Annotated in this window: 58 protein-coding genes, 1 rRNA gene and 1 riboswitch (1 of these 60 only partly in view); of the genes, 38 read left to right on the forward strand and 21 right to left on the reverse strand. The window is 71.8% G+C overall.

Annotation, left to right across the window (positions count from 1 at the left end; genetic code table 11):
- From rrf to ACFYOB_RS07040, 11 genes are all read left to right on the forward strand, one after another.
- Positions 1 to 93: ribosomal RNA gene (gene rrf / locus ACFYOB_RS06990) — 5S ribosomal RNA — on the forward strand; the annotation flags it as partial.
- 135 nt (positions 94 to 228) lie between these two features.
- A complete protein-coding gene (locus ACFYOB_RS06995; RefSeq protein ID WP_388555644.1) occupies positions 229 to 819 on the forward strand; it encodes a CDP-alcohol phosphatidyltransferase family protein in 591 nt (196 codons plus the stop codon).
- A 98-nt stretch (positions 820 to 917) separates the two neighbouring features.
- A complete protein-coding gene (locus tag ACFYOB_RS07000; protein WP_388555647.1) occupies positions 918 to 3413 on the forward strand; it encodes a sugar phosphate nucleotidyltransferase in 2496 nt (831 codons plus the stop codon).
- Between the two features lie 110 nt (positions 3414 to 3523).
- Positions 3524 to 4432: a DUF881 domain-containing protein gene (locus ACFYOB_RS07005; RefSeq protein WP_388555651.1), complete on the forward strand. Its 909-nt coding sequence runs from the start codon at positions 3524 to 3526 to the stop codon at positions 4430 to 4432.
- Positions 4429 to 4761 carry a small basic family protein gene (locus ACFYOB_RS07010; protein WP_007262894.1) on the forward strand — a complete coding sequence of 111 codons (333 nt, stop codon included), beginning with the start codon at positions 4429 to 4431 and terminating at the stop codon, positions 4759 to 4761. Before ACFYOB_RS07005 ends, ACFYOB_RS07010 begins: the two co-directional genes overlap by 4 nt.
- Before the next feature lie 5 nt (positions 4762 to 4766).
- Entirely contained in the window at positions 4767 to 5657 is an 891-nt protein-coding gene (locus ACFYOB_RS07015; protein WP_388555654.1) for a DUF881 domain-containing protein, read from the forward strand.
- Positions 5658 to 5867: 210 nt separating this feature from the next.
- Positions 5868 to 6686 carry an FHA domain-containing protein gene (locus ACFYOB_RS07020; RefSeq protein WP_388555657.1) on the forward strand — a complete coding sequence of 273 codons (819 nt, stop codon included), beginning with the start codon at positions 5868 to 5870 and terminating at the stop codon, positions 6684 to 6686.
- A gap of 66 nt (positions 6687 to 6752) precedes the next feature.
- The gene (locus ACFYOB_RS07025; protein ID WP_388555660.1) at positions 6753 to 7529 is read left to right on the forward strand and encodes a MerR family transcriptional regulator; all 777 of its coding nucleotides are present in this window, start codon (positions 6753 to 6755) and stop codon (positions 7527 to 7529) included.
- A 52-nt stretch (positions 7530 to 7581) separates the two neighbouring features.
- Positions 7582 to 8055, forward strand: coding sequence for a bifunctional nuclease family protein (locus ACFYOB_RS07030; RefSeq protein ID WP_030009777.1), 474 nt, complete (start codon positions 7582 to 7584; stop codon positions 8053 to 8055).
- A gap of 181 nt (positions 8056 to 8236) precedes the next feature.
- Complete coding sequence (locus ACFYOB_RS07035; protein ID WP_388555662.1) at positions 8237 to 8875, forward strand: MerR family transcriptional regulator; 639 nt, start codon at positions 8237 to 8239, stop codon at positions 8873 to 8875.
- A gap of 50 nt (positions 8876 to 8925) precedes the next feature.
- Entirely contained in the window at positions 8926 to 10323 is a 1398-nt protein-coding gene (locus ACFYOB_RS07040) for a DNA polymerase IV (RefSeq protein ID WP_388555665.1), read from the forward strand.
- 64 nt (positions 10324 to 10387) lie between these two features.
- Here ACFYOB_RS07040 and ACFYOB_RS07045 read toward each other — a convergent pair whose 3' ends face one another.
- Positions 10388 to 10753 carry a PRC-barrel domain-containing protein gene (locus tag ACFYOB_RS07045; RefSeq protein ID WP_388555668.1) on the reverse strand — a complete coding sequence of 122 codons (366 nt, stop codon included), beginning with the start codon at positions 10751 to 10753 and terminating at the stop codon, positions 10388 to 10390.
- Positions 10754 to 10865: 112 nt separating this feature from the next.
- A riboswitch (glycine riboswitch) is annotated at positions 10866 to 10964 on the forward strand.
- A 196-nt stretch (positions 10965 to 11160) separates the two neighbouring features.
- On the opposite strand from ACFYOB_RS07045, the gene gcvP reads away from it, so the two are divergent.
- Complete coding sequence (gcvP, locus tag ACFYOB_RS07050; protein WP_388555671.1) at positions 11161 to 14046, forward strand: aminomethyl-transferring glycine dehydrogenase; 2886 nt, start codon at positions 11161 to 11163, stop codon at positions 14044 to 14046.
- An 86-nt stretch (positions 14047 to 14132) separates the two neighbouring features.
- On the opposite strand, the gene ACFYOB_RS07055 is transcribed toward gcvP, so the two are convergent.
- Both ACFYOB_RS07055 and ACFYOB_RS07060 read right to left on the reverse strand, forming a co-directional pair.
- Positions 14133 to 14330, reverse strand: coding sequence for a DUF5999 family protein (locus tag ACFYOB_RS07055; protein WP_328924569.1), 198 nt, complete (start codon positions 14328 to 14330; stop codon positions 14133 to 14135).
- 261 nt (positions 14331 to 14591) lie between these two features.
- Positions 14592 to 15212, reverse strand: coding sequence for a hypothetical protein (locus tag ACFYOB_RS07060; protein ID WP_388555674.1), 621 nt, complete (start codon positions 15210 to 15212; stop codon positions 14592 to 14594).
- Positions 15213 to 15705: 493 nt separating this feature from the next.
- On the opposite strand from ACFYOB_RS07060, the gene ACFYOB_RS07065 reads away from it, so the two are divergent.
- Complete coding sequence (locus ACFYOB_RS07065; RefSeq protein WP_388555677.1) at positions 15706 to 17241, forward strand: glutamate-cysteine ligase family protein; 1536 nt, start codon at positions 15706 to 15708, stop codon at positions 17239 to 17241.
- A gap of 76 nt (positions 17242 to 17317) precedes the next feature.
- Complete coding sequence (locus ACFYOB_RS07070) at positions 17318 to 18115, forward strand: CPBP family intramembrane glutamic endopeptidase (RefSeq protein ID WP_388555680.1); 798 nt, start codon at positions 17318 to 17320, stop codon at positions 18113 to 18115.
- A gap of 51 nt (positions 18116 to 18166) precedes the next feature.
- Here ACFYOB_RS07070 and ACFYOB_RS07075 read toward each other — a convergent pair whose 3' ends face one another.
- Positions 18167 to 18988, reverse strand: coding sequence for a PhzF family phenazine biosynthesis protein (locus ACFYOB_RS07075; RefSeq protein WP_388555683.1), 822 nt, complete (start codon positions 18986 to 18988; stop codon positions 18167 to 18169).
- 179 nt (positions 18989 to 19167) lie between these two features.
- On the opposite strand from ACFYOB_RS07075, the gene ACFYOB_RS07080 reads away from it, so the two are divergent.
- On the forward strand, positions 19168 to 19788 hold the full coding sequence (locus ACFYOB_RS07080) for a PadR family transcriptional regulator (RefSeq protein WP_388555685.1): 621 nt from the start codon (positions 19168 to 19170) through the stop codon (positions 19786 to 19788).
- A gap of 116 nt (positions 19789 to 19904) precedes the next feature.
- Here the strand turns inward: ACFYOB_RS07080 and ACFYOB_RS07085 are convergent, their stop codons facing one another.
- Positions 19905 to 20333: an SRPBCC family protein gene (locus ACFYOB_RS07085; protein WP_388555688.1), complete on the reverse strand. Its 429-nt coding sequence runs from the start codon at positions 20331 to 20333 to the stop codon at positions 19905 to 19907.
- Positions 20334 to 20505: 172 nt separating this feature from the next.
- Between ACFYOB_RS07085 and ACFYOB_RS07090 the strand changes: the two genes are divergently transcribed.
- Together ACFYOB_RS07090 and ACFYOB_RS07095 are read left to right on the forward strand one after the other, a co-directional pair.
- The gene (locus ACFYOB_RS07090; protein ID WP_388555690.1) at positions 20506 to 21471 is read left to right on the forward strand and encodes a DMT family transporter; all 966 of its coding nucleotides are present in this window, start codon (positions 20506 to 20508) and stop codon (positions 21469 to 21471) included.
- Between the two features lie 162 nt (positions 21472 to 21633).
- On the forward strand, positions 21634 to 22656 hold the full coding sequence (locus tag ACFYOB_RS07095) for a DMT family transporter (protein WP_388555692.1): 1023 nt from the start codon (positions 21634 to 21636) through the stop codon (positions 22654 to 22656).
- Here the strand turns inward: ACFYOB_RS07095 and ACFYOB_RS07100 are convergent.
- A complete protein-coding gene (locus tag ACFYOB_RS07100) occupies positions 22638 to 23327 on the reverse strand; it encodes a pyridoxamine 5'-phosphate oxidase family protein (protein ID WP_388555694.1) in 690 nt (229 codons plus the stop codon). The two genes, ACFYOB_RS07095 and ACFYOB_RS07100, sit on opposite strands and share 19 nt — an antisense overlap.
- Before the next feature lie 37 nt (positions 23328 to 23364).
- On the opposite strand from ACFYOB_RS07100, the gene ACFYOB_RS07105 reads away from it, so the two are divergent.
- The gene (locus ACFYOB_RS07105) at positions 23365 to 24699 is read left to right on the forward strand and encodes an aminotransferase class I/II-fold pyridoxal phosphate-dependent enzyme (RefSeq protein ID WP_388555696.1); all 1335 of its coding nucleotides are present in this window, start codon (positions 23365 to 23367) and stop codon (positions 24697 to 24699) included.
- 255 nt (positions 24700 to 24954) lie between these two features.
- Here ACFYOB_RS07105 and ACFYOB_RS07110 read toward each other — a convergent pair whose 3' ends face one another.
- On the reverse strand, positions 24955 to 25953 hold the full coding sequence (locus ACFYOB_RS07110) for a DMT family transporter (RefSeq protein ID WP_388555698.1): 999 nt from the start codon (positions 25951 to 25953) through the stop codon (positions 24955 to 24957).
- 38 nt (positions 25954 to 25991) lie between these two features.
- On the opposite strand from ACFYOB_RS07110, the gene ACFYOB_RS07115 reads away from it, so the two are divergent.
- Positions 25992 to 26891, forward strand: a complete 900-nt coding sequence (locus tag ACFYOB_RS07115) for a LysR substrate-binding domain-containing protein (RefSeq protein WP_388555700.1) — start codon at positions 25992 to 25994, stop codon at positions 26889 to 26891.
- 7 nt (positions 26892 to 26898) lie between these two features.
- Here ACFYOB_RS07115 and ACFYOB_RS07120 read toward each other — a convergent pair whose 3' ends face one another.
- The gene (locus tag ACFYOB_RS07120; protein ID WP_328930194.1) at positions 26899 to 27357 is read right to left on the reverse strand and encodes a pyridoxamine 5'-phosphate oxidase family protein; all 459 of its coding nucleotides are present in this window, start codon (positions 27355 to 27357) and stop codon (positions 26899 to 26901) included.
- A 91-nt stretch (positions 27358 to 27448) separates the two neighbouring features.
- Between ACFYOB_RS07120 and ACFYOB_RS07125 the strand changes: the two genes are divergently transcribed.
- The 8 genes from ACFYOB_RS07125 to ACFYOB_RS07160 all read left to right on the forward strand — a co-directional run bounded on the left by ACFYOB_RS07125 (position 27449) and on the right by ACFYOB_RS07160 (position 34136).
- Positions 27449 to 28063, forward strand: a complete 615-nt coding sequence (locus ACFYOB_RS07125) for a cysteine hydrolase (RefSeq protein WP_388555702.1) — start codon at positions 27449 to 27451, stop codon at positions 28061 to 28063.
- 18 nt (positions 28064 to 28081) lie between these two features.
- Positions 28082 to 28927, forward strand: a complete 846-nt coding sequence (locus ACFYOB_RS07130) for a HipA family kinase (protein WP_388555704.1) — start codon at positions 28082 to 28084, stop codon at positions 28925 to 28927.
- Positions 28924 to 29307, forward strand: a complete 384-nt coding sequence (locus ACFYOB_RS07135) for a DUF3037 domain-containing protein (protein ID WP_388555707.1) — start codon at positions 28924 to 28926, stop codon at positions 29305 to 29307. Before ACFYOB_RS07130 ends, ACFYOB_RS07135 begins: the two co-directional genes overlap by 4 nt.
- 149 nt (positions 29308 to 29456) lie before the next feature.
- Entirely contained in the window at positions 29457 to 30218 is a 762-nt protein-coding gene (fabG, locus tag ACFYOB_RS07140) for a 3-oxoacyl-ACP reductase FabG (RefSeq protein ID WP_383574069.1), read from the forward strand.
- A 29-nt stretch (positions 30219 to 30247) separates the two neighbouring features.
- Entirely contained in the window at positions 30248 to 31018 is a 771-nt protein-coding gene (locus tag ACFYOB_RS07145) for an SDR family oxidoreductase (protein WP_388555710.1), read from the forward strand.
- Between the two features lie 152 nt (positions 31019 to 31170).
- Complete coding sequence (locus ACFYOB_RS07150) at positions 31171 to 32754, forward strand: ABC transporter substrate-binding protein (RefSeq protein WP_388555713.1); 1584 nt, start codon at positions 31171 to 31173, stop codon at positions 32752 to 32754.
- Between the two features lie 100 nt (positions 32755 to 32854).
- Positions 32855 to 33523 carry a uracil-DNA glycosylase gene (locus ACFYOB_RS07155; RefSeq protein WP_388556743.1) on the forward strand — a complete coding sequence of 223 codons (669 nt, stop codon included), beginning with the start codon at positions 32855 to 32857 and terminating at the stop codon, positions 33521 to 33523.
- Positions 33524 to 33659: 136 nt separating this feature from the next.
- The gene (locus ACFYOB_RS07160; protein ID WP_388556746.1) at positions 33660 to 34136 is read left to right on the forward strand and encodes a hypothetical protein; all 477 of its coding nucleotides are present in this window, start codon (positions 33660 to 33662) and stop codon (positions 34134 to 34136) included.
- A gap of 21 nt (positions 34137 to 34157) precedes the next feature.
- Here ACFYOB_RS07160 and ACFYOB_RS07165 read toward each other — a convergent pair whose 3' ends face one another.
- Both ACFYOB_RS07165 and ACFYOB_RS07170 read right to left on the reverse strand, forming a co-directional pair.
- Entirely contained in the window at positions 34158 to 34712 is a 555-nt protein-coding gene (locus ACFYOB_RS07165; RefSeq protein WP_388555716.1) for a hypothetical protein, read from the reverse strand.
- Between the two features lie 80 nt (positions 34713 to 34792).
- Positions 34793 to 35317 (reverse strand): DinB family protein, encoded by a 525-nt coding sequence (locus tag ACFYOB_RS07170; protein ID WP_388555719.1) that lies wholly within the window; start codon positions 35315 to 35317, stop codon positions 34793 to 34795.
- Between the two features lie 105 nt (positions 35318 to 35422).
- On the opposite strand from ACFYOB_RS07170, the gene ACFYOB_RS07175 reads away from it, so the two are divergent.
- Entirely contained in the window at positions 35423 to 36328 is a 906-nt protein-coding gene (locus ACFYOB_RS07175; RefSeq protein ID WP_388555722.1) for a Gfo/Idh/MocA family protein, read from the forward strand.
- Here the strand turns inward: ACFYOB_RS07175 and lnt are convergent.
- The 5 genes from lnt to ACFYOB_RS07200 all read right to left on the reverse strand — a co-directional run bounded on the left by lnt (position 36273) and on the right by ACFYOB_RS07200 (position 40390).
- A complete protein-coding gene (gene lnt, locus ACFYOB_RS07180; protein WP_388555725.1) occupies positions 36273 to 37838 on the reverse strand; it encodes an apolipoprotein N-acyltransferase in 1566 nt (521 codons plus the stop codon). The genes ACFYOB_RS07175 and lnt overlap by 56 nt on opposite strands.
- Positions 37839 to 37865: 27 nt before the next feature.
- Positions 37866 to 38372, reverse strand: coding sequence for a nuclear transport factor 2 family protein (locus ACFYOB_RS07185; protein WP_388555728.1), 507 nt, complete (start codon positions 38370 to 38372; stop codon positions 37866 to 37868).
- Positions 38373 to 38443: 71 nt separating this feature from the next.
- Entirely contained in the window at positions 38444 to 38620 is a 177-nt protein-coding gene (locus ACFYOB_RS07190) for a hypothetical protein (RefSeq protein ID WP_388555731.1), read from the reverse strand.
- Between the two features lie 114 nt (positions 38621 to 38734).
- A complete protein-coding gene (locus tag ACFYOB_RS07195) occupies positions 38735 to 39613 on the reverse strand; it encodes an undecaprenyl-diphosphate phosphatase (protein ID WP_388555734.1) in 879 nt (292 codons plus the stop codon).
- A 48-nt stretch (positions 39614 to 39661) separates the two neighbouring features.
- Positions 39662 to 40390, reverse strand: coding sequence for a TVP38/TMEM64 family protein (locus tag ACFYOB_RS07200; RefSeq protein WP_388555737.1), 729 nt, complete (start codon positions 40388 to 40390; stop codon positions 39662 to 39664).
- A gap of 49 nt (positions 40391 to 40439) precedes the next feature.
- Between ACFYOB_RS07200 and ACFYOB_RS07205 the strand changes: the two genes are divergently transcribed.
- From ACFYOB_RS07205 to ACFYOB_RS07220, 4 genes are all read left to right on the forward strand, one after another.
- Complete coding sequence (locus ACFYOB_RS07205) at positions 40440 to 41156, forward strand: DNA alkylation repair protein (protein ID WP_388555740.1); 717 nt, start codon at positions 40440 to 40442, stop codon at positions 41154 to 41156.
- Positions 41157 to 41422: 266 nt separating this feature from the next.
- Positions 41423 to 42604: an elongation factor Tu gene (gene tuf / locus ACFYOB_RS07210; protein WP_388555743.1), complete on the forward strand. Its 1182-nt coding sequence runs from the start codon at positions 41423 to 41425 to the stop codon at positions 42602 to 42604.
- Positions 42605 to 42699: 95 nt separating this feature from the next.
- The gene (locus ACFYOB_RS07215) at positions 42700 to 43551 is read left to right on the forward strand and encodes a patatin-like phospholipase family protein (protein WP_388555746.1); all 852 of its coding nucleotides are present in this window, start codon (positions 42700 to 42702) and stop codon (positions 43549 to 43551) included.
- A gap of 83 nt (positions 43552 to 43634) precedes the next feature.
- The gene (locus ACFYOB_RS07220; protein ID WP_388556749.1) at positions 43635 to 44426 is read left to right on the forward strand and encodes a spermidine synthase; all 792 of its coding nucleotides are present in this window, start codon (positions 43635 to 43637) and stop codon (positions 44424 to 44426) included.
- Here the strand turns inward: ACFYOB_RS07220 and ACFYOB_RS07225 are convergent.
- Together ACFYOB_RS07225 and ACFYOB_RS07230 are read right to left on the reverse strand one after the other, a co-directional pair.
- Positions 44413 to 45738, reverse strand: coding sequence for an MFS transporter (locus ACFYOB_RS07225; RefSeq protein WP_388555749.1), 1326 nt, complete (start codon positions 45736 to 45738; stop codon positions 44413 to 44415). The genes ACFYOB_RS07220 and ACFYOB_RS07225 overlap by 14 nt on opposite strands.
- 70 nt (positions 45739 to 45808) lie before the next feature.
- The gene (locus tag ACFYOB_RS07230) at positions 45809 to 46822 is read right to left on the reverse strand and encodes a hypothetical protein (protein WP_388555752.1); all 1014 of its coding nucleotides are present in this window, start codon (positions 46820 to 46822) and stop codon (positions 45809 to 45811) included.
- A gap of 96 nt (positions 46823 to 46918) precedes the next feature.
- Between ACFYOB_RS07230 and ACFYOB_RS07235 the strand changes: the two genes are divergently transcribed.
- The 4 genes from ACFYOB_RS07235 (at position 46919) to ACFYOB_RS07250 (ending at position 51095) form a co-directional block, all read left to right on the forward strand.
- A complete protein-coding gene (locus ACFYOB_RS07235) occupies positions 46919 to 47371 on the forward strand; it encodes a DUF4442 domain-containing protein (RefSeq protein WP_388555755.1) in 453 nt (150 codons plus the stop codon).
- 192 nt (positions 47372 to 47563) lie between these two features.
- The gene (locus ACFYOB_RS07240) at positions 47564 to 47764 is read left to right on the forward strand and encodes a type II toxin-antitoxin system VapB family antitoxin (RefSeq protein WP_388555758.1); all 201 of its coding nucleotides are present in this window, start codon (positions 47564 to 47566) and stop codon (positions 47762 to 47764) included.
- A 114-nt stretch (positions 47765 to 47878) separates the two neighbouring features.
- Complete coding sequence (locus ACFYOB_RS07245; protein ID WP_388555760.1) at positions 47879 to 50383, forward strand: beta-glucosidase; 2505 nt, start codon at positions 47879 to 47881, stop codon at positions 50381 to 50383.
- Between the two features lie 58 nt (positions 50384 to 50441).
- Positions 50442 to 51095, forward strand: a complete 654-nt coding sequence (locus tag ACFYOB_RS07250; RefSeq protein ID WP_388555763.1) for a DedA family protein — start codon at positions 50442 to 50444, stop codon at positions 51093 to 51095.
- Positions 51096 to 51111: 16 nt separating this feature from the next.
- Here ACFYOB_RS07250 and ACFYOB_RS07255 read toward each other — a convergent pair whose 3' ends face one another.
- A complete protein-coding gene (locus ACFYOB_RS07255) occupies positions 51112 to 51663 on the reverse strand; it encodes a gamma carbonic anhydrase family protein (protein WP_388555766.1) in 552 nt (183 codons plus the stop codon).
- Between the two features lie 132 nt (positions 51664 to 51795).
- Between ACFYOB_RS07255 and ACFYOB_RS07260 the strand changes: the two genes are divergently transcribed.
- On the forward strand, positions 51796 to 52542 hold the full coding sequence (locus ACFYOB_RS07260) for an acyltransferase (protein ID WP_388555769.1): 747 nt from the start codon (positions 51796 to 51798) through the stop codon (positions 52540 to 52542).
- A 12-nt stretch (positions 52543 to 52554) separates the two neighbouring features.
- Here the strand turns inward: ACFYOB_RS07260 and ACFYOB_RS07265 are convergent, their stop codons facing one another.
- Together ACFYOB_RS07265 and ACFYOB_RS07270 are read right to left on the reverse strand one after the other, a co-directional pair.
- Positions 52555 to 53421, reverse strand: a complete 867-nt coding sequence (locus ACFYOB_RS07265) for an EamA family transporter (protein WP_388555771.1) — start codon at positions 53419 to 53421, stop codon at positions 52555 to 52557.
- A 101-nt stretch (positions 53422 to 53522) separates the two neighbouring features.
- Entirely contained in the window at positions 53523 to 53945 is a 423-nt protein-coding gene (locus ACFYOB_RS07270; protein WP_388555774.1) for a CoA-binding protein, read from the reverse strand.
- A 97-nt stretch (positions 53946 to 54042) separates the two neighbouring features.
- On the opposite strand from ACFYOB_RS07270, the gene ACFYOB_RS07275 reads away from it, so the two are divergent.
- On the forward strand, positions 54043 to 54672 hold the full coding sequence (locus tag ACFYOB_RS07275) for a YigZ family protein (RefSeq protein ID WP_388555776.1): 630 nt from the start codon (positions 54043 to 54045) through the stop codon (positions 54670 to 54672).
- 9 nt (positions 54673 to 54681) lie between these two features.
- On the opposite strand, the gene ACFYOB_RS07280 is transcribed toward ACFYOB_RS07275, so the two are convergent.
- On the reverse strand, positions 54682 to 55203 hold the 3' end of the coding sequence (locus tag ACFYOB_RS07280) for a vanadium-dependent haloperoxidase (protein ID WP_388555778.1). The gene runs 741 nt beyond the window's last position; 522 of the gene's 1263 nt are visible here — the last part of the coding sequence; its start codon lies off the right edge, out of view; its stop codon occupies positions 54682 to 54684.

Genomic DNA, 55203 nt, shown 5'->3' on the forward strand with positions numbered 1-55203 from the left:
ACGCCCGGTTACATTCCGAACCCGGAAGCTAAGCCTTTCAGCGCCGATGGTACTGCAGGGGGGACCCTGTGGGAGAGTAGGACGCCGCCGAACAATCATTGCGGAAGCCCCGCACCAGACCTTTAGGGTCCGGTGCGGGGCTTTTCTGCGTTCAGGACACCTGTGCGGACTCCTGTAGGGTCAAGGGGCATCGTTCGACATTTCTACAGTCACAGTGGAGGCCCCCGGGTGGAGGTCCAGGAGACTCGGGTTCAGACTGACCGAATTTTCACCATTCCGAACATCCTGAGCATGGCTCGCCTGGCCGGCGTGCCCCTGTTCCTGTGGCTGATCCTGGCGGAGCACGACGGGTGGGCCCTGGCCGTCCTCATGCTCAGTGGGGTCAGCGACTACCTCGACGGGAAGCTCGCCCGGCGCTGGAATCAGATCAGCAACCTCGGCCGACTGCTGGATCCGGCCGCGGACCGGCTGTACATCCTGTCGACGCTGTTCGGTCTGACGTATCGCGAGATTCTGCCTCTATGGCTCACCGGCGCCCTGATCGCGCGCGAGCTGATGCTGCTGGTCATGGTGTGGATCCTGCGACGCCACGGCTATCCCCCGCCGCAGGTGAACTTCCTCGGGAAGGCCGCCACGTTCAACCTGATGTACGCGTTCCCGTTGCTTCTCCTCAGTGATGGCACGGGCTGGTTGGCCTGGATGGGGTCAGTTTTCGGATGGGCGTTCGCGGGTTGGGGTACAACTCTGTATTGGTGGGCAGGAGTGCTGTACGTGGTGCAGGTCCGTCGTCTGGTGAAGGCGGACGCCACGGCCGATTGAGCTCGCTCGGCGCCTGATGACGCGGAGGAGTAGCGGAGTCATCGTCCGGGCCGGGTAGGTCGGCGAGAACGTCGTCTCTCAAGGAGGACTCTTCCGACATGAAGGCCGTCGTGATGGCCGGTGGTGAAGGCACCCGCCTTCGCCCCATGACCTCGAGCATGCCCAAGCCGCTCCTGCCGGTTGCCAACCGGCCGATCATGGAGCATGTGCTCAGGCTGCTCAAGCGGCATGGGCTCAGCGAGACCGTGGTCACCGTGCAGTTCCTGGCGTCGCTCGTCAAGAACTACTTCGGTGACGGCGAGGAGCTCGGAATGGAGCTCACCTATGCCAACGAGGAGAAGCCACTCGGGACCGCCGGCAGCGTGAAGAATGCCGAGGAGGCCTTGAAGGACGACACGTTCCTCGTGATCTCCGGCGATGCGCTCACCGACTTCGACCTCACCGATCTCATCCGGTTCCATAAGGAAAAGGGCGGACTCGTCACGGTCTGCCTGACCCGGGTGCCCAACCCGCTGGAATTCGGCATCACCATCGTGGACGAGGAAGGCAAGGTCGAGCGCTTCCTCGAGAAGCCGACCTGGGGCCAGGTGTTCTCGGACACCATCAACACCGGCATCTACGTGATGGAGCCGGAAATCTTCGACTACGTGGACGCCGACGTCTCGGTGGACTGGTCCGGCGACGTCTTCCCGCAGCTGATGAAGGAAGGTCGGCCGATCTACGGCTACGTGGCCGAGGGCTACTGGGAGGACGTCGGCACCCACGAGAGCTACGTCAAGGCCCAGGCCGACGTGCTCGAAGGCAAGGTCCAGATCGACATGGACGGCTTCGAGATCTCGCCGGGGGTGTGGATCGCCGAAGGGGCCGAGGTGAGCCCGGACGCCGTGCTGCGCGGGCCGCTGTACGTCGGGGACTACGCCAAGGTCGAGGCGGGCGTCGAGATCCGCGAGCACACGGTCATCGGATCGAACGTCGTCGTCAAGAGCGGCGCCTTCCTGCACAGGGCCGTCGTCCACGACAACGTGTACATCGGACCCCACAGCAATCTCCGCGGCTGTGTCATCGGCAAGAACACCGACATCATGCGGTCCGCCAGGATCGAGGACGGTGCGGTCATCGGCGACGAGTGCCTCGTCGGTGAGGAATCGATCGTCCAGGGCAATGTGCGGGTCTACCCGTTCAAGACGATCGAGGCCGGCGCGTTCGTCAACACGTCGGTGATCTGGGAGTCCCGCGGACAGGCACATCTGTTCGGCACGCGCGGTGTCTCCGGGATCCTGAACGTGGAGATCACCCCCGAGCTGGTCGTCCGGCTCGCGGGTGCCTATGCGACGACCCTGAAGAAGGGTGCGACGGTCACCACCGCCCGTGACCACTCCCGAGGCGCCAGAGCGCTCAAGCGTGCCGTGATCTCGGCGCTCCAGGCGAGCGCCATCAACGTGCGCGACCTGGAGAACGTACCGCTGCCCGTCGCGCGGCAGCAGACCGCACGCGGCAGCGCGGGCGGGATCGTGCTGCGGACCTCGCCGGGAGTACCGGACTCCGTGGACATCATGTTCCTCGACGAGCGGGGGGCGGACCTCTCGCTCCAGGGACAGCGCAAGCTCGACCGGGTGTACGCGCGCCAGGAGTACCGGCGGGCGTTCCCCGGAGAGATCGGTGACCTGCAGTTCCCGGGCAGCGTCTTCGACGCCTACACCGGTTCGCTGCTGCGGCGGGTCGACACCACCGGGATCGGCGACGCCGGGCTCAAGGTCGTCGTGGACGCCTCCAACGGCAGCGCCGGACTCGTACTGCCCAGCCTGCTCGGCCGGCTCGGAGTGGACGCGCTGACGATCAATCCCGGGCTCGACGAGTCCAGGCCGACGGAAACCAGCGAGTCCCGGCGGGCCGGCCTGGTACGGCTCGGAGAGATCGTGGCCTCGGCGCGGGCCGCCTTCGGCGTGCGCTTCGACCCGGTCGGCGAGCGGATCTCCCTCGTGGACGAGCGCGGGCGGATCATCGAGGACGACCGGGCGCTGCTGGTGATGCTCGACCTGGTGGCCGCGGAGAAGCGCAGCGGCAAGGTCGCGCTGCCTGTGACCACGACGCGTGTCGCCGAGCAGGTGGCTGCCTATCACGGCACGCAGGTGGAGTGGACGACGACCTCGCCCGACGACCTGACCCGGGTGGGCCGGGCGGAGAACACCATCTTCGGCGGTGACGGGCGTGGCGGGTTCATCGTTCCCGAGTTCAGCAGCGTCTTCGACGGGTCGGCGGCCTTCGTGCAGCTGCTCGGGCTGGTGGCGCGGACCCAGCTCACCCTGAGCCAGATCGACGCGCGCATTCCGCGGGCCCACGTGCTCAAGCGGGACGTGCCGACGCCGTGGGCGGTCAAGGGGCTCGTGATGCGCAGGGTCGTGGAAGCCGCGGGCGAGCGGCAGGTGGACACCACCGACGGGGTGCGGGTCGTCGAGGCCGACGGACGGTGGGCGCTCGTCCTGCCGGACCCGGCCGAGGCCGTCACCCATCTGTGGGCCGAAGGCCCCGACGACGCCACGGCGCAGGCCCTGCTCGACGAGTGGGCGGGCGTCGTGGACAGCGCAGGGCACTGAGTGCCGGCGGTGATCCGCACATGACCGGAGTCCCGCGGGCCGGTGGGGAGAGCTCCCCACCCGGTCCGCGGGACGGACGCATTGGGTGTGTGCGGCGCCGACATGCGACGATGTGCGGCATGTCGCAGCCGCCCCTCAACCGGAGTTCGGCCTCTCCTGCGCCCGGGCGCCCGGACGCCTCCATGTCGCTGCTGACGCACGTGATGGACCACAGCCTCGACGAGGGCTATGCGGAGGCATCGGCCCGGCGTGAGGCGGACGGTACTGCGGGACTCCCGCGCACCCTCAAGGCCAAGCTGGCGCTCGCCGCCGGGCTCGTGCTGGCCGCCGGGGTCGTCACGCTAGGTGCCGCCGAGGCGCGGATATCCGCGCCGGTGCTGGCCAAGGAGCGTCAGGAACTGATCGACCGCGTGGAGCGGGCCGATGATCGCGCGAACGGCCTGGAGCGGGACATCGACCGTCTGCGGACCGATGTCGCCGACCGCCAGCGTGCCGCGCTCAAACAGCCCGGCGGGGGCCAGGGCATGCTCGTCGCGCTGCTGTCCGGTGCCACGGAGGTGCGCGGTCCGGGGATCAAGCTGGTCGTGGACGACGCGAAGGGCGCCTCCTCGGGCGACGGCGGGGGACCGCGCGAGAGCGCCGGCTTCTCGGACACCGGCCGGGTCCGCGACCGCGACCTGCAGAAGATCGTCAACGGGCTGTGGCAGTCCGGGGCGGAGGCGATCTCCATCAACGGGCAGCGGCTGACCGCGCTGTCGGCGATCAGGGCCGCGGGTGACGCGATACTGGTCGACAACAGGCCGCTCGTGCCGCCGTACGAGGTGCTGGCGGTGGGGGACAAGAAGCGGCTCGGCACCGCGTTCCAGGACTCGGCGGACGGCCAGTACCTGCACGTGCTGCAGGAGAGCTACGGGATCCGCTACACGCTGTCCGCCGCGGACGAGGTGCGGCTGCCGGCCGCGTCGAGCCTGACCGTACGTACAGCTACAGCAGCAGAGCAGCAGAAGGGTGCATCGTGATCGCGGTACTGGGCCTCTTGGCCGGAGTGGTGGTCGGACTTCTGGTCCGCCCCGAAGTGCCGGCCGTGGTGGAGCCTTATCTGCCGATCGCCGTGGTGGCGGCGCTGGACGCGGTGTTCGGGGGCTTGCGCGCGATGCTGGACGGCATCTTCGTGGACAAGGTCTTCGTGGTGTCGTTCCTGTCGAACGTGGTCGTGGCCGCGCTGATCGTCTTCCTCGGAGACAAGCTGGGTGTCGGCTCGCAGCTGTCCACGGGCGTGGTCGTGGTCCTCGGCATCCGCATCTTCTCCAACGCCGCGGCCATCCGCCGGCACGTGTTCCGGGCGTGAGGCCGATGAGTACGAACGACACTCCGCCGGAGCGCTCCGAGGGGTCCGAAGGGGCGGAGGGGCCCGACGAGGCCAAGGGTTCAAACGGTGCCAAGGGGTCCGAGAGGCCCGAAGGCCCCGAGGCTCCCACGCCCCCGGTCGCGGTCCCGCTCGCGCCGACCGAGCCGCAGGCGTCCCAGGAGACGGGCCGGCAGCGTCTCGCGGCCGGGCTGTGGCCGCCGCGGGTGAGCAGGGCGCAACTGATCGTCGCGCTGCTGCTGTTCGTCCTGGGTCTGGGGCTGGCCATCCAGGTGCGGTCGAACAGCGACTCCAGCGCGCTGCGCGGGGCCCGCCAGGAGGACCTCGTACGGATCCTCGACGAGCTCGACGGGCGGACCAAGCGCCTGGAGGACGAGAAGCAGCGGCTGGAGGATCAGCGCAAGGAACTGGAGAGCAGTTCCAACCAGGCCGAGGAGGCCCGGAAGCAGACGGTGGAGAAGGAGCGCCAACTCGGCATCCTGGCCGGTACGGTGGCAGCTCAGGGGCCGGGTATCACGCTGAAGATCTCCGATCCCAAGGGTCAGGTGCGGTCCGACCAGTTGCTGGACACGCTTCAGGAACTGCGGGCGGCCGGCGCCGAGGCGATCCAGATCAACGGCGTGCGCGTGGTGGCGGGCTCGTACTTCTCGGACGAGAACGGTGGGGTCGGGATCGACGGTAAGAAGATCACACAGCCCTACGAGTTCAGGGTGATCGGCAAGCCGCAGGATCTGGAGCCCGCGCTCAACATCCCCGGCGGTGTCGTCCAGACGCTGGAGAAGGAGCAGGCGACCGTTGCCGTCACACGGTCGGCGAAGATCGTTGTGGATGCCTTGCGGGCTGCGAAGCAGCCTGACTACGCTCGGTCGTCATCGTGATGATGCGGAGCGGAGAGTGGACCGGCTCACGCGGGCGGAGGCCTGCGGGGGGTCGGCGCACAGAAGTCGCAGTGTGTGGTGGAAACTGTCTGGTGGTTACGGACGTTGTGAGTATGTCCGGGTCGGCAGGTGTTGCATTCGGAGTTCGTCCTGCCCCACGGGCGGGTCTGTTTCGGTCAAGGGGAATCGCCCGTGAAGTTGTTTGAGAAGTTGTTCGGCAAGAAGAACCGTGAGGAAAGCGGTGCGGCACGTCACCGCGCCGGCCACGGTGAGGCGGAAGGGCAGGGCGACCGGCCGCTCTTCCGCGACGAGGTCGCGGGCGCGGGTGACATTTCGGGCGCCCACGGCGCGTCGGCTGTTGACCCTGCTGGTACCGGACGCATAGGTTTCGGTGATCCGTCAACCTCAAGTGCGGGTGGAGGGTTTGCCCCCGACCCGTATGCCACCAATGCCTCCGCGGGGCAGCCGCGGCGCGAGGAGCCGTCCATGTCGGCCGAGCAGGTTTGCAGCAGGTGCGGACACCGCAGCGATGCGGCCAGCCGGTTCTGCTCCAACTGCGGCGCGCCGCTGCGGGCGGGTCTGACGCCGGAGCGTGCCTCGGAGACCACGTCCACCATCTCGATCTCGGGCCTCGAGGCCTACGAGGCCGAGGTGTCGGGACAACAGCACGTGTCGTCCTCGCTGTCCCCCGAGGCCCAGGCCGCGGTGGAAGCGCTGCCCCCCGGTTCTGCCCTGCTCATCGTGCGGCGCGGTCCCAACTCCGGTAGCCGCTTCTTGCTGGACGGTGAGCTGACCACGGCCGGCCGGCACCCGCAGAGCGACATCTTCCTGGACGACGTCACCGTCTCCCGGCGCCATGTCGAATTCCGCCGGAGCCAGGACGGCGGCTTCACCGTCGCCGACGTGGGCAGCCTCAACGGCACGTACGTGAACCGTGAGCCGATCGACTCCGTCGCGCTGCACAACGGCGACGAGGTGCAGATCGGCAAGTACCGGCTGGTCTTCTACGCGAGCCTGCGAGGCATCTGACCCGCCCCGGACTCCTCCCTCCCGCTACTGGCGGGAGGCGTCCAGGGGGCCCAAAGGGAAGGTTCCATGCTGCGTACCCCGACCGGCGGTGCCGCGAAGAACGGCACCGCCGGCACCTCCGGACCGGCCGGGCGGCTGATGAGCATCGGCACGGTGCTCACCACGCTGCGTGACGAGTTCCCCGAAGTCACGATCTCGAAGATCCGCTTCCTGGAGGCGGAGGGGCTCGTCGAGCCCCGGCGCACGCCTTCCGGATATCGCAAGTTCAGCACCGAGGACGTGGAGCGGCTGGCCCGCATCCTGCGGCTCCAGCGCGATCACTACCTGCCGCTGAAGGTCATCCGGGAGCAGCTCGACGCGCTCGCGCGCGGTGAGCAGATCCGCATCCCGGCGCCCACGCCGCCGCACGGAGAATCCGTGGATCCCGCCAGCCCTGCGGCCGTGTACGGCGAGGTGGGCCAGGAGCGGCCCACCGTGGCCCGGGTGGGCCGGGCCGAGCTGATCGCGGCCGCCGAGGTGGACGAGGTCCAGCTGGTCGAATGGGAGTCGTACGGGCTGATCGCCGAGGTACCCGGCGGCGGGTTCGACGCCGAGGCGGTCACCGTGGCCCGGCTGGTGGCCGATCTGGGGCGGTTCGGGCTGGAGCCGCGGCACCTGCGCGCGATGAAGGCCGCCGCGGACCGGGAGGCGGGCCTGATCGAGCAGATCGTGGCGCCGCTGCGACGGCACCGCAATCCCCAGACCAGGGCGCATGCGGAAGCCACGACGAGGGAGCTCGCGGGGCTCTCCGTCAGGCTGCACGAAGCCCTCGTACAGACCGCCCTCGGGGTCCGGCTCCCGTGACCCAGAGGCCCCCGACTACCCAAACCGGCCGAGCAGGTCCTAGGGTTGCTGTGTGAACGAGCTCGACGTTGTGGGTGTCCGGGTGGAAATGCCCTCCAACCAACCGATCGTGCTCCTGCGTGAAGTGGGAGGCGACCGGTACCTCCCCATCTGGATCGGTCCTGGGGAGGCGACCGCCATTGCCTTCGCGCAGCAGGGAATGGCCCCTGCCCGACCGCTGACGCACGACCTGTTCAAGGACGTGCTGGAGGCGATCGGCGAGGAGCTCACCGAGGTCCGGATCACGGATCTGCGGGAGGGCGTCTTCTACGCGGAGCTTGTCTTCGCCAGCGGGGTCGAGGTGAGCGCGCGGCCTTCCGACGCCATAGCGCTGGCCCTGCGGACGGGGACGCCGATCTACGGCAGTGACGGTGTCCTCGACGACGCCGGGATCGCGATCCCGGACGAGCAGGAGGACGAGGTGGAGAAGTTCCGCGAGTTCCTCGACCAGATCTCGCCCGAGGACTTCGGCACCGGCCCGCAGTGACGCGTCGGCCGCGTCGTCCACGGGGAAGTACCAGCCCATTCGAGTAGCCTTTCCCCGCAATCGGATACGGGAAACCACTCTCAGGGTGATTATCACTCGGCGTGCCGAGTGTGGCGATCGTTGACGCACCCCTGGTGACTGCCTACCTTCAAGGTGGGCAGGTCAAGGACGGAGGGTCGGCGTGAGGATCACGGGCGACGGTACGACCGGGGGCACCCCCGCACGGAGTGACGGTGGCTCGTACCCGCTGCACGGTAGTGCGGCCGGTGCCGCGCGCCGTCAGCCGGAGTCGACGCCGGTCGGACCGGTGGGCGGCGACCCGGCGCCCGAGCAGATCGGATACCGCGGGCCGACGGCGTGTGCCGCGGCCGGCATCACCTACCGGCAGCTCGACTACTGGGCGCGGACCGGGCTGGTGGAGCCGAGCGTGCGAGCCGCGTACGGGTCGGGCACGCAGCGCCTGTACAGCTTCCGGGACGTGGTCGTCCTCAAGATCGTCAAGCGTTTCCTGGACACCGGGGTGGGGCTGCAGAACATCCGTGCGGCCGTGCAGCACCTGCGCGACCGCGGGTTCTCGGACCTGGAGCGGATGACGCTGATGAGCGACGGCGCCACCGTGTACGAGTGCACCTCGCCGGACCAGGTCGTGAGCCTGCTCCAGGGCGGGCAGGGCGTTTTCGGGATCGCCGTGGGCGTGGTGTGGCGCGACGTGGAGAACGCGCTGTCGCAGCTGCACGGGGAGCGGGTGGACACCGGCGAGACCCTGGTCGGGCACAATCCGGCGGACGAACTGGCCGCCCGCCGCAACCGGGCCGTCTGAACCAGGCCGGACAGGGCCCGTTGTCAGAGGTGTAGGGCAGCATCGGTGCTGTGAGAGCCGCGCCGACCATTCTGCATCTGGACATGGATGCCTTCTACGCCTCCGTCGAGCAGGCGTCGAAGCCGAGCCTGCGGGGCAAGGCCGTCATCGTGGGCGGGCTGGGGCCGCGCGGGGTCGTCGCCACCGCCTCGTACGAGGCCAGGCGGTTCGGGGTGCACTCGGCGATGCCGATGGCGCAGGCGCGGCGGCTCTGTCCGAACGGCGCCTGCCTGATCCCGCGCTTCAGCCTCTACCGCGAGGTCAGCGACGTGGTGATGGCTCTGCTGCGGGAGCTGTCGCCGCTCGTGGAGCCGCTCAGCCTGGACGAGGCCTTCGTGGACCTGGAGGCGGGCGGGGTCGCCTTCGACGGGCCGAGCGCACGGGCCGCGGGGGAGCGGCTGCGGGCGGACATCCGGGCGGCCACGGGGCTCAGCGGGTCGGTGGGGCTGGCCGGGTCGAAGATGCTGGCCAAGGTGGCTTCCGAGGAGGCCAAGCCGGCGGGTCTGCTGCTGATCGAGCCGGGGACGGAGCGGGAGCTCCTCGCGCCGATGTCGGTACGGACGCTGCCCGGCGTGGGCCCGGCCACCGGCGAGCACCTGCGCCGCGCCGGGATCACCACGGTGGGGGACCTGGTGGAGGCCGGGGAGGACGAGCTGGTCCGGATCGTCGGGCGCGCGCACGGGGCGGGCCTGTACCGGATGGCGCTGGGGCTGGACGACCGGCCGGTGGTCGCGGAGCGGGACGCGAAATCGGTGTCGGTGGAGGACACCTTCGACGTGGACCTGCACGACCGGGTCCGGATCCGGACCGAGGTGCAGCGGCTCGCCGACCGGTGCGTGCAGCGGTTGCGCGCGTCCGGGCACTCGGGGCGCACGATCGTGCTGAAGGTCCGCCGGTACGACTTCTCGACGCTGACGCGGTCCGAGACGCTGCGGGGGCCCACGGACGACCCGGCAGTGGTGCGCGAGGCGGCCGCGCGGCTGCTGGAGGGCGTGGACACCACGGGCGGGGTGCGGCTGCTGGGGGTCGGCGTGACCGGGCTGGCGGACTACACGCAGGAGGATCTGTTCGCCCAGTCGCTGGGCGCCGAGTCCCAGGACGAGGCCGCTGAGCCTGACGTGGCTGCTGAGCCGGGTGTGGCGGCCTCCACGGCCATGGAGCACGTGGAGCCGTCCGGGGAGCCGGAGCCCGCCCCTGAGCGGCGCTGGGCGGCCGGGAGCGACGTACTGCACGCGGTGTACGGGCCCGGGTGGGTGCAGGGCAGCGGGGTCGGGCGGGTGACCGTACGGTTCGAGCGGCCGGGATCGCAGCCCGGCCGGGTGCGGACCTTCCGGGTGGACGACCCCGAGCTGGAGCCGTCCGATCCGCTGCCGCTGGTGGGGGAGGGGCCGGCGGACGAGGACGTCTAGGCCCCGTCCGGGGCCAGGGACGATGTGGCGGGGCCGGGCGGGGCCGGGCGGAGCCGGGCGGGGACTAGCCTTCGTCGCCCGCCAGGCGGCCGAAGTCGCGCTGGAAGTCCGTGGGCAGGGTCACGTCCAGGCCGTAGTGGTGGTAGAGCTGGAGCTCCTGCTCCGGGGAGAGGTGGCGGCCGACACCGAAATCGGGGGCGTCCTTGATCAGGGAGCGGTCGAAAGGCACCCGCAGGGCGTCGCCCACCAGCTCGCTGGGCTCCAGCGGGACGAAGGCGTCCCGACTGAACAGACCCGTCCGTACGGCGGCCCATTCCGGGACGCCCGTGGCATCGTCGAGGTAGACCTCGTCAATGGTGCCGATCTTGGTGCCGTTGCGGTCGAACGCCTTGCGGCCGATCAGGCTGCGCGGATCGATGTCGGTCTGCACGGTCCCTCCAAATGGTCGCAACTCCTCCGTAATGACTACAGAAGTGCATTTCGGGAGCTGAGGCCACTCGGGGAGTGTCCGGATCCTCGCTGGTAGGCTGGGTGATGGCTGTCGACCCTGTGCGGGAGAGTCCTCCGAGTGATCTTGACGGAGGCGCCGAAGGAGCAAATCCTCCCCGGAATCTCTCAGGCATACGTACCGCACGGACGAGGCCACTCTGGAAAGCAGGGGCAGGTACCGGGCGTGCAGTGCCGGTTCCGTTCCTCACCGACGGTGAAAGCCGGTTCTATCGAGCGACCCTCGAGCGGCCGGTGAAACTCTCAGGTTGAGATGACAGAGGGGGAGGCCGTCCGGGTGCCCGCGCCGTGGTGCCCCTCGCAGGTCATACGACCAGGAGGCCTCCGTACATGACCGCCAACCGCATTCCGCTCTCCCAGCTGGAGCGAGGCATCCCCTTCGAGCAGCGCCACATCGGCCCGGATGCCGAGGCGCAGGCGAAGATGCTCGCCCAGGTGGGCTACGGCTCCCTGGACGAACTGACCGCCGCCGCGGTGCCGGATGTCATCAAGACCGCCGAAGCGCTGAACCTTCCCGAGGCGCGGACCGAGGCCGAGGTGCTGGCCGAGCTGCGCTCGCTCGCCGACCGCAACCAGGTCCTCTCCTCGATGATCGGTCTCGGCTACTACGGGACCTTCACGCCGCCGGTGATCCTGCGCAACGTCATGGAGAACCCGGCCTGGTACACGGCGTACACGCCGTACCAGCCCGAGATCTCGCAGGGCCGCCTCGAAGCGCTGCTGAACTTCCAGACCGTGGTCGCCGACCTCACCGGGCTGCCGACCTCGGGTGCCTCGCTGCTCGACGAGGGCACCGCGGCCGCCGAGGCCATGTCCCTCGCGCGCCGGGTGGGCAAGGTCAAGAACGGCGTCTTCCTGATCGACGCCGACGCGCTGCCGCAGACCATCGCCGTGATCGAGACCCGCGCCGAGCCCACGGGCGTCGAGGTCGTCGTCGCCGACCTGTCGGACGGCATCCCGGCCGAGATCGCCGAGCGCGGCGTCTTCGGCGTGCTCCTCCAGTACCCGGGCGCCTCCGGTGCCGTACGGGACATCAAGCCGCTCATCGACCAGGCGCACGAGCTCGGTGCCATCGTCACCGTCTCGGCCGACCTGCTCGCCCTGACCCTGCTGACCTCGCCGGGCGAGCTCGGCGCGGACATCGCCGTCGGCACCACGCAGCGCTTCGGTGTCCCGATGGGCTTCGGCGGACCGCACGCCGGTTACATGGCCGTCCAGGCCAAGCACGCCCGCTCGCTGCCCGGCCGCCTCGTCGGCGTCTCCGTGGACGCGGACGGCAACAAGGCGTACCGGCTGGCCCTGCAGACCCGCGAGCAGCACATCCGCCGCGAGAAGGCCACCAGCAACATCTGCACCGCGCAGGTGCTGCTCGCCGTCATGGCCGCCATGTACGCCGTCTACCACGGCCCGGACGGCCTGCGGACGATCGCCCGCCGGACCCACCGCTACGCGGCGCTGCTCGCCGCAGGTCTGCAGGCCGGTGGCGTCGAGATCGTGCACGGCGCCTACTTCGACACCATCACGGCCCGTGTCCCGGGCCGCGCGGCCGAGGTCGTCGCCGCGGCCCGCCAGGGGGGCGTCAACCTCTACCAGGCCGACGCCGACCACGTCTCCGTCTCCTGCGACGAGACCACCCTGCGCGCCGACATCGACGCAGTCTGGGCGGCCTTCGGTGTCAGCGCGGACATCGAGGTGCTGGACGAGAACACGGCGGACACCCTGCCCGAGGGCCTGCTGCGCTCGGACGAGTACCTGACGCACCCGGTCTTCCACCAGCACCGCTCCGAGACCGCGATGCTGCGCTACCTGCGCAAGCTCTCGGACAAGGACTACGCGCTGGACCGCGGCATGATCCCGCTGGGCTCCTGCACCATGAAGCTCAACGCGACCACCGAGATGGAGCCGGTCACCTGGCCCGAGTTCGGGCAGCTGCACCCGTTCGCCCCGGTGGAGCAGGCGGAGGGGTACCTCACGCTCATCACCGAGCTGGAGGAACGTCTCTCCGAGGTCACCGGCTACGACAAGGTCTCCATCCAGCCGAACGCCGGCTCCCAGGGTGAGCTCGCCGGCCTGCTGGCCGTCCGCGCCTACCACCGCGCCAACGGCGACGAGCAGCGCACCGTCTGCCTCATCCCGTCCTCCGCGCACGGCACCAACGCGGCCAGCGCCGTGATGGCCGGCATGAAGGTCGTCGTCGTCAAGACCGCCGACGACGGCGAGGTGGACACGGCCGACCTGCGCGCCAAGATCGAGCAGTACCGTGACGAGCTCTCCGTGCTGATGATCACGTACCCCTCCACGCACGGTGTGTTCGAGGAGCACGTCGCCGACATCTGCGCCCAGGTGCACGACGCCGGCGGCCAGGTCTACGTGGACGGCGCCAACCTCAACGCCCTGGTGGGCCTGGCCAAGCCGGGTCACTTCGGCGGCGACGTCTCGCACCTCAACCTGCACAAGACCTTCTGCATCCCGCACGGCGGCGGCGGCCCGGGCGTCGGCCCGGTCGGTGTCCGGTCCCACCTGGCCCCGTACCTGCCGAACCACCCGCTGCAGCCGTCGGCCGGCCCCGAGACGGGCGTCGGCCCGATCTCGGCCGCCCCGTGGGGCTCGGCGGGCATCCTGCCGATCTCCTGGTCGTACGTGCGCCTCATGGGCGGCGAGGGCCTCAAGCGCGCCACCCAGGTGGCGGTGCTCGGCGCGAACTACATCGCCAAGCGCCTGGAGCCGCACTACCCGGTGCTCTACACCGGCCCGGGCAACCTGGTCGCGCACGAGTGCATCATTGATCTGCGTCCGCTGTCGAAGGCGACGGGCGTGAGCGTGGACGACATCGCCAAGCGTCTGATCGACTACGGCTTCCACGCGCCGACGATGTCCTTCCCGGTCGCCGGCACGCTGATGATCGAGCCGACGGAGTCCGAGGACCTCGCCGAGATCGACCGCTTCTGTGACGCGATGATCGCCATCCGCGGCGAGATCGAGCGGGTCTCGGCCGGCGAGTGGCCGGTGGACGACAACCCGCTGGCCAACTCCCCGCACACCGCGGCGGCGCTGGGCGGCGAGTGGAACCACCCGTACACCCGCGACGAGGCCGTCTTCCCGGGTGGCGTCACGGCCGCCGAGAAGTACTGGCCGCCGGTGCGCCGGATCGACGGCGCCTTCGGCGACCGGAACCTGGTCTGCTCCTGCCCGCCGCTGGACGAGTACGACAACTGAGCATGAGCAAGGGGCCGGTCCGGGAGGTTTCTCCCGGGCCGGCCCCTTCGTCGTGCCTCGGTTGCTCTTGGCCGTCGCTGCGCCGACTAGGCCGCCTGCGCCCCGGCGAGCGGGCGGTGCGGGGCGATGATCTGGCCGTCCGGCAGCAGCTCGCCGGTGTCCTCGAAGAGCAGGACGCCATTGCACAGCAGGCTCCAGCCTTGCTCCGGGTGGTTGGCCACCGGAAGCGCGGCCTCCCGGTCGGCGGATTCGGCTGACGGGCAGGCTGGCTGGTGCTGGCACATGGATGCGTTCTTTCGCTGCGGTGTGGTCTGCGTGCTACGGCTCGATGCGTGGTTCATGGCCGTCCCCCTGGGTCATCCCCGCACCCGCGGGGAGCTTGTCATCAGTCTTCCCCCACGACAGCTGCTTCGCAGGCATTTCCCGCCAGCTGTCCTCATAGATTGATGACGCATCACTCGTGCGGGCGGTTCAGGCCAACTCCCCTGTCATTTCGGATGGTTCACAAGTGACCCGAGAGGACTAGGCCGAATGGGTCACTCGGGTCAGGCGGCGGGCGCGGCCAGCGACGGCGGGACCGGCGCCGTCGCGGGGGTCAGCCGGTGGGTCAGCACGGGCAGCAGCTCCGAGACCGGATGCGGCCGGTACGGGGCGATGCCGGGTGGCGCCGGGGCCAGCGGCACCAGCAGGTCCTCGCCGGCGAGCAGGCCGGCCGACGCGTCGGCGCCCACGGCTCCGTGTAGCCACAGGGTCAGCATGTACAGCTCCGGTACGGACAGCAACCGGGGCTGGTACGCCTTGCCGAGCGACTCGGCCTGGCGCAGCGCGCGTTCGGTGGCGGCCACGTAGGGGCCCTCGAAGAAGTGGGAGAAGGTCCAGCCGTCCGGTGTCAGCCGGGTGTCGGCCGCCGCGACGTACCGGTCCCCGCTGCGGATGAGGAACCGCCAGCCGGTCAGGCGCGTACGGGGCGGCCTGCCGCCGGCCGCCAGGTTCGAGACGTCCAGCCGGTCGAGTACGTGGACCGGGAGGGGGAGTTCGGCGGTCATCGGCCCCTGGATCGCGCGCAGGGCCGGGGTGTGCGCCTCATGGACGGCGGTGGGGGAGCCGAGGGCCGCGAGGACGCAGCGCAGAGCGGGCGCGGGAGCCGTGGGGACATGCAGCGGCATGGTGGGTCGCCTCTCACTTGGGAGACCTGTGGAAGGGGGCTGGTGCGGGCGGCGCTGTCGCATTCTGGGGCCAGAGGGGGGCTGAGGGGCAATGGCCGCGCGCCAACTCTCTGCCTCGTTTGCGGAGTTTATACGACATGTGTTCACGCAGTGTTTCGGCTAGCTGTCCCGTCTATTGCCGACAAGACGCTTACCGGCCCCGCTGGCGTGGCATTCATGGCGGATGCACGCGGACATGCCGCGCTGACCTCGGAGGTTACCGGAAGGGGGCTCGGCTGGAAAGCTTCGGTTTTCCGGAACAGGCAAAGTCGATGCGGAATTTGCGCAAAGTGACTTGCCAGGTGAATGTGCCGGAGTGCCCGTCGGCCAAACCGGCGCGCGCTCCCCGCCACGCACGCCCCCTTCGCGTTATGGATCACTCTGCCGGGGCATCATCGACCGTAACGCGGGCCTGGGTGCACTGGGCCAGGCACACTCGAGGAGGGACACTTCGATGGGGGAGAAGGTCGTGGCAGGCGGATTCGACCTGTCCGATCGGCAGCGGTATCGAAGGAAGCTTCATGAGTGCCTGGAGGGGCTGGAGCGGCTTCTGGCGGAGAAGAGGTTCGATCGCCCGAAGAACATGATGGGGCTGGAGATCGAGTTGAATCTCGCGGGTGCCGACGGCATGCCGAGAATGGTGAATGCACAGGTGCTGGAGCGGATTGCGAGCCCTGATTTCCAAACCGAACTCGGAATGTTCAACCTGGAGGTGAACGTCCTGCCCCACCGGCTCGGCGGCAGGGTTTTCGACCAGCTCGCCGAGGAACTCAGCGCGGGTCTCGGATATGCCCACCGGCAGGCCGCGGAGATCGACGCAGGTGTCGTGATGATCGGTATTCTGCCGACGATCTCCCGCGAGGACCTGGTCACAGCCAACCTCTCGGCGGTCGACCGGTACTCGCTGCTCAACGAGCAGATCCTGATGATGCGGGGCGAGGACTTCACGCTCGACATCGACGGCGTCGAGAGGCTGACCTGGCACTCCGGGTCGATCGTGCCGGAGGCCGCCTGCACCTCCGTACAACTGCACCTCCAGGTGACCCCGGCGCGGTTCTCGGACGTGTGGAACGCGGCGCAGGCGGTGACGGCCGCGCAGATAGCCGTCGGCGCCAACTCGCCGTTCCTGTTCGGGCGTGAACTGTGGCGGGAATCCCGGCCGCCGCTGTTCACGCAGGCCACCGACACGCGGCCGCCCGAGCTCCAGGCGCAGGGGGTGCGCCCGCGCACCTGGTTCGGGGAGCGCTGGGTGGACTCGGCGTACGAGCTCTTCGCGGAGAACGTCCGCTACTTCCCCGCGCTGCTGCCGATCTGTGACGAGGAGGAGCCCCTGCGCGTGCTCGGCGAGGGTGGCGTACCGCGGCTGCAGGAGCTGGTCCTGCACAACGGCACCGTCTACCGCTGGAACCGGCCCGTGTACGGGGTCGCCGACGGGGCGCCGCACCTGCGGGTGGAGAACCGGGTGCTGCCGGCCGGGCCCACGGTCGCCGACGTCGTCGCCAACGCCGCCTTCTACTACGGGCTCGTACGCACGCTCGCCGACGAGCCGCGCCCGGTGTGGACCCGGCTGCCCTTCGCCGAGGCGGAGGCCAACTTCGACGCGGCCTGCCGGTACGGGATCGACGCGCGGCTGCGCTGGCCGCGCCGGGGCCGGGCCGGGGGGCTGGCGAGCGTGCCCGCCGTCCGGCTGGTCCTGGACGAGCTGCTGCCGATGGCGGCGGCCGGACTGGACGCCTGGGGCATCGAGCCCGCGGACCGGGACCGCTACCTCGGCATCATCGAGGAGCGCTGCCGGCGGCGGGTGAACGGGGCGACCTGGCAGGTGGACACCTACCACCGGGCGCTCGCTTCCGGGCTGGCGCGGGACGAGGCGCTGGCCGCGACCACCCGGCGCTACAGCGAGCTGATGCACAAGGGCGACCCCGTCCACACCTGGCCCGCAGGGCTGGGGGATGCGGAGGTGAGCGCCGCGGTGCCGGTCGTGCGCTGAGGTCCGGTGATCCCGTTCCACCGCCGAAGGGGCAGTATGGGGTGGTCGGAACGGGATCGCGGGACGGGAGTCGGGCGTGCGGGTGGAGCCGGAGCCGGTGGTCGTGGAGCTGCGCGAGGACGGGCGGGGTGTCCTGCGCACGGAGACCCTGTTGGTACTGGCGCTGTCGCTGGGCGCGAGCGCGGTCTCGGCGCTGATCAGCTTCATCGGTTCGCTCACCAAGCCGGGCGGCCTCAAGGACCAGGCCGCCACGCTCAACGGCTCCTATGCGCCCGGCCGGCCCTGGCTGGACCTGGCCTGGCAGCTGTTCGGCATCGGGACCGCCCTGGTGCCCGTACTGCTGGTGGCGCACCTGCTGACCCGCGAGGGCGTGCCGGGGCTGCGGGTGCTCGGCTTCGACCGGACCCGGCCCGGGTGGGACCTGGGGCGGGGCGCTCTCGTGGCGGCCGGGATCGGGAGCGCCGGGCTGCTCTTCTACCTGGGGGCGCGGGCGGGCGGGTTCAACCTCACGGTGGTGCCGGAGGCGCTGCCCGACGTGTGGTGGAAGTTCCCCGTGCTGATCCTCTCCGCGGTGCAGAACGCCATGGTGGAGGAGATCATCGTGCTGGCCTACCTGCTGCGCCGGCTCGGCCAGCTGGGCTGGTCACCGATGGCCGCGCTGCTGGCCAGCTCGGTGCTGCGCGGCTCCTACCACCTCTACCAGGGCATCGGCGGCTTCATCGGCAACGTGGTGATGGGCGTCGTCTTCGTGCTGGCCTACCGCCGCTGGGGCCGGGTCGCACCGCTCGTGGTCGCGCACGCGCTGCTCGACATCGTGGCCTTCGGCGGGTACGCGCTGCTCGCGGGCAAGGTGGGCTGGCTGCCGACGCCGTGACGGGCGGCGGGCCGCAGCCGGCCCGCCACGGCCCCGGTGTGGGCCGACCGGTCACGGGGCGGTGAGCAGCTCCCCGTCGACGACGGTGACCGCGTGGCCGGTGAGCAGGGTGCGGTCGCCGGCCAGGCGCACCCGTACCAGCCCCTTGCGGGCGCCGCCCTGGAGACCGGTGAGCTCCGTGCGGCCCAGGCGCTCGGCCCAGAACGGGGCGAGCGCGGTGTGGGCGCTGCCGGTGACCGGGTCCTCGTCGATCCCGAAGGCCGGGTAGAAGCCGCGGGAGACGAAGTCGTACCCGAGAGAGGGATTCTCGGCGGGCGCGGTGACGATCACCCCGCGCTTGGCGAAGGCGCGCAGGGCGGCGTGGTCCGGCTCCAGTTCGCGGACGGTCTTCTCGTCGGCGAGCTCGATCAGCAGGTCCCCGATGTGGGCGGCGGTGTCGTGCACGGAGAGGATCGGGGCGCCCCCGAGGGCGTGGTCCACCGCGGTCGGGGCCTGGATCGGGGTGAGCGAGGACGTCGGGAAGTCCAGGGTGATCGTCCCGTCCGCGGCGGTCTCGGCCGTGAGGATGCCGCAGCGTGCGGTGAAGCGGATCTGCCCCGTGGCCAGGCCTTCTGTCGCCAGTACGTGAGCTGTGGCGAGCGTGGCGTGGCCGCACATGTCGACCTCGGCCGCCGGGGTGAACCAGCGCAGAGCCCAGTCGGCGTCCCCGCCGGGCGGCAGGGGGTGGGCGAAGGCGGTCTCGGAGAGGTTCACCTCGGACGCGACCTGCTGGAGCCAGGAGTTCGGGGGGAAGTCGGTGTCGAGGAGTAGGACCCCGGCGGGGTTCCCGTGGAAGGGGCGGTCGGTGAAGGCGTCGACGATTCGGATGCGCATCCTCCGACGGTAGGGCGGTTTCTTGATCACCGACAAAGGCCAATCGGGGGTGACTGGCCTTGTTCGAAGCTGTTCGCTCAGAAAGTTTCCGATATATCGTTGACGCATCGCGATGGATCACCGATAGTGAAGACATCGGACAACCGATACGACATCACGGTGACGAAAGGAGCGCAGTCATGCGTTCACACGGACAGCACGGACATGACCACGGCCATGAGCACGGACGGGGCCACGGCCACTGCGGGCCCGATCGTCGGGAGGGTTTCAAGGGGCGGCGCGCCGCTTTCGGCCCGTTCGGACCGCCCTTCGGCGGAGGTCCCTTCGGTGGGCGCGGCGGCCGCGGGGGACCGCGGGGCCGGGCCCGGCGGGGTGACGTGCGCGCCTCGATCCTGGCGCTGCTCGCCGACCGGCCGATGCACGGCTACGAGATGATCCAGGAGATCGGCGAGCGCAGCGGCGGGGCCTGGAAGCCCAGCCCGGGCTCGGTCTACCCGACCCTGCAGCTGCTTGAGGACGAGGGGCTCATCACCAGCGAGAGCGAGGGCGGCAAGAAGCTGTTCACGCTCACCGACGCTGGTCGCGCCGAGGCCGAGTCGGGACCGGACGCCCCTTGGGCGGATGCCGGGCGCGGCTTCGACTTCGAGGCGATGAGCGAGATCCGGACGGCCGGCTTCGGCCTGATGGAAGCCTTCGGTCAGGTGTGGAAGACCGGCACCCCCGAGCAGCGGGACAAGGCCGTCGCGGTCATCAACGACGCCCGCAAGAAGCTCTACCTGATCCTGGCCGACGAGCACTGACGTCAGGACCCGGCCCGGAAGATCGAAACGGCGCGCCCCGCGAGGCTCTCGCGGGGCGCGCCGTCGTGTGCCGGGTGCCGTACTGCCGGGGTGTCGAGGTGCCGGGGTCGTGCGGGTCAGGCGACCAGGCCGGCCAGCTTGCGCAGCGACTCGTTCAGGGCGGCCGTGGCCGAGTCCTTGAGCTTGCCCGCCATCAGTGAGACGGCGGCCCCGGTGAACTCGCCGTCGATGCGGACGGTGGTGGCCGCACCGTCCGGGGTCAGGGTGTACCGCGTCAGGACGGCCACGCCCATCGGGCCCTTGCCGGTGATGGCGAAGAGGCGCTCGTCCTCCAGCTCCGAGACGGTCCAGACGACCTCGGCGGGGAAGCCCATCATCTTCATGTTCTCGGCGAAGGTGGAGCCGACCGTGAGGGCCTGCGGTCCGCCCTTCGGGAAATTGGTGTGGGTCATGCTCCACTGGCCGTACGCGTCCCAGTCCGTCAGCTGGGACCAGAGCTTCGCGGCGGACGCCTCGATGCGTGATTCCGCGGTGACTTCGGCCATGCGACCACCCCTTCTCGTCGGGTACGTGCGGCGGAACGTAGCTCCGGCGGGCGGAACATTCAATACTGACGACCTGTCAGATGCGGCGGGGTCGGGCGGTCCGCGGTTTCGGTCGTGTCTCAACAGGTGTCACGACGGTGACGGTGCTGACCGGCCCTGCCATGATGGCCCGATGCAAGCGTCAGGGAAGAACGCCGGACTGGGCCTCGCCCTCGTCTCGGCGGTTGCGTTCGGTGGTTCCGGAGTGGCGGCGAAGCCGCTGATCGAGGCGGGTCTGGACCCCCTCCACATGGTCTGGCTCAGGGTGGCCGGGGCGGCGCTGGTGCTGTCCCCGCTGGCCTGGCGCCACCGTGACCTCGTACTGCGCAAACCGGCGCTGATCGCCGGCTTCGGGCTGATCGCCGTCGCCGGTGTGCAGGCCTTCTACTTCGCCTCCCTGTCCCGGATCCCGGTGGGCGTGGCCCTGCTGCTGGAGTACCTGGGCCCGGCGCTGCTGCTCGGCTGGATCCGCTTCGTGCAGCGCAAGCCCGTGACCCGGGGCGCCGCCGCCGGCGCGGCCGTGGCGGTCGTGGGCCTGGCCTGTGTGGTCGAGATCTGGGCCGGCCTGCGGCTGGACCTGCTCGGCGTGCTGTTCGGCCTCTGCGCGGCCTGCTGCCAGGCCTTCTACTTCGTCTTCGCCGACCAGGGAGCCGAGGGGGACGACGCACCCGACCCGCTCGGGGTGATCTCGTACGGCATGATCGTCGGCACTCTCGTGATGACGGTGATCGCCCGGCCGTGGGAGATCGACTGGCAGGTGCTGGGCGGCCAGGCCTCCGTGGGCGGGACGATGATGCCCGCACCGGTCCTGCTCGGCTGGGTGGTGCTGGTCGCGACCGTCTTCGCCTACCTGACCGGCGTGGTCTCGGTGCGCAAGCTCTCGCCGCAGGTCGCGGGTGTGGTGGCCTTCCTGGAGGCGGTCGTGGCCACCGTGCTGGCCTGGATCCTGCTCGGCGAGCAGCTCTCGACCTGGCAGATCGTCGGCGGTGGCCTGGTGCTGGGCGGCGCCTTCATCGCGCAGTCCTCCCGGCCTGCCCCGGCGGCCCCGGCGGCCGCGGCCGACCTGGCCGTGCTGGACCGCGAGACGACGACGGCATAGGGTGCCGACCATGCCTTCGACCGTGCTTCCGCCTCCCGCCGCCTAGCGCGGGCGGCACTTCCTCGAACGAGACCCCTGCCCGGGGAGTTCCCGGGCGGGTGCGCGCTGCCCGCGAAGCGATGACCTGCTTCTTTCATCCTTCACGCATGCGCGGAGACACACGTGTCGAACCATTCGCCCGCTGCCGGGCGCAGTCTGCTGTACCTCGTCATCGCCGGAGCCGCCTGGGGCACCGCCGGGGCGGCCGCCTCACTCCTCTTCCTCGCCAGTGACCTCGGTCCGCTCGCCCTGTCGTTCTGGCGGTGCGCGGGCGGGCTCGTGGTGCTGCTGGGCGTGCTGGCCGTACGCCGGCCCCGGCCCGGTACCCGCCCCGGCCTCGGGCGGACGAGGCCGTCGGCCGGCTCGCTGGTCGTGACCGGGCTGATGTTCACCCTCTTCCAGGCCGCGTACTTCGCCGCCGTGCGCGAGACCGGCCTCGCGGTCGGCACCGTGGTCACCCTCGGCGCCGGGCCCGTGCTGATCGCGCTCGGGGCGCGGTACTGGATGGGCGAGCGGCTCGGCCGGGGCGGTGTGTCCGCCGTCGCGGGGGCGCTGGCCGGGCTGGCCGTGCTGGTGCTGGGCAGCGGGGGCGGTGAGGTGCGCCCGCTCGGCGTCCTGTGGGCGCTGCTGTCGGCCGCCGGATACGCGGCCATGACCCTGCGGGCGCGGTCGCTCGGGCGGCGCGGCGCGGGCGGAGACCCCCTCGTCACCACCACCTGGTCGGTCGCGGTGGGCGCGGTGTGCCTGCTGCCGCTCGCCGCCGTGGAGGGGCTGCTGCCACACACCGCCGAACTCGGGCGGGTGCTGTGGCTGCTGCTGTACGTCGCGACCGTGCCGACGGCGCTGGCGTACGCGCTCTACTTCACCGGGGCCGCCGCCGTGCGGGCCGCCACCGTGTCCGTGATCATGCTGATCGAGCCGGTGAGCGCCGCCGTGATCGCCGTCCTGCTGCTCGGTGAGCGGCTGACCGGCGCCGTTGTGCTCGGCACCGTACTGCTGCTCACGGCGGTGGGCGCCCTGATCGCGGCAGAGCGGCGGCGCCCCGCGGACGGGACCGCAGGCGGGACCGGGGACGGGCCGGCGGACGGGCCCGGAGTGACGTCTGTCCCCTGTCCCGCCCTGTCGGGTCAGAGCGCCGCGAGGTAGTCCGGGGTGGCGATCCCGGGGGCCAGGTCGGCCGCCGGGATCGGCGTCCCGTACACCGGGGCGACCGGGACCACGCCCGCCCAGTAGGGCAGGCCCAGGTCCTCGGCGTCGTCGTTGGGTCCGCCCGTACGGAGCTTCGCGGACACCTCGGTCAGGTCCAGGCGGATCACCGCGGTGGCGGCGAGCTCCTTGGCGCTGGCCGGCCGGGAGTCGGCGGAGCGGCCCGGGACCACGTGGTCGACGAGGGCGTCCAGGGCGATCCGGCACTCCTCCTCGTCCGTGACCTGGTAGGCGGTGCCGTGCACGACCACCGAGCGGTAGTTGAGCGAGTGGTGGAAGGCCGAGCGGGCCAGCACCAGGCCGTCCACGTGGGTCACGGTCACGCAGACCGCCAGGCCCGGGTCGGCCTTGCCCGCCGCGAGCAGCGGGCGGGAGCCGGTGGAGCCGTGGATGTAGAGCGCCTCGCCGACCCGGCCGAAGAGCGTGGGCAGCACCACCGGTGCGCCGTCGCGGACGAAGCCGAGGTGGCAGATGTATGCCTGGTCCAGTATCGAGTGCACCGTCTCGCGGTCGTAGCGGGCCCGGTCGCGGGAGCGGGTCGGCACCGTGCGGTCCGTGGGCTCGTACGCGGTCGCGGTGGTCGGCTCGGACGTGACGGGCGTGGCGGTCATGATGCGGGCTCCGTTGTACTAGTGCATAATGTCTTTTGTGCTAGGAGACTACCGGATCACAGGGCGCCGCGCATCGGATATCGCGGCAAGCGTCGAAGCGGGCGTGGGGGAGGGCGCGCTCGCGCCGGGGGCGCTGCTGCCGCCGATGCGGGAGCTGGCCGCGGAGCTGGGGGTGAACCCCAACACCGTGGCGGCCGCGTACCGGACGCTGCGCGAGCGAGGGGTCATCGAGACCGACGGGCGGCGCGGCAGCCGGGTCCGGCCCCGTCCGTCGAGCGCTCCCCGGGACGCCCTGCGGATGGCGGTGCCGGCGGGCGTACGGGACATCACGGAGGGCAATCCGGACGTGTCGCTGCTCCCCGCGCTGGACGGGGCGCTGGCGGCGGCCGCCCGGCGGTACGCGCAGGCGCCGACGCTCTACGGGCAGGACCCGGTCGTGCCCGAGCTGGCGCGGCTGGCCCGGGCCGACCTCGACGCGGACGGGGTGCCGGCCGGGCCGCTGGCGGTGACCTCGGGCGCCCTGGACGGGATCGAACGGGTGCTGGCCGCCCACCTGCGGCCGGGGGACGCGGTCGCGGTCGAGGACCCGGGCTGGGGGAGCGTGCTGGACCTGGTGCCGGCGCTCGGCCTGCGGGTGCTGCCGGTGGCGGTGGACGACGAGGGGCCGCGTACGGACGCGGTGGAGCGGGCCCTGGAGGCCGGGGCGCGGGCGCTCGTGGTGACCTCGCGGGCGCAGAACCCCACCGGGGCCGCGGTGAGCGGTGAGCGGGCCGGGGAGCTGCGGGAGCTGCTGGCGCGCCACCCCGGGGTGCTGGTGATCGACGACGACCACGGGCACGGCATCGTGGATCTGCCGCTGCATCCGCTGGGCGGGATCACCCGGCACTGGGCGCTGGTGCGGTCCACGGCGAAGGCGTACGGGCCGGACCTGCGGCTGGCGGTGCTGACCGGCGACGCGGTGACGCTGGACCGGGTACGGGGCCGGCAGCGGCTGGGCCCGGGGTGGGTGAGCCGGCTGCTGCAGTACGCGGTGGTCGAGCTGTGGACCTCGGGCGCGGTGGACCGGGCCGCGGTGGCCCGCTCGTACGGGGAGCGGCGGGACGCGCTGGTCGGTGCGCTGCGGGAGCGGGGCGTGGCGGCGCACGGGCGGAGCGGGATGAACGTGTGGGTGCCGGTGGCCGACGAGACGGGTGTGGTGACGAGGCTGCTGGCGGCGGGCTGGGCGGTGACCGCCGGCGCCCGGTTCCGCGTCGAGGCGGGACCGGGCGTGCGGCTGACGGTGTCACAGCTGTCGCTGCCGCAGGTGCCGGGCCTGGCCGACGCCGTGGCCGCGGCGGTCCGGCCGGGGGCGACGGGGGTCCGGTACGTCTGACCGCGGTTCCGGGCCGGTCCCTTGCCGAGGTGGGTCAGGCGAGTTCGAGCAGCCCGCCGAGGACGAGGACGCATCCGCGCGGGGCGATCGCCGCGCCGAAGAGACGGTGGAGGCGGGCTGACATCCGGCGGTTCACCGGGCCGAAGTCGCCCCGGGCGTGCAACGCAGTTCGGCGTTGCTGTCTCCCCAGCGCTCCAGCGAGGCGGCCGAACCCCGTACGTTGAAGGCGATCCGGCCGCCGGGGGCTAGCAGGCGTCAGGCGGGCTTGTGCGGGGCGGGGCGGGTCTGGGTGAGGGCGGCGCCCGCCAGGACGATCGCGGCGCCGACCGGGGTGTTCCAGTGGAGGTGTTCGCCGAGGACCAGGACGCCCGCCGTGGTGGCGATGACCGGGATGAAGTACGTGACCATCTGGGCGGTGGTCGGGCCGACCTCCGAGACCAGGCCGTACTGCATCTGGAGGGCCATGCCCGTACCGAGGGCGCCCAGGGCGATCACCGACAGGGTCGGCCAGAGCGGGAACGAGGCCGGGGCCGAGGTGAACAGGGCGCTGACCAGACCGAGCTGGAGCGTGGAGACCATGAGCTGGCCGCCGGTCAGGGCGACCGGGGAGCCCGGGGTCCCGGCCAGCGTACGGCGGACGTAGATCCAGCCGATGGGGTAGCAGAGCGAGGCCAGCAGGGCGAAGGCGGTGCCCTTCGCGTCGACCCCGGAGAAGCCCTGCCAGGCGCCGAGGACGGTGAGGACGCCTAGGAAGCCCAGGCCCAGACCGGCGAAGCGGCGGCGCGTCGGGCGGTCCTCGGACAGGGCGACCAGGGACAGCGCCATCCCCCACAGCGGGGAGGTGGCGTTGCAGATGCCGGCCAGGCTGGAGGGGATGCTCAGCTCCGCGTAGGCGAAGAGGGAGAACGGGGCGGTGTTGAGCAGGAGCGCCGCCACGCTCAGGTGGCCCCAGGTGCGCAGCCCCCGCGGCAGCGGCTCGCGGCGGACGAGGAGCACGGCCAGGAGGGCGAGCGCGCCGAACAGGACCCGGCCCATGGCCACCTGGAAGGGCGCGTACGCCTCCGTGCCCACCTTGATCAGCAGGAAGCTGAAGCCCCAGATGACCGAGAGGATCGCGAAGCGGACGCGCCAGTCCAGGAGGACGCCCCGCCGGGTGGTCGTGGTGGAGGACGGTGACGGGGCCGCGAGGGTCGGCCGGGGGGCTGTGGGTGCGCTCATGACCCTTACTGTGCTCGGAGCAACTTCGTAGGACAAGCGAGACTTTCTCGAAGTGACGACGTAGCATCGCTTACATGTTGAACCTGGAGCGCCTGCGTACCCTCGACGCCCTCGCCCGCCACGGCTCGGTGAGCGGCGCGGCCGACGGACTCCACGTCACCACCTCCGCCGTGTCCCAGCAGATGGCCAAGCTGGAACGCGAGGTCGGCCAGCCCCTGCTGGCCAAGAACGGGCGCGGGGTCCGGCTCACCGACGCGGGGCGGCTGCTCGCCGACCACGCGGCTCGGATCATCTCCCAGGTGGAACTCGCCCAGGCCGATGTGGAGGCCCAGCGGGGCTGCGCCGTCGGGGAACTGCGCATCGGGGCCTTCCCGACGGCGATGCGCGGACTGCTGCCGCAGGCCCTGTCGGCCTTGCGTGACGGCCATCCGGACCTGCGGGCGCTGGTGCGCGAGCAGGAGCCCGAGGAAAGCATGGCCGCCGTGGTGCGCGGGGACCTCGACCTGGCGCTGGCCATCGACTGGCACAACAAGCGCATGCCGGTGCCCGCCGAGCTCACCCGGACGCACCTGCTGGACGACTCCGTCGACATCGCGGTCCCGGTCGCCCACCGGCTGGCCGACCGGACCGAGATCTCCCTCTCCGAGTTCGCCGACGACGACTGGATCTCCTGGAACGAGGGACAGTTCTGCCACGAGTGGCTGGTCTTCACCCTCCGTGGTACGGGAATCGAGCCGCGCATCGCCCACATCGCCGAGGAGCACCACACCCAGCTGGCCTTCGTGGAGGCCGGGCTCGGGGTGTGCGTGGCACCGAAGCTGGGCCGCGGCCCGGTGCCGCCCGGGGTCCGGCTGCTGCCGGTCTGCGACACCGTACGCCGCCACGTGTACGCCGTCTGGCGTGCGGACGCCGACCGCCGGCCCTCCATCCGGGCCGCCGTCGACGCGCTGCGGCAGGCCGCCGCCGCGCTCTGATCCGGCTCTAGAGCTTGCGGAAGTCCCACGAGACGACCGACTCCGGGGTCAGGCGGATCCAGGCGTGCCGCCCGTCGTGCGGCATCTGCTCGATGCCGAAGTTCTTGACCGGGAAGATCCGCTCGGCCTCGGCCAGCTCCGGGCACGGTTCGCCGGTGCGCGGGGCTTCGCCCACGAAGACGGCGCTGCCGGACAGCTCCACGCCGCGCAGTTCGTCGTAGGACTCGCCGGAGTCCACGACCACCGAGATCCGCGGGTCCCCGCGCAGGTCGGACCAGCGCCGGCTGCGCGTGATCGAGTACAGCCACAGCGAGGTGCCGTCCCAGGCGAACCACAGGGCGCCGACGTGCGGGCGCCCGTCCGGGGAGACCGTGGCCACCCGGCAGGTGCGCTGCTCGCGCAGGAAGGCGTCCACCTCCTCGTCGCTCATCATGATGCGGCGGCCCCGCCGCTGGGTCCTGTCCACGCGTGTCTCGTCCATCCGTCCCGCGCCCCTTCACATCTGACTGTGTGTCAGGAATCATGCGGGGTCGACGGCCGTCACGCCAGGGGGAGCCATGCCGGATCTCGACAACGCCACCACGGCGCTGCTCACCGTCGAATGCCAGAACGGCGTCGTCGGTGAGGAGAGCGCCCTGCCCGAACTCGCGAAGGAGGCCCGGGACTCCGGGATGCTCGGGCGGGTGGCCGCGCTCGCCGACGCCGCGCGCGGAGCCGGGGTGCAGGTGCTGCACGCGGTAGCGGAGCGGCGGCCGGACGGTCGCGGGGCGAACACCAACGCGCGGCTGTTCCGCGCCGCCGGGAAGCTGCCCGTGCGCCAGCTCTCCGGAAGCCGGGCGGTGGAGGTCGCTGCCCCCATCGTCGTGGCCGAGCAGGACCTGGTGGTCCGCCGGCTGCACGGGCTCTCCCCGATGGCCGGTACCGACCTGGACGCCCTGCTGCGCAATCTCGGCATCCGCACGCTCGTCGTCACCGGGGTGTCCTCCAACATCGCCATCCCGAACACCGTCTTCGACGCCGTGAACCTCGGCTACCAGGTGGTGGTCCCGGCCGACGCCATCGCCGGGGTGCCCGCATCCTGCACCGCCGAGGTGATCCGCAACTCCCTCTCGCTGGTGGCCGCCGTCACCACGGCCGAAGCGCTGCTTAAGCAGTGGGCTCCCGCGTCCTGACCGCCGTAACCTGGGCGGATGCTGTCCGAAGTTATCGCGACCCGTTACGTCACGCCCCTGCGTGAGGGCGGCTCGCTCCCGGGGATCGTCGAGGCCGACGACCTCGGTACCTACGTCATGAAATTCACCGGAGCCGGCCAGGGCCGCAAGACCCTGGTCGCCGAAGTCATCTGCGGGCGCCTCGCCCAGCGGTTGGGCCTGCGGGTCCCGCGGCTGGTGCAGATGCAGCTCGACCCCGTCATCGGGCTCGGCGAGCCTGACCAGGAGGTGCAGGAGCTGCTCAAGGCCAGCGGCGGGCTCAACCTCGGAATGGACTACCTGCCCGGGTCGATCGGCTTCGACCCGCTCGCCTACCAGGTCGACCCGGCCGAGGCGGGGCGCGTGGTCTGGTTCGACGCCCTGATCAACAACGTCGACCGGTCCTGGCGCAACCCCAACATGCTCGTCTGGCACGGGGACGTGTGGCTCATCGACCACGGCGCCACCATGATCTGGCACCACAACTGGCCCACCGCCGAAGCCGCCGCCGCCAAGCCGTACAACGCCTCCGACCACGTACTGGCCCCCGTCGGGCCGGACATCGCGGCCGCCGCCGCAGCGCTCGCACCGCTGGTCACCGAGGAACTGCTCACCGAGGTCGCGGCCGACGTCCCGGACGAGTGGCTGGTCGACGAGCCGGGCTTCGACTCCACCGACGCGCTGCGCCGCGCCTATGTGGAGGCGCTGCTGCCGCGCGCGGCCACGATCCACGAGAGGATCTCGATGGAGGCGGAGGTGAAGGCTCCGCAGAAGCCGCCGGGCTGGCTCACCGAGCACCTGACGGAATGGCCCCACAAGACCAAGAAGAAGAGCGACGGCGAGTGACCAAGCGGGACGTGTTCGAGTACGCGCTGGTGCGTGTGGTGCCCCGGATGGAGCGCGGCGAGTGTTTCAACGCCGGCGTGATCGTCTACTGCCGGGCGCGTTCGTACGTGGCGGCGCGCACCCATCTGGACGAGACGAAGCTCCTGGTGCTGGATCCCGGGGCCGACGTGGCCGGGGTGCGGGCCGCGCTGCACGGGGTGGAGGGCGTCTGTACCGGCGGCGAGTCCGCCGGTCAGGCGGCGGGTGACGACGCGGGGCGGCGGTTCCGGTGGCTGATCGCGCCGCGCAGCACGGTGGTGCAGCCGGGGCCGGTGCACACCGGCCTGACGGCCGATCCCGCCGCCGAGGTGGAACGGCTGCTGGACCTGCTGGTCCGCTGACCGGGGCCCGTCGGCGTTCGTGGCGCCGACGGGGCCGGATCCGTCCCCGTTGACACGGAGTGTCATCGCTCCTAGCGTCTCCTCAGCTGAAGCTACTAAGCGGTTGCTCACCTCTGGGCGGCCGCCTCTCAAGGGCGAGGAGATCCAGCATGTCCACCACCGAGCAGCGCGTAGCGATCGTGACCGGGGCGGCCCGGGGCATCGGCGCCGCCACTGCCGTACGCCTGGCCGCCGAGGGCCGGGCCGTCGCCGTACTCGACCTCGACGAGGCGGCCTGCAAGGACACCGTGGAGGCGATCACGGCGGCCGGCGGCAAGGCCCTGGCGGTCGGCTGCGACGTCTCCGACGGCGCGCAGGTGGAAGCGGCCGTCGCGCGCGTCGCGAGCGAGCTCGGCGCCCCGACCATCCTGGTCAACAACGCGGGCGTGCTGCGCGACAACCTGCTCTTCAAGATGAGCGAGACCGACTGGGACACGGTCATGAACGTCCACCTGCGCGGTGCGTTCCTGATGTCGAAGGCCTGTCAGAAGCACATGGTGGAGGCCAAGTTCGGCCGCATCGTGAACCTCTCCAGCAGCTCGGCGCTCGGCAACCGCGGCCAGGTCAACTACTCCGCCGCCAAGGCCGGTCTGCAGGGCTTCACCAAGACCCTGGCCATCGAGCTCGGCAAGTTCGGCGTCACCGCCAACGCCGTCGCCCCGGGCTTCATCGTCACCGAGATGACCGCCCAGACGGCCGCCCGCGTCGGCATGGGCTTCGAGGACTTCCAGGCGGCCGCCGCCACCCAGATCCCCGTCCAGCGCGTCGGGCGCCCGGACGACATCGCCAACGCGATCGCCTTCTTCACGGGCGAGGCCGCAGGCTTCGTCTCCGGCCAGGTCATGTACGTGGCCGGCGGCCCGCTCAACTGACGAGTCCACGAGAGACAAGGCGTACGGCCATGACGGAAAGCAAGGAAAACGGCGTCGACAGTGGCAAGGTCGCGCTGATCACCGGGGCGAGCCGGGGCATCGGCTACGGCATCGCCGAGGCGCTGCTCGCGCGGGGCGACCGGCTGTGCATCACCGGGCGCAACGAGGACGCCCTCAAGGAGGCCGTCGAGAGGCTCGGCGCCGACCGGGTGATCGGGGTGGCCGGAAAGGCGCACGACGAGGCCCACCAGGCCGTCGCCGTCGAGCGCACCATGGAGGCCTTCGGCCGCGTGGACTTCCTGGTGAACAACGCCGGCACCAATCCGGTCTTCGGCCCCATCGCGGACCTGGACCTCGGAGTCGCGCGCAAGGTCTTCGAGACCAATGTGATCTCGGCGCTCGGCTTCGCCCAGCAGACCTGGCACGCCTGGCAGAAGGACAACGGCGGGGCGATCGTGAACATCGCCTCCATCGCCGGCGTCTCCGCGTCGCCCTTCATCGGCGCCTACGGGATGAGCAAGGCCGCCATGATCAACCTCACGCTCCAGCTCGCCCACGAGATGGCGCCCGGGGTCCGGGTCAACGCGATCGCGCCCGCGGTGGTCAAGACGAAGTTCGCGCAGGCGCTCTACGAGGGCCGGGAGCAGGAGGCCTCGGCCGCCTATCCGCTCGGCCGGCTCGGGGCCCCGGAGGACATCGGAGGGGCCACCGCATTTCTTACATCTGCACAAGCGGAATGGATCACGGGGCAAACTCTCGTCGTCGACGGGGGAATGTTCCTCAATGCCGGTGTGCACTGACCGATAGTCGGACGGATTTACCTCCGATAGGGAGGTAAATGCATACCGAATGGGCACGGAACCGGTCATGTGCCCCACGAAACCAACCCATTGGATTTGTGGGGCACTGCGGTAGGGTCTGCCGCACCCCTGGCTGATCGAGGAGCGTGCACGTGTTCAACCGGACCAGATGCCTGCAGATCACTGCGGCCCTTGCGTCCATATCCCTGCTCGCCGGTTGCGGCCTGCTCTCGGATGAGGGCGCCGACGACGCGAAGAGGATCGTCGTCGGTACGACGAGCGCACCGAGCACCCTCGATCCCGCGGCGGCATGGGACGGCTCCTGGGAGCTGTACCGGAACGTCTACCAGACTCTGCTGGCCTTCCCCACGGGCGCCACCAAGCCCCAGCCGGACGCCGCCCAGAGCTGCGAGTTCACGGATGCCGCGAACGAGTCGTACCGGTGCACCCTGCGCAAGGGCCTGAAGTTCTCCAACGGGGAGCCGCTCGACGCCAAGGCGGTCAAGCACTCCCTCGACCGGATCCGGACCATCGGCTCCAAGGTCGGCCCCAAGGACCTCTTCGGCAGCCTCGACAAGATCGAGACCCCGGACGCCCTGACCGTCGTCTTCCACCTGAACACCCCGGACGCCACCTTCCCCCTCGTCCTCGGCTCGCCCGCCGCCTCGCTGGTCGCGCCCAAGGAGTACCCGGCCGACAAGGTCCGCGAGGACGGCAAGGTCACCGGTTCCGGCCCGTACGTGCTCGACTCGTACAAGGAGGGCTCCGAGGCCGTCCTCGGCAACAACGAGAGCTACGCGGGCTTCGCCAACCGCCGCAACAAGGGCGTGACCATCCGCTACTTCGCGGACTCCACGAAGATGCTCGCCTCGCTCAAGGCCAAGGAGATCGACGCCACCTACCGAGGCCTGTCGGCCGCCGAGGTCAGGGACCTGCAGAGCCCCGAGTCGCACGGGGCGGGCGTCCAGGTCGTCGAGAACGTCGGCGCCGAGATCCGCTACCTCGTCTTCAACCCGAAGGACCCGGTGGTCGCCAAGCTCCCGGTCCGCCAGGCCATCGCCCAGATCGTCGACCGCGGGGTCCTCGTCTCCAAGGTCTACCAGGGCACCGCCGAGCCGCTGTACTCGATGGTTCCCAAGGGGGTCGTCGGCCACAAGACGCCGTTCTACGACAAGTACGGCCACTCGGACATCGCCAAGGCCAAGAAGATCCTTCGGGACGCCGGTATCAACCAGCCGGTCGAGCTGACCCTCTGGTACACCACGGACCGGTACGGCTCCTCCACCGCCGACGAGTTCACCGAGCTCAAGCGCCAGCTGGACGAGAGCCTGCTCTTCAAGATCACGCTGCGCAGCCAGCCCTGGAAGGCCTTCCAGGAGGGCTACAAGGGCCAGGAGTACCCGGTCTTCGGCCGCGGCTGGTTCCCCGACTTCCCGGACCCGGACAACTTCATCGCGCCGTTCGTCGGCAAGGAGAACGCGGTCGGCACCCCGTACGAGCCCGCCGAGATCCTGACCGACCTGCTGCCGAAGACCCGCCGCGAGGGTGACCGCTCGGCCGGCGTCCACGAGTTCGAGCGGGCGCAGCAGATCTTCGCCGAGGACGTCCGGCTGCTGCCCCTGTGGCAGGGCAAGCTGTACGTCGCCGCGCGCGACGACATCGCGGGCGCCGAGCGGGCGCTGGACCCGCAGACCGTCATGCAGATGTGGGAGTTCTACCGCAAGACCAGCTGGTAGCCGCTTCACCGAAGCGGGCGGCTGAGGCGTTGTCAGTGGCCCCCGGTAGGTTCTGGGCAGTTGAATCGAACTTGTACCGGAGGTTGTCGCCGTGACCCAGATGCTGCCCGAGTCCTGGCTCCCCGTCCTCGGCGGGGAGCTGGACCAGCCCTACTTCAAGGAACTCATGGAGTTCGTCGAGAAGGAGCGGGCGAACGGGCCGGTCTACCCGCCCCGCGAGCAGGTCTTCGCGGCCCTGGAGGCCACTCCCTTCGACCAGGTGAAGGTGCTGGTCCTCGGCCAGGACCCGTACCACGGCGCCGGGCAGGGCCACGGCCTGTGCTTCTCCGTCCGGCCCGGGGTCAAGACCCCGCCCTCGCTCCGCAACATCTACAAGGAGATGAAGGAGGAGCTGGGCCTGCCCGTCCCGGACAACGGGTACCTGATGCCGTGGGCCCGCCAGGGCGTCCTGCTGCTCAACGCGGTGCTCACCGTCCGTGAGGGCGAGCCCAACTCGCACAAGGGCAAGGGCTGGGAGAAGTTCACCGACGCGGTGATCCGTTCCGTGTCCGAGCGCCCCGACCCGGCCGTCTTCGTGCTGTGGGGCGCCTACGCCCAGAAGAAGATCCCGCTGATCGACGAGGAGCGGCACGTGATCGTCAAGGGCGCCCACCCCTCCCCGCTGTCGGCCAAGAAGTTCTTCGGTTCCCGGCCCTTCACGCAGATCAACGAGGCCGTCGCCGCCCAGGGCCATGAGCCGATCGACTGGCGGATCCCGGACCTCGGCTGACGGCCCACCGCGCCTCGGCACCAATGCCGGTGCCTCCGGTTAGCTTCTTGACGATCAGACCGGAGCAGGTCTGGCGCAGAGCAAGCCGGAGGCCGCGGTGACGGAGCAGCAGCAGGAGGCGTCGGAGGACGCCGTCATGACCAGGATCGGCCAGGCGGTCATCCTGCTGCACGCCGGGGACCGCGAGGAGGCCCGCAACCGGCTCGGGGCGATCTGGTCCGAGATCGGCGAGCAGGGCGACGCCCTGCACCGGTGCACGCTCGCCCACTACATGGCCGACGCCCAGGACGAGCCCGCCGACGAACTGGCCTGGGACCTGAGGGCCCTCGGCGCGGCCGAGGAACTCCGCGACGGGCCGCCCGCACACCGGGAGCCCCATCGGTCGATGCGGGCGTTCTACCCGTCCCTGCACCTCAGCCTGGCCGCCGACTACGTGAAGCTCCAGCGGCCGGAGGCGGCCCGCGTCCACCTGGCGCGGGCCCGGGCCGCCACGGGCGCGCTGCCCGACGACGGGTACGGCAACGGTGTACGGGCCGCCATCGCCCGGCTGGAGCGGCGGCTCGCGGCGGAACCGGGCGGGGGTCCCCGGCCGTTCCCGGAACAGTCTCCCTGATCCGGCCGGCCCGGAAGCGGATCAGTCCCCGTGGAGGCCCGCGCAGATGCGGGCCTCGGGGCTGTCCGGGTGCCATCGCCCGTGCCTGCGGCCCAGCGCGCACACGTCGGCGGGCCGCACCGGCAGCTCCCGCACCAACTCACGCTCCACCGCGGCGCCGGGCCGCGGGCCGTGCGGGCGGCCGCGGCCGCCTTCCTGACGGCCCGCGACGGGTTCGGCGGGCCTGCGGGGCTCCGGGATGTCCGGCACCGGCGGCGCGGCCTCCAGGGGCCCGCCGGAGGCGCCCTGGGCGGTGCGCTCGGCGGTGCGCTCGGCGGACCGCCCGGCGGGGGCGGGGCCCGCGGGCCGCGCCGACTGCTCCGGGGCCGCCTCCAACGCCTCCAGGGCAGGTGCCTGGATGATCACCGGAGCGGTTCCCGGCCCGCCGCGCGGTTCGTGGTGCGGCGGCAGCCCCGCGGAGGGAGCCGCCGCCCCCGGCCGCCCGGGGGCGGGGCTCACATTCACACAGCCGGAGACGGCCGATACCGCACAGGCGACTCCGAGCAGCAGTTTCGTCGTGGTTCGGGTTGGGTGCACTCGCGCAACTCTGCTCTGCGAGGACCACGTTGCGAAAACCCGCAGCCCATATTCACCCCGCACGGGTGACGCAGCACCCGCTAGTCGCCGGTGGCTCCGTCTATCTGCTCGCGCAGCAGGTCCGCGTGGCCGTTGTGGCGCGCGTACTCCTCGATCATGTGGGTGTACACCCAGCGCAGGCTGAACACCTCGCCCCGGTGGTGGCTCTCGGCGTCCGACAGCAGGTCCAGCGACCGGCCCGCAGCGGCCTGGCGCGCCAGCTCGACCTCGGTCTGCCACACCTGCTCCGCCTCGGCCCAGGTGTCCTTCCCGGTGAAGTGGAAGTCCCCGTCCGGGTCCTCGCTCGTGCAGTACAGCTCGGGAAGCTCCTCGCCGAGCATGATCTCCCGGAACCAGTACCGCTCCACCTCGGCCATGTGCCGTACGAGGCCCAGCAGGCTCAGTTCCGAGGGCGGGAGCGGGCTGCGGCGCAGCTGCTCGTCCTGGAGCCCCTCGCACTTCCAGGCGAGGGTCGCGCGGTGGTAGTCGAGCCAGCCGTCGAGCATGCCGCGCTCGTCGGCGGTGGGGGAAGGCTCATTGCGATGTGATCCGGAACTGGTGGTCATGGGGGACATCCTCGGCGAACGCCGCCCCCGCCACCAGGGATTAAGTCCGGATCGGCCGCAGCTAAGCTGCCGGAGTCCCTCAAGGAACGAAACAGGAGGCTCCCGGTGAAGGTCGGCTGCATCGGACTCGGCGACATCGCGCAGAAGGCGTACCTGCCCGTCCTCACCACCCGCCCGGGCGTCGAGCTGCACCTGCAGACCCGCACCCCCGCCACGCTGGAACGGGTCGGCGCGGTCCACCGCATCCCGGCCGGGCGCCTGCACACCGATCTCGACGCGCTGCTCGCCGAAGGGCTCGACGCGGCGTTCGTGCACGCCTCGACCGCCGCCCACCCCGAGATCGTCGGGCGGCTGCTGGAGGCCGGAGTGCCGACGTACGTGGACAAACCGCTCGCGTACGAGCTCGCGGACTCGGCGAGGCTCGTGCAACTGGCAGAGGAGCGCGGGGTCTCACTCGCCGTCGGCTTCAACCGCCGCTACGCGCCCGGCTACGCGCAGTGCGCCGACCACCCGCGCGAACTGATCGTCATGCAGAAGAACCGCGTCGGGCTGCCCGAGGACCCGCGCACGCTCGTGCTGGACGACTTCATCCACGTCGTCGACACCCTGCGCTTCCTGCTGCCCGGCGAGGCCGACCACATCGACGTACGGGCCGTGGTGCGGGAGGGACTGATGCACCAGGTGGTGCTCCAGCTGTCCGGTCACGGCTTCATCGCGCTCGGCATCATGAACCGGCTGTCCGGTTCCACCGAGGAGATCCTGGAGGTGTCCGGACAGGACACCAAGCGGCAGGTCGTCAACCTCGCGGAGGTCATCGACCACAAGGGCCAGCCGACCGTGCGGCGCCGTGGGGACTGGGTGCCGGTCGCGCGCCAGCGCGGCATCGAGCAGGTCGTGGACGCCTTCCTGGTGGCCGTCGAGGCGGGCAGGACGCTCAGCGCGCGGGACGCGCTGCTCACCCACGAGCTGTGCGAGCGCGTGGTGAGCTCGGCTCTGGCGCAGGCCTCCTGAGCGTTCGGGCGCCCTCCACCGCGCAGTAGGCCGCCAGCGAGGCGAGGGCCGCGGCCACCGCCCAGTCCCCGAAGCGGACGTAGAGGGTCGCGCCCCGGGCGAGCGGGACCTCGTACACCTGCGCCGTGCTCGCGGAGGTGGGCAGGGCGGGGCCGATCCGCTCCCCGGAGGGGCCGTGCACCTCGCTGACGCCGGTGAGGGTGGCGTGCACCACCGGGCGGCCGGTCTCGGCCGCCCGCAGCGCGGCCAGTGAGGCGTGCTGGGCCGGGGCCCAGCTGCCCTGGAAGCTGGAGGTCGCCGACTGGGCGACGAGGAGGGCGGCTCCCTCGCGGGCCAGGTGCCGGCTCATGTCGGGGAAGGCCGACTCGAAGCAGACCAGCGGGCCGACGCGGACGCCGGGCCGGCCGTCCGGCCGCCCGGGCAGGTTCATCACCACCGGTGCGTCACCCGCCACCCGGTCCTCACCGGCCGCCTTGCCGACCGAAGTGGCCCAGCCGAGCAGGGCCCGGGCCGGTATGTACTCGCCGAACGGGACCAGCCGCATCTTGTCGTACCGGTCGCCGGTGGGGCCTTCGGGGCCTATCAGTACCGCGCTCTTGCGGATCCCGGGGCTGTCGGCCCCCCGTGCGTCCACATTGACCAGCAGCGGAGCCCCGACCTGCGCGGACAGCGAAGCCAGCCGTCCGGCCAGGTCCGGGCGGGCCGCCAGGTCCCCGCCGACGCTGCTCTCGCCCCACACCACCAGGTCGACCGGCCGCCCGGACAGGTCGCGGGTGAGCCGTTCCCCGACGGCGAACCGCCGCTCCGCGCTGTCCGGACCGTCCGCCACCAGCCCCGGCTGCACGACGGCCACGCGCAGCCCGCCCGACACCTCGGGGCGCGGAACCCACAGCCACACCACTCCCGTCAGCACCGCGCACCCCGTCACCCCGGCCACCGCCGGGACCCGCGCCCCGGGCACCGCGACGAGCAGCACCAGCGCACAGTTCACCGCCACCACCAGCAGGCTCACCAGCCACACCCCGCCCGCCGAGGCCAGCCGCAGCGCGGGCGCTACCTGCCACTGGCTCGCCCCCAGCAGCCCCCACGGCCCGCCCAGCCCCTGCCAGGACCGCGCCAGCTCCGACAGCAGCCACGCGGCCGGTACGAGGACCAGCGCGGCGCCCGTACGTCCCGCCGACGGGACACCGCCGAGCAACTCCCGCACCAGCAGGGCCCAGGGGATCCAGAGCAGGCCCAGCAGAGCGGCCACCGGCACCAGGAACACGTGCAGGCTGGGCAGCAGCCAGTGATGGACGGCGACGATGAAGGCCGCACCGCCGAGCCAGCCCTCCAGCGCGGCCCGCCGTCCTGCGGGAGCCGACCGCAGCAGCAGCATCCAGGGCACGAGGGCGACGTAGGCGAACCACCAGAGCGCGGGCGCGGGGAAGGCGAGGGCGGGCAGCGCCCCGGCGGCGACGGCGGCGGGCGTACGCCACCGTGGGGACCAACGGGCACGGATCGGGACCATGGCGCGCCTCCGCTTCCAGTGTGGCAGTCAGGCGGAGATGTGCCGCCACTTCTCGTGCACGGTGACGCGGGTGAGCCGCCAGCCGTCGCGGGTGCGGGCCAGCGCGAAGGAGTACCGCCCGGCGGCGACGAAGTTGGGCGCCGTCACGGTGCCGCTGGTCACAGTCCTGTCCGCCGCGGCGCCGTCCGTCACGGTGCCGTCCGTTCCTTCGAGACGCATCGGATTGAGGAAGTCGGCCCGCACCTCGGCGCTGTCGCCGGGTGAACCGCCCAGGTCCTCCAGCCGGATCAGCCGGTTCACGATCAGGTGCTGACGCACCGGGAACAGCTTCATCGTCTCCGCGAGCCAGTCGGCGACCTCCCCGGCCGGGCCCTCGATCCCGCCCGCGGAGCTGTAGTCGGCCCGCCCGGAGGCGGTGAACAGGGCGCGGTACCCCGCCCAGTCGCCGTCGTCGACGGCCACCGCGTACCCCGTGACCACCTCGTCGATCGCCAGCCGGTCCATTACCGTGGCGAGGTCCACACGCTGCGTCATCGGGTCAGTGTGGGGCTGGCGGGTCAGGAGGCCAAGGGGGCGTGCGCCGGCGGGATCTTCTCCCGGGCCCCTCAGTGACCGGAATACGCCTCCCGCTGCCGGACCACGACGAGGAACGCGTCGCTGTCCAGATCCATCACCACCTCGGCCGGCACTCCCTCGCGCATCCGCTGCGCGGCGTACTCCTCGGCGGGCCAGCTACCCCTCGGACTTCCGGCCGGAAAACGCTCCAGAACCACGCGACCCATGGGACACCCCCTGCTTCTGCCTTCAGGTCTCTGCAGGGACAACGACGCAAAGGCCGCCCGGGAACGTTCCCGAGCGGCCTCCGGTTCACGCGAAGCGGTGAAGTGGGGGGCCTGCTAGGAGCCGGACTCACCCGCGTGCGGGCTCAGCACGTCCGTCCCGACCAGGATGAACAGGGCGATGCCCAGCACGATCCGGTAGATCACGAACGGCATGAAGCTCTTGGTGGAAATGAACTTCATGAACCACGCGATGACCGCGTAGCCGACGAAGAAGGCGATGACCGTCGCGAAGATGGTCGGCCCCCAGGAGATGTGGCCCGGGGTCTCGACCACGTCCTTGATCTCGAACACGCCCGAGGCCAGCACGGCCGGAATGGCGAGGAGGAAGGAGTAGCGGGCGGCCGCCTCGCGCGTGAAGCCCAGCAGCAGACCGCCGGAGATCGTCGCGCCGGACCGGGACACGCCGGGGATCAGGGCCATCGCCTGGCAGACACCGAAGATCAGGCCGTCCTTGACGCCCAGCTCCTTCAGCGTCTTGCGCTCGCGGACCGCGCGGTGGCGCCCGCCTTCCTCGTCGCGGGCGGCCAGCCGGTCGGCGACGCCCAGCACGATGCCCATCACGACGAGGGTGGTGGCGGTCAGCCGCAGATCGCGGAACGGGCCCTCGATCTGGTCCTTGAAGGTGAGGCCGAGGACGCCGATCGGGATCGAGCCGACGATCACCAGCCAGCCCATCTTCGCGTCCTGCTCGGAACGCAGCGCAGACGTGTACAGCGAGCGGAACCAGGTGGAGACGATCCGCGCGATGTCCTTGCGGAAGTAGATCAGTACGGCGGCCTCGGTGCCGATCTGCGTGATGGCGGTGAAGGCCGCTCCCGGGTCGTGCCAGCCGGCGAACGCCGCGGTCAGCCGCAGGTGGGCGCTGGAGGAGATCGGGAGGAACTCCGTAAGCCCCTGGACGAGACCGAGGATTAGGGATTCGAACCAGCTCATGTCGGGGTGCGCTCGTCCTTGTGATCGTCGGGCAGTTCGGGTCCGATGCTAGGGCCCGTGCGAAGCACCACTGACCACAGGGGGGTGCTGAGGCGTCAGTTCGTACGTCGTTGCGGGCATCCGGGCGGGTGCCAGACGGTGCCGCTTGCGCCACGCGACCACCCCGGCGGCCACCACCGAGACCACGATGAAGCCGAACGAGACGAGGAACGCGGGCGAGCCGGGGGAGGAGGCGCTGGCCCCCGCGATCACGTACGCCGCGGTGTTCGGGACGACCCCGAGCGCCGTGGCGCCGAGGAAGGGCAGCCAGCCGCAGCGGGACACCGCCGCGCAGTAGTTGGCCACCACGAAGGGCATCCCGGGGAAGAGCCGCACGGCGAGCATCGAACGGAAGCCGTGCCGGCTGAGCTGCCCGTCGGCCGCCTGGAGCCAGCGGCCGCGCACGTACGGGCGCAGGGCTTCCTGGCCCATGATCCGCCCCAGCCCGAAGGCGATCGCGGCGCCGAGCACCGTGCCGCCGACCGCCGCGACGAGGCCGAACTGGGTGCCGAAGACCGCTCCCGCGGCCAGGTTGAGCAGGGGGCGCGGGACGAAGGCCGCCGCACACACGCCGTACCCGGCGGCGAACAACAGGACCGCCGCCCCCACCGGGAACCCCGGGGGCCACCCCTGCGACAGGATGCGCTGGGGCTCGTACAGCAGCACGCACGCGCCGGCCGCCACGAGCAGCACGACGAGCAGTGACAGCCGGGTCCACGGCGCGAGGAGGAGGGACATCCCGGGAGACTAGCCGACCGGTGTGGCGCACCGCCGTAATCTGGGCCTCATGCTGTCGAACGACCGGCGACCTTCGAACGTGCCGCGCAGCGCCCTCGCCGACACCCTCCTGGAGCGGCTGACCGAGGAGTACGCGGCGGCGGCCGACCCCGCGCGGGCCCGGGCCATGACCACGTACATGAAGGACGTCGCCCCCTTCCTCGGCATTCCCACCCCGCTGCGCCGCGAGCTGTCCAAGGCAGTGACCAAGGACACACCGCGGCCGTCGGAGGCGGACTGCGCGGCGCTCGCGCTGCGCTGCTGGCGGCTGCCGGAGCGCGAGTACCACTACTTCGCGGTGGACTACCTGCGCCGGCACGTCTCCCGGTGTTCCTCCGGCCTGCTGCCGGTGGCCCGGCACCTGATCACCACCGTCCCGTGGTGGGACACGGTCGACCTGCTGGCCGCGCACACGGTGGGCCCGCTGGTGGCGGCCGACCCCGCGCTGGCGGCGGTGATGGACGAGTGGATCGGCGAGGAGGACCTCTGGCTGGTCCGCACCGCCCTGCTCCACCAGCTGCGCTTCAAGTCCGCCACCGACACGGGCCGGCTCTTCGGCTACTGCCGCCGCCGGGCGGACCACCCGGACTTCTTCGTCCGCAAGGCCATCGGCTGGTGCCTGCGGGAGTACGCGAAGACGGACCCCGCCGCCGTGCGCGCCTTCGTCGAGGACGAACGCGGCTCCCTGTCCCCGCTGTCCGTACGCGAGGCGCTCAAGAACCTCTGAGCGCGCGGAAATTCATTCGACGGGCCCGGGGCGGTCCGGCAGGATCAGGGGCATGTCCCGGTACGCCTTCCCCGTCGCACCGTCCGCAGTCGCGGACGCGCCGAAGGCTGCCGCATTCGCTGTCACTGTTCCCGCAGAGGCATTCCCCTTCGCCGCATTCGACGGCGCACGAAGCTGACCCTTCCCGGATCGTCCGGCGGACCCCGCAGGGGAGGGTCGGCTCGATTCAGGGGTCCCGTTCCAGCTTCGAGCCACGGGAAGAGATCATGGCCAAGACGGCCTTCGTGCGCACCAAGCCGCACCTCAACATCGGCACCATGGGTCACGTCGACCACGGCAAGACCACCCTCACCGCCGCCATCACCAAGGTCCTCGCCGAGCGCGGCGGCGCCTCCTTCGTTCCCTTCGACCGCATCGACCGGGCCCCCGAGGAGGCCCGGCGCGGGATCACCATCAACCTCACGCACGTCGAGTACGAGACCGACACCCGCCACTACGCGCACGTGGACATGCCCGGCCACGCCGACTACGTCAAGAACATGGTCACCGGCGCCGCGCAGCTCGACGGGGCGATCCTCGTGGTCTCCGCGCTCGACGGGGTCATGCCGCAGACCGCCGAGCACGTACTCCTCGCCCGGCAGGTCGGCGTCGACCACATCGTGGTGGCACTCAACAAGGCGGACGCGGGGGACCCCGAGCTGACCGACCTGGTCGAGCTGGAGGTCCGCGAGCTGCTCACCGCGCACGGTTACGGCGGTGACGGCGCGCCGGTCGTACGGGTCTCCGGGCTCGGGGCGCTGGAGGGCGACCCGCGGTGGACCGGGGCGATCCAGGCGCTGCTGGACGCGGTGGACACGTACGTGCCGACCCCGGTGCGCTACACCGACGCGCCGTTCCTGCTGCCGGTGGAGAACGTGCTGACCATCACCGGACGCGGGACCGTCGTGACCGGCGCCGTCGAGCGGGGCAGCATCCGGCTCGGCGACCGCGTGAGCATGCTCGGCGCGGACGGAGCGTCCGACCCGGTCGTGGTCACCGGGCTGGAGACCTTCGGCAAGCCGATGGAGTCCGCCGAGGCGGGGGACAACGTCGCGCTGCTGCTGCGCGGGGTCCAACGGCACCAGGTGCGCCGTGGCGACGTGGTGGCCGCTCCCGGCAGCGTGACGCCGAAGCGGCGCTTCACGGCGCAGGTGTACGTGCTCTCCACCGGCGAGGGCGGCCGTACGACGCCGGTCGCCACCGGATACCGGCCGCAGTTCTACGTCCGCACCGCCGACGTGGTGGGGGACGTGGACCTGGGGGAGGCCGGCGTGGCCCGGCCGGGGGAGACGGTCACCATGACCGTCGAGCTCGGGCGGGACGTCCCGCTGGAGTCGGGGCTCGGCTTCGCGATTCGCGAAGGCGGCAGGACCGTCGGCGCGGGCACGGTGACGGCCGTACTGGGGTGACCCGGGCGGACTGATCCGGGCCCCGTCTGTGGTGACGGCGGGCTGGGTGCGTCAGACTGCCGTCACCACAGGCATGCAAGGAGGGGCGGGCGGACATGGGCGGCGACACGGCACTGGTGCTCGGCGGTGGCGGACTGACCGGCATCGGCTGGGAGTGCGGAATCCTGTACGGGCTCGCCCGCGCGGGAGTGGACCTCGCCACCGCCGACCTCGTCGTCGGCACCTCGGCGGGTTCGGTGGTCGGCGCCCAGCTCACCTCCGGGCTGCTCACCGCGCAGGAGCTGTACGAGCGCCAGCTCGGCGACGCCGCCGGGGAGATCGCGGCGAAGCTGGGGGCCGGACTGATCGCACGGTACGCCGTCGCGATGGCGCGCTCGCGCCGCGACGCGACGGCCTACCGGCAGCGGGTCGGCGCCATGGCACTGGCCGCCGACACCGGGGCGGAGGCCGCGCGGCGCGAGGTGCTCGCGTCCCGGCTGGTCTCGCACGAGTGGCCCGCCGACCGGCGGTTCGTCGTCACCGCGGTGGACGCGCTGAGCGGTGAGCCCGCCGACTTCGACCGGGAGAGCGGGGCCGGGCTGGTCGACGCGGTCTCGGCGAGCTGCGCCGTGCCCGGGGTGTGGCCGCCGGTGACCGTCGGCGGGCGTCGCTTCATCGACGGAGGCGTCCGTTCCGCCACCAACGCCGACCTGGCCGCAGGCTACCGGCGTGTGGTGGTCATCGCCCCCATCGCGCTCGGCTCCGGGCTCGTCCCCTCGCCTTACGCACAGGCCGCGCGCCTGCGCGAGGCGGGCGCCCGAGTGCTGCTGATCACCCCGTCGCAGGCCGCCCGCAAAGCCTTCGGGCGCAACGTACTCGACCCGGCGCGGCGGGATCCGGCCGCGCGGGCGGGCCTCGTGCAGGCCGAGGAGCACGCCTCCCAGGCGGCGGCCGTCTGGTCGGGCTGAGCCGGGACCGGCCCGACAATGGACGGGTGAACGACGAACAGATCCCGGTGATCCGGGACGTGGGCCAGGGCACCGCCAAGCTGATGCCGGACGTGGACCGGGAGCGGGCCTGGCTGCTGACCGTCGACGGGGCGCCGCAGTCGTATGTGGACCTGGACGATCCGCGGCACCTGGAGTTCGAGTACGTACGCCGCCTCGGGCACGTCCTGGACTGCGCGGCGGAGCCGGGGCTCGCGCTGGACCTCCTGCACCTGGGCGGCGGCGCCCTGACCCTGCCGCGCTACGCCGCGGCGACCCGGGCGGGATCCCGGCAGACGGTCGTCGAGTTCGACGCGGGGCTGGTGGAACTGGTCGCCGAACACCTGCCGCTGCCCGCGGGGGCCGGGGTCACGGTGCACGCCGCCGACGCCCGGGCCTGGCTGGAGGCCGCGCCCGCGGGGAGTGCGGACGTGGTGGTGGCAGACGTCTTCGGCGGTTCGCGGGTGCCGGCGCAGCTGACGTCCGTGGAGTACGCGCGGGAGGCGGCGCGGGTGCTGAGGCCCGGCGGGCTGTACGCGGCGAACCTCGCCGACGGGGCGCCGTTCGGCTTCCTGCGGGCGCAGCTCGCGAACTTCGCGTCGGTGTTCGGCGAGCTCGCCGTGATCGCCGAGCCGGCGGTGCTGCGGGGGCGGCGCTTCGGGAACGCGGTGCTGCTCGCCTCCGACGCTCCGCTGGAGGTGGCCGCGCTGGCCCGGCGGTGCGCCGCCGACGCGTTTCCCGCGAGGGTGGAGTCCGGGGATTCGCTGGCGCGGTTCATGCGGGGGGCCGTGCCGGTGACCGACGCGGACGCCGCGCCGTCCCCGGCTCCTCCACAGGGCGCTTTCAGCCTGGGGTGAGCGGTCGGCCGTCGCTTCGCTTCGCGGGGCCGCAGGCGCCCGGCCCGGAGGCGACCGGTGCGGCCGGGGGCCTGCGGGTCAGGTTGCGGACGTCCGGGATGAGGAGGACCAGGGCCGTGGCCAGGACCACCAGGGCCGCGCAGCCCCACAGGGCCTGGGTGCGGCCCAAGGCCGTTTCGGCCGGGCCCGCGAGGGCGGTGGCCAGGGGGAGCATCGACACCGAGCCGAACCAGTCGTAGGCGGAGACCCGGGAGAACTTCTCCTCGGGGATCTCCTGGTGCATCGTGGTCATCCAGTTCACACCGAACACCTCGATGGCCGTGCCGCTCACGAACATCACCACGCACAGGGCCCACACAGGCAGAGGCACGGCCAGACCCGCCGACGGCAGGGCGAGCGGGAACACGCACAGGGTGCCGACCAGCAGCAGCCTGCGCGGCTTCCACACCATCATCAGGACGGCGCCCGCGATGGTGCCCGCGCCGAAGCAGCCCAGGGCCACTCCCCAGGGCGCCGGCCCGCCCAGCTGGTCGCGGGCGACCAGCGGACCGTAGACCGCCTCCGCGGCCCCGACGACTGCGACCACGACGGAGAACTGGAGCACGATGCTCCACAGCCAGGGCCGGGTCCTGACCTCCACCCAGCCCTCGCGCAGGTCGGCCAGGAGGCCGCCGCCGGGAGCCCGTTCGGTGATGTGGCCGACGTCGAGGAAGGCCCGCAGGGCTCCCGCGATCGCGAAGGCCGCGGCGTCCACGGCCAGCACCCAGCCGGGACCGATCGCGGCGATCATCGCTCCGCCGAGGGCCGCGCCGCCGATGCCCGCGCCGTTCATCGCCATGCGGAAGAGCGCGAAGGCGCGGTTGGCGTGTTCACCGGAGACGGTGGACAGCAGCATGCCCTCGGCCGCCGGGTTGAAGAAGGCCGTACCGGTCCCGCACAGGGCTGTCAGCAGCATCATCTGCCACAGCTGGGGGTCACCGGCGAGGACGAGCACGGCGAAGGCGGCCTGGGAGAGGCAGTTGAGGGTGTTGGCCGCGACCATCACGTGGTGGCGCGGCAGCCGGTCGGCGAGTGCGCCGCCGACGAGCAGGAAGAGGACGAGCGGCAGCGTACGGGCGGCCGCGACCAGACCGACGTCGGCCGCGGAACCGCCGGCCTCCAGCACCGCGAACGCGGCCGCGATGAGCGCTCCGTGGCTGCCGAGGTTGGTGACGACCGCCGCGCCCGTCAGCAGGGTGTAGTTGCGGCCGGCCCAAGCGGGCAGGCGGCGGCGTGTGGGCGTACCGGCGGAATCGGAGGGGGGAGAGCTCACCCCCGGACTATCCCCGCCCCGGGCCGAGAATCCAAACGGATTGTCGGCCCGGGGCGGAGGGGAAAGGGGATCAGCCCGCGGACAGGCGGACCGAGCTGAGGATCTTCTCCTGCGTCTCCTTGCTGACCTCGTCCGGGACGCCCGCGGCGCTGTAGAGGATCCAGCTGGCGAAGTCACCCTTGGCGTTCTTGAAGCTGAACGCGATGGACTTGCCGTCGGAGGAGCACTTGTTCTCCTTCGGCACACCCGTCACGGTCGCGGTCGCCATGTGGCCCTTCAGGCCCGAGGAGGTGGTGTACTCCTTCGGCTCGGAGACCTTGGTGGTGCCCTTCGGCGCCTTCTGCGCGTATCCGGCCCACGCCCAGTTGCCGGCCTCGTTACGCACGGCCTCGGCGGTGTCCTTGGCGCCCTGGCCGCCCTTGGTGCCGGTGCCGGCCAGTGCGGTCTTCTCCTCGCTGCCGTTCTTGTCGGAGTCGACCTTGCACCAGTCCTCCTTGAGTTTGGCGGGCCCCGACATCATCACGGCCGCGGAGCCGTCGTTCTTCACCTCGTCCTCGAAGCCGATGGCCATGCCGGCGCCCAGCACGTTCCACTCCGGCGGGACGTCGAAGGCGGTGCCGTGCTTGGGGTTGACGACGACCTTCCAGCCCGGGATCACGGGCTTGATGTCGCCGTCGGCGCGCGGGTTCGCGCTGCTGCCGGCCGGGGCGGGCGCGGCGGACACCGGAGCCGAGGAGGCGGCCGCCGGCTTGTCGTTGGCCTCGTCCGTCTTCTTGTCGTCCCGGGTCAGGACGAAGGCGCCGGTCGCGGCGGCCGCCACGACGACCGCGGCCGCCGCGACGATGGCCACGGTCTTGGTCTGGTAGGGGCTCCCGCCGCCGCCCGGCTGCTGGGCCGGCTGCGGCTGTTGGGGCTGGCCCCACGGCTGGGTGGGCGGGGCCGTCTGGTAGCCCGGCTGCGGGTACCCGTAACCCGGCTGCTGCTGGTACGGGTTCGGTTGCCCCGGCTGCTGCTGGTACGGATTCTGTTGCGCGTCCTGGGGGTTCTGCTCGCCCCCGGGCGGCTGCTGCTGTCCTGGCCACATGGCCGGTAACGATAGTAGGAGCGCAGGCGAGGAGCCACGGCCGCCCCCGGAACGGCTCTGGCCAAGGGCATCTACTCGCGGGTAACATCGCGTTTCATGAGCGCAGATCAGATGAACGTGGGCGAACTGCTCGCCGCGACGGTGCCGATGGCCCGGACCCTGAACCTCCAGTTCCTGGAGACCACTTCGGAGCGCGCGGTCGTCCGCCTCCCGGACCAGCCCGATTTCCACAACCACGTCGGCGGCCCGCACGCCGGTGCCATGTTCACCCTCGCCGAGTCCGCCAGCGGCGCCATCGTCCTGGCCGCCTTCGGCGACCAGCTCTCGCGCGCCGTGCCCCTCGCGGTGCGGGCCGAGATCGGCTACAAGAAGCTCGCCAAGGGCGTCGTGACCGCCACCGCCACCCTCGGGCGCCCGGCGGCGGAGGTCGTGGCCGAACTCGACGCGGGCGGCCGCCCCGAGTTCCCGGTCACCATCGCCATCCAGCGCGAGGACGAGGCCGTGACGGGCGAGATGACGGTCGTCTGGACCCTGCGCCCCAACGCCTAGGCGCCCGGCGACGAGGCCCCCGCCCCTGGAGGGTGGGGGCCTTCGCCGTGCCGGTCGGCCACGGCTGCGGCGATTGCGTCCGCCGGATCCGGACCCGGGGCGCCGGCCACCGGCGACGGACAGGGCGGGAACTCCGCAAACCGTGGCCGTGCGGCGGCTAGAGTCCCTCGCACGACGATGGAGGGGGTACCCGTGGCCAAGGTCAACATCAGCCTCGACGCCGAGCTCGTGGTGGAAGTGATGGTGCTCGCCGGGGTCGGATCGCCGCAGGACGCGGTGGAGGCCGTCGTACGGGACTACATCGCGCGCGGGCACCGCACCGAGGCCCGGGTGCAGCTCCAAGGCGAGCCCCGGCGGGACGCCGACAGCGTGTCCCAGCCGCCGCAGGGCTGAACCTCGGCGCGGCGGTGGCGCGGCTGAGGCGGCCCCGGCCGGGCGCGGCGCACAGTGGGCGGGGGAGCGGTCGGCGCGGACCGCTCCCGCCAACCCACGTCGCGGGAGAGCGTCATGAGCGAGGCCGTGTCCAGACGTTCCGCGATCCGGCTGCTCGGAGCGGTGGGCGCGGCCCTCGGAGCGGGCGGCTGCGCCGCGACCGTGCCGCCGGGCGTTGGACTGCGCGCGGACGCCGCCCCCGCCCCCGGGGGCCCCGCCGAGCCCGCGGACGGCGCCCGGATCGACAGCCTGATCGAACGGCTCACCCTCGACGAGAAGACCGCCCTGCTCCACGGCGACCGCGATCCGGCCTCCCTCGGCCAGTGCGGCTACCTGCCGGGCGTCCCGCGCCTCGGCATCCCCGCGTTGCGCCTCGCCGACGGACCCGCCGGCGTACGGGTCACGCGGCCCGCCACCGCGCTGCCCGCGCCGGTCCTGCTCGCCTCCGCCTTCGACCCGGCGCTCGCCCGCGAGTACGGCCGCGTCATCGGCCGTGAGGGCCGCGCGCTCGGCCAGGACGTCCTCCTGTCGCCCATGGCCAGCCTCATCCGCACCCCGTACGCGGGCCGGAACTTCGAGACCTTCGCCGAGGACCCGCGCCTCACCGCCGACCTCGTCGGCGAGATGGTCCGCGGGATCCAGGACGAGGGGCTCATCTCCGCCGTCAAGCACTTCGCCCTCAACAACCAGGAGCACGGCCGCGACACCGTGGACGTGGTGGTCGCCGAGCAGACCCTGCGAGAGACCGAGCTACGGGGCTTCGAGGCCGCCGTGGCCGCCGGCGCGGGCGCCGTGATGGCCGCCTGCAACAAGGTCAACGGCGTCTACGCCTGCGAGAGCACGCTGCTGCTCGACGAAGTGCTGCGCGGGAGCTGGGGCTTCGACGGCTGGGTGATGTCCGACGGGGACGCCACCCACAGCACCGTTGCCGCCATCGGCGCCGGACTCGACATGGAGATGCCCGGCGGCACCCACTTCGGCGGCCCGCTGCGCGAGGCGGTGCGCGGCGGCTCCGTCCCCGAGAGCGCCGTCGACCTCGCCGTGCGCCGGATCCTGACCTCCATGGACCGCTTCGGGCTGCTCGCGGCCCGGCCCGCCGCGCGTCCCTCGCGGGATGCGGCCGCCGGGGCGCGGGTCGCCCGCAAGGTGGCCACCGCCGGGGCGGTGCTGCTGCGCAACGAGCACGGCACCCTGCCGCTGACGGGCGCCGCAGCCCGCTCGATCGCCGTCATCGGCCCCACCGGCCAGGTGCCCTTCGTCGGTGGCGGCGGCAGCGCCCACGTCGTCCCCGACGGGGCGGCCGCCCCGTTCACCGCCATCCGCCGACGTGCCGGGAGCGGCTCCACCGTGCGCTACGCACTCGGCGAGGACCTGTACGGACGCCCCCTGCCGCCGACCCTGCTGACGCCCCCCGCCGACCTGGACGACCGGGCCGTGGACGCAGGGCGCGACTGGAGCCACGAGGGGGAGTTCCGGCTCACGGCGGACGACGAGTGGACCCTGGTCGTCCACTACACCGGCGAGCGGCCGGGCGTGCGCCTGGACGGCGAGGAGATGTTCCCCGTACGGCAGGGCGCGGCCGAGCACTACGCGGGCGGACTGCTCGGCTCGGCGCCCGACGGGATGACCGTCCGCCGCCGCACGCTCTCCCTCAAGGCGGGCACCCACCGGCTCGCCGTGACCGCTCGGGGCGGGGACAAGGGCCGGCGCTTCCGGCTGCGGCACATCACGAAGGCAGGCCGGGCCGCGGACCTCGCCGAGGCGGTGAACACCGCGAAGGCGGCCCGCAGCGTGGTCCTGTTCGCCTACGAGGACGCCACCGAGGGCAGCGACCGGACCACCCTGGCGCTCCCGGGCGGACAGGACGCGCTGATCGAGGCCGTCGCCGCCGCCAACCCCCGCACCACGGTCGTGCTCAACACTTCCGGCGGCACGGCCATGCCCTGGCTCTCCCGTACCGGGGCGGTCCTGCAGATGTACTACCCGGGGCAGGAGGGCGCGGGCGCCACCGCCGACATCCTCTTCGGGGACGTGGACCCGGGCGGCCGGCTCACCCAGACCTTCCCGGCGGACGAGCAGGCGACCCCGGTGGCCGGGGACCCGCTGCGCTACCCGGGCGTCGGCGGCCGCCAGGAGTACACCGAGGGCGTCCACGTCGGTCACCGCTGGTACGACGCGCAGCACGTGGCCCCGCTGTTCCCGTTCGGGCACGGGCTCTCGTACACGACCTGGCAGTACGAGAAGCTCACGGTCCGGCCGGAGCGCGGGGGCCTGCGCGTGGAGTTCACCGTCCGCAACACGGGCCGGCGCAAGGGCACCGAGGTGGCCCAGGTGTACGTCGGCCCGTCCGCGGAGATCACGCTCGACCAGCCGGTGCGCGCGCTGGCCGGCTACCGGCGGCTCACCCTCGCGCCGGGCGAGGCCCAGCGGGTCACCGTCGACATCGATGCCCGGGCGCTGTCGTCCTGGGACCCGGAGCAGCACGGCTGGGTGCTGGGTTCCGGCCGCCGGGAAGTGTTCGCGGGCCGTTCCTCGCGGGAACTCCCACTGAGGTCAAAGGCGGAAGTGAGGAGCCGATAGGCTGCCCGTTCGGCGTGTCACAGGGGGCGCGCCGGAGACGACACGGGAGGACGTACCGGTGCACATCCAGGAATGGCTGGAGACGATTCCGGCGGTCAGCATCTATCTCCTTGTGGGTCTGGTCATCGGGCTGGAAAGCCTCGGCATCCCGCTGCCGGGCGAGATCATCCTGGTCAGCTCGGCGCTGCTGGCCTCGCAGCACGGCGAGATCGACCCCGTCGTGCTGGGAATCTGCGCGACCACCGGGGCGATCGTGGGCGACTCGATCGGCTATGCGATCGGGCGCAGGGGCGGCAAGCCGCTGCTGGAGAAGCTGGGCCGGCGCTTCCCCAAGCACTTCGGGCCGGAGCACGTGGCCGTGGCGGAACGCTCCTTCGAACGCTGGGGCATGTGGGCCGTCTTCTTCGGGCGGTTCGTGGCGCTGCTGCGGATCTTCGCGGGGCCGCTCGCGGGCGTGCTGCGCATGCCGTACTGGCGGTTCCTGATCGCGAACATCCTCGGCGGGATCCTCTGGGCCGGCGGGACCACGGCCGTCATCTACTCGGTCGGGATCGTCGCCGAGCCGTGGCTGAAGCGGTTCTCCTGGCTGGCTCTGGGCCTCGCCGTACTGTTCGGGATCGCGGTGACGCTGGTGGTGCGCAGCCGTATGAAGAAGGCGGCCGCGGCGGCCGCCCCGGTGGAGCAGGCCGCCCCGGTGGCCGTCGCCGAATAGGCCGCCCGCCCCGGACTCAGGCGTCCGGGGTCACCGAGGCGCGGTGCTGCTCGGCCAGTTCCACGTACATGGCGGCGTTGACCGTGATGCCCTCGCGCTCCTCCTTGGTCAGCTCGCGCCGTACCTTGGCCGGGATGCCCGCGACCAGGGAGCCGGGCGGGACGACCATGCCCTGCGGGACCAGTGCCTGGGCGGCCACCAGCGAGCCGGCTCCGATCACCGCGCCGTTCAGGACGGTCGCGCCCATGCCGATCAGGCAGTCGTCCTCGACGGTGCAGCCGTGCACGACGGCGTTGTGGCCGATGGAGACGCGCTCGCCGATCGAGACCGGGAAGCCGGGGTCCACGTGGACCGTGCAGTTGTCCTGCACGTTGCTGTCGGCGCCGAGCGTGATCGGACCGCAGTCGGCGCGCAGGACCGCCGAGTACCAGACACTCGCGCCGGCGGCCAGGGTGACGTCGCCGACCACGACGGAGGTGGGTGCGGTGAAGGTCTTCGGGTCCACGGACGGCTGCCTGCCGCCGACACCCGCGATGAGTGCCTGCCCGTGCGTCGACTGATGCGTCATGATCGTTTCCCTCTGTTTCCGGATGCCGCGCTACCGGCACCGTAGGGCACGGGCCCGGCCCGACCGGCGATGGGGTGAAGATCACAGGATCGCGGCCCGGCCGACCGGCGCGCGGCGCACTACCGTTGCCGGGTGCCGAAGAACCAGAACACGTTCTCATCTCTGACGGTCCTGCGCCGCCGGCTGGCGAGCCGCGCGGTCCACGCGGGCTGGCGATGGATGCAGCGGGCCGGTGCGGTCACCGCGCAGACTCCGGGGCGGCTGCGGTTCGGCGCGATCGGCCACGGCACCCGGCTCGCCTTCCCGCAGGGCACGGTCTTCGGCGAACCCTGGATCCGGCTCGGCGACTACTGCATCATCGGCGAGCAGGTCACCCTGACCGCCGGGATGATGCCGGACCTCGACCTCGGCACGGAGCCGATGCTGGTCCTCGGCAACGGGGTGGTCATCGGGCGGGACAGCCACGTCATCGCCGACGCCCGGATCACCATCGGGGACGACACCTTCTGCGGCCCCGGCGTGTACATCACGTCCACGAACCACAGTTACGACGACCCGCACCAGCCCATCGGCAAACAGTGGCCGCGCAGTGCGCCGGTCGAGATCGGTCCCGGCTGCTGGCTCGGTACGGGTGCGGTCGTCCTGCCGGGCGCGCGGCTGGGCCGCAACGTCGTGGTGGCCGCGGGGGCCGTCGTACGGGGCGAGGTGCCCGACCACGCCGTGGTGGCCGGGGCGCCTGCGCGCGTCGTGCGGCGCTGGGAGCCGGAGACCGGCTGGCAGCCGCCGCTGCGCACTCCGGCGCCGGTACCGATCCCCGACGGGATGACCCCGGAGCAGCTGCGCGGGCTGGCGGAGCTGGCGGAGGCGGAGCAGTCCTGAGCTTCCGGGCTCTCAGCCCGCCGCAAGCAGGACCGTGCCGGCCAGGGCCAGGCCGGCGCCCGCCGCCTGGACGGGGCGCAGGCGCTCCTTCAGTACGGCGAAGGCCGCGAGCGCGGTGATCACCGGGTACAGCGAGGACAGTACGGCGGCCATGGTGACCGGACCGTTCTGGGCGGCCACGGAGTAGGTGCCGTTCGCCGCCACGTCGGCGAGGCCGACGAAGGCCAGCGCGGGCAGCAGTCCCCACAGGATCCGCGGGCCGGTGCCCGCCGGGAGCGCCGGGGTGCCGCGCCTGGTCTGGACCCACAGGGCGCCGCCGCCCACCGCGACATTGGTGACCCGCTGCACGAACAGCGCCAGGAACAGCCCGGTCACGGTGGTGGAGGCCTGCGCGATCAGGGTCATCACCGCGCCGAAGCCGAAGGCGGCGACCAGGGTGAGCACGACGGCCTGGCGCTGGACTGGCGCGCCGCGCAGCTCAGGGCCGCCCGCGAGGACGATGCCGACGACGGCCACCGCGATGCCCGCGAACTGGCCGAGGCCGGGCCGCTCGCCGAGGATCAGCCCGGCGGCGACCGGCACGACCACCCCGAGGGAGCCGAGCGGTGAGACCACGCCCATCGGGCCGAGGGCCAGTGCCTTGTAGAAGCTGAGCATGGCGACCGGCCCGACCAGGCCGGCTCCGACGGCGAACCACAGCTGCGGCCCCGCCTCCCGCCACGCGCCGGTGCCGAGCACGACCGCGCCGAGCACGACGACGGCGACGACCTGCGAGACGACGACCACCGTCAGCGCCGGTATCCGGCGGGTCACCAAACCGCCCCCGAAGTCGGCGAGGCCCCACAGCACGGCTGTGGCCAGGGCGAAGAGGGCGGTCATGGGCAGGCCTCGCAGTACGGTGCGGTGAAGGGCGGGGGTGCGGACAAAAGAACCCCAGCACCCCCACCGAGGTCAAACCGGCCGCCGCGGGCCAGGCGCCACTACTTCGACGACAGGGGCTGGAGCGCGGGGATCTCGATCGCCGGGCAGCGGTCCATCACCATGGCCAGCCCGGCCTCGCGGGTGCGGTGGAAGGCGGCCTCGTCGACCACGCCGAGCTGGAACCAGACGGCCTCGGCGCCGACGGCCGCCGCCTGGTCGGCGACCGGCCCCGCCAGCGCGCTGTTCACGAAGACGTCCACCACGTCCACCTTGAAGGGGATCGCATCCAGCGAGGGGTAACCGGCCTCGCCGTGCACCGTCTCCGCCTTGGGGTGTACGGGGATCACGCGCTTGCCGAACTGCTGGAGGACGCGGGCCACCCCGTAGGCCGCCCGGTCCTGGTTGTTCGAGAGGCCCACCACGGCCCAGGTGCCGCCCAGTTCGGTGAGGATCTTGCGGATGGTCGCCGGATCGCCGTACACGTGTGCCGCCTCCTGCTGCTCTGGAACCGCTCTTGTCGTCGTGCTGCTCCGGGATCAACGACGAGGACACCTGTCCGATTCCCCTTAGGGTGGAGCGGTGAAGGCAGACCAGTACGTGACGGTGTCCCGCGAGGGTGTGCACGAATCCGAGATCAACCGCTCGCGCTTCCTCTGCTCGCTCGCGCCCGCCGCGACCGAGCAGGAGGCGCAGGAGTTCGTCGCACGGATCCGCAAGGAGCACCCCACCGCCACGCACAACTGCTTCGCGTACGTCATCGGCGCCGACGCCTCCGTCCAGAAGGCCAGCGACGACGGCGAGCCCGGCGGCACCGCCGGGGTACCCATGCTGCAGATGCTCATGCGGCGGGACATCCGGTACGCCGTCGCCGTCGTCACCCGCTACTACGGCGGTGTGAAACTCGGCGCCGGCGGGCTGATCCGGGCCTACGGGGGAGTCGTCGGCGAGGCCCTCGACGAGCTCGGCACCGTCACCCGGCGCCGGTACCGGCTGGCCACCGTCACCGTCGACCACCAGCGCGCCGGCAAGATGCAGAACGACCTGCGATCCACCGGCCGCCTGGTACTGGACGTGCGTTACGGGGAGGCCGTCACGATCGAGATCGGCCTCCCCGAGGCGGACGCCCCGGCCTTCCGGGCCTGGCTCGCAGACATCAGCGCGGGGACCGCGGCCTTCGAGCTCGGCGGCGAGGCCTACGGCGAAGCCTGAGCCGGACGGTCACAGGGAGCCGAACAGCCGGTCGGCGTTGCGCAGCGCGTTGCGCCCGACCGCGTCACCGAGCCGCACGCCCGCCTCGTCGGCGGTGCGGCTGTGGATGCCCGAGTAGACCCGGGCGTCCACGTTGTCCAGGGTGAGCTGGCGCCAGCTGGTGTACGTGCGGCGAACACCGGGCGCGGTCGGGCTGGTGAACTCGAAGGGAGCGGTCCGCGGCCCGGCGAGCGCGTCCAGGACGGCCTGGGCGGCGCCCGCGTAGGTGGCGTGGCCGCTGGGGTAGTCGGGGTGGGCCGGAGTCTGGTGGAGCGGGGTCCAGAGGGGATCGGGGGCGATGGACCCGGTACGGATGGCCGTCACCGGCCGCCAGCGCAGGTAGGCGTACTTGCTGTCGGAGGTCGCGATCTGGGTGTCGACGAGGGCCGCGTGGAAGAGCGCGAGCAGTGCCGCCCGGTCGGCGGTCGAGCCGTGCGAGCGCGCCACGGCCACCCGCAGCGGCTCCGTGTAGAGGGTCAGTGAGGCCCCGTA

The sequence above is a fragment of the Streptomyces sp. NPDC006463 genome (assembly GCF_042870715.1).
Lineage (GTDB): Bacteria > Actinomycetota > Actinomycetes > Streptomycetales > Streptomycetaceae > Streptomyces.

Coding starts and splice junctions, on each gene's coding strand:
- ACFYOB_RS07000 (WP_388555647.1), top strand. CDS start 918: ATGAAGGCCGTCGTGATGGCCGGTGGTGAAGGCACCCGCCTTCGCCCC.
- ACFYOB_RS07005 (WP_388555651.1), top strand. CDS start 3,524: ATGTGCGGCATGTCGCAGCCGCCCCTCAACCGGAGTTCGGCCTCTCCT.
- ACFYOB_RS07015 (WP_388555654.1), top strand. CDS start 4,767: ATGAGTACGAACGACACTCCGCCGGAGCGCTCCGAGGGGTCCGAAGGG.
- ACFYOB_RS07025 (WP_388555660.1), top strand. CDS start 6,753: ATGCTGCGTACCCCGACCGGCGGTGCCGCGAAGAACGGCACCGCCGGC.
- gcvP (WP_388555671.1), top strand. CDS start 11,161: ATGACCGCCAACCGCATTCCGCTCTCCCAGCTGGAGCGAGGCATCCCC.
- ACFYOB_RS07055 (WP_328924569.1), bottom strand. CDS start 14,330: ATGTGCCAGCACCAGCCAGCCTGCCCGTCAGCCGAATCCGCCGACCGG.
- ACFYOB_RS07060 (WP_388555674.1), bottom strand. CDS start 15,212: ATGCCGCTGCATGTCCCCACGGCTCCCGCGCCCGCTCTGCGCTGCGTC.
- ACFYOB_RS07065 (WP_388555677.1), top strand. CDS start 15,706: ATGGGGGAGAAGGTCGTGGCAGGCGGATTCGACCTGTCCGATCGGCAG.
- ACFYOB_RS07075 (WP_388555683.1), bottom strand. CDS start 18,988: ATGCGCATCCGAATCGTCGACGCCTTCACCGACCGCCCCTTCCACGGG.
- ACFYOB_RS07080 (WP_388555685.1), top strand. CDS start 19,168: ATGCGTTCACACGGACAGCACGGACATGACCACGGCCATGAGCACGGA.
- ACFYOB_RS07085 (WP_388555688.1), bottom strand. CDS start 20,333: ATGGCCGAAGTCACCGCGGAATCACGCATCGAGGCGTCCGCCGCGAAG.
- ACFYOB_RS07090 (WP_388555690.1), top strand. CDS start 20,506: ATGCAAGCGTCAGGGAAGAACGCCGGACTGGGCCTCGCCCTCGTCTCG.
- ACFYOB_RS07100 (WP_388555694.1), bottom strand. CDS start 23,327: ATGACCGCCACGCCCGTCACGTCCGAGCCGACCACCGCGACCGCGTAC.
- ACFYOB_RS07115 (WP_388555700.1), top strand. CDS start 25,992: ATGTTGAACCTGGAGCGCCTGCGTACCCTCGACGCCCTCGCCCGCCAC.
- ACFYOB_RS07125 (WP_388555702.1), top strand. CDS start 27,449: ATGCCGGATCTCGACAACGCCACCACGGCGCTGCTCACCGTCGAATGC.
- ACFYOB_RS07130 (WP_388555704.1), top strand. CDS start 28,082: ATGCTGTCCGAAGTTATCGCGACCCGTTACGTCACGCCCCTGCGTGAG.
- fabG (WP_383574069.1), top strand. CDS start 29,457: ATGTCCACCACCGAGCAGCGCGTAGCGATCGTGACCGGGGCGGCCCGG.
- ACFYOB_RS07145 (WP_388555710.1), top strand. CDS start 30,248: ATGACGGAAAGCAAGGAAAACGGCGTCGACAGTGGCAAGGTCGCGCTG.
- ACFYOB_RS07155 (WP_388556743.1), top strand. CDS start 32,855: ATGCTGCCCGAGTCCTGGCTCCCCGTCCTCGGCGGGGAGCTGGACCAG.
- ACFYOB_RS07160 (WP_388556746.1), top strand. CDS start 33,660: ATGACCAGGATCGGCCAGGCGGTCATCCTGCTGCACGCCGGGGACCGC.
- ACFYOB_RS07170 (WP_388555719.1), bottom strand. CDS start 35,317: ATGACCACCAGTTCCGGATCACATCGCAATGAGCCTTCCCCCACCGCC.
- lnt (WP_388555725.1), bottom strand. CDS start 37,838: ATGGTCCCGATCCGTGCCCGTTGGTCCCCACGGTGGCGTACGCCCGCC.
- ACFYOB_RS07185 (WP_388555728.1), bottom strand. CDS start 38,372: ATGACGCAGCGTGTGGACCTCGCCACGGTAATGGACCGGCTGGCGATC.
- ACFYOB_RS07190 (WP_388555731.1), bottom strand. CDS start 38,620: ATGGGTCGCGTGGTTCTGGAGCGTTTTCCGGCCGGAAGTCCGAGGGGT.
- ACFYOB_RS07195 (WP_388555734.1), bottom strand. CDS start 39,613: ATGAGCTGGTTCGAATCCCTAATCCTCGGTCTCGTCCAGGGGCTTACG.
- ACFYOB_RS07200 (WP_388555737.1), bottom strand. CDS start 40,390: ATGTCCCTCCTCCTCGCGCCGTGGACCCGGCTGTCACTGCTCGTCGTG.
- ACFYOB_RS07205 (WP_388555740.1), top strand. CDS start 40,440: ATGCTGTCGAACGACCGGCGACCTTCGAACGTGCCGCGCAGCGCCCTC.
- tuf (WP_388555743.1), top strand. CDS start 41,423: ATGGCCAAGACGGCCTTCGTGCGCACCAAGCCGCACCTCAACATCGGC.
- ACFYOB_RS07215 (WP_388555746.1), top strand. CDS start 42,700: ATGGGCGGCGACACGGCACTGGTGCTCGGCGGTGGCGGACTGACCGGC.
- ACFYOB_RS07220 (WP_388556749.1), top strand. CDS start 43,635: ATGCCGGACGTGGACCGGGAGCGGGCCTGGCTGCTGACCGTCGACGGG.
- ACFYOB_RS07230 (WP_388555752.1), bottom strand. CDS start 46,822: ATGTGGCCAGGACAGCAGCAGCCGCCCGGGGGCGAGCAGAACCCCCAG.
- ACFYOB_RS07235 (WP_388555755.1), top strand. CDS start 46,919: ATGAGCGCAGATCAGATGAACGTGGGCGAACTGCTCGCCGCGACGGTG.
- ACFYOB_RS07245 (WP_388555760.1), top strand. CDS start 47,879: ATGAGCGAGGCCGTGTCCAGACGTTCCGCGATCCGGCTGCTCGGAGCG.
- ACFYOB_RS07255 (WP_388555766.1), bottom strand. CDS start 51,663: ATGACGCATCAGTCGACGCACGGGCAGGCACTCATCGCGGGTGTCGGC.
- ACFYOB_RS07265 (WP_388555771.1), bottom strand. CDS start 53,421: ATGACCGCCCTCTTCGCCCTGGCCACAGCCGTGCTGTGGGGCCTCGCC.